Source organism: Neobacillus sp. plas4, assembly GCF_057221695.1.
This window is the reverse complement of the sequence record NZ_CM170152.1, coordinates 220,001-277,671: the sequence shown is the minus strand read 5'-3', so window position 1 is coordinate 277,671 and position 57,671 is coordinate 220,001. Positions and strand designations below refer to the sequence as shown.

General features: G+C 38.2%; 49 protein-coding genes, 16 tRNA genes, 2 rRNA genes and 1 other annotated feature (2 of these 68 running past the window's edge). Of the genes, 8 read left to right on the top strand and 59 right to left on the bottom strand.

The genetic code is table 11. The features are described from left to right. The 8 genes from AC2TFD_RS01460 to AC2TFD_RS01425 form a co-directional block, all read right to left on the bottom strand. Positions 1 to 45 (bottom strand) — tRNA-Leu (locus tag AC2TFD_RS01460); it reaches 40 nt to the left of the window's first position. A gap of 85 nt (positions 46 to 130) precedes the next feature. After that, positions 131 to 206: transfer RNA gene (locus tag AC2TFD_RS01455), tRNA-Lys, on the bottom strand. 70 nt (positions 207 to 276) lie between these two features. Beyond that, a tRNA-Gln gene (locus AC2TFD_RS01450) sits at positions 277 to 351 on the bottom strand. Between the two features lie 21 nt (positions 352 to 372). After that, a tRNA-Asp gene (locus AC2TFD_RS01445) sits at positions 373 to 449 on the bottom strand. A gap of 56 nt (positions 450 to 505) precedes the next feature. After that, positions 506 to 577: transfer RNA gene (locus AC2TFD_RS01440), tRNA-Glu, on the bottom strand. Positions 578 to 588: 11 nt separating this feature from the next. After that, positions 589 to 679 (bottom strand) — tRNA-Ser (locus AC2TFD_RS01435). Between the two features lie 7 nt (positions 680 to 686). After that, positions 687 to 761, bottom strand: a tRNA-Asn gene (locus tag AC2TFD_RS01430). Positions 762 to 892: 131 nt separating this feature from the next. Continuing rightward, positions 893 to 1,366 carry a SprT family protein gene (locus AC2TFD_RS01425; RefSeq protein WP_484674810.1) on the bottom strand — a complete coding sequence of 158 codons (474 nt, stop codon included), beginning with the start codon at positions 1,364 to 1,366 and terminating at the stop codon, positions 893 to 895. A 93-nt stretch (positions 1,367 to 1,459) separates the two neighbouring features. Here AC2TFD_RS01425 and cmpA point away from each other — a divergent pair, with 93 nt between their 5' ends. Then, the gene (gene cmpA / locus AC2TFD_RS01420; RefSeq protein ID WP_095251326.1) at positions 1,460 to 1,573 is read left to right on the top strand and encodes a cortex morphogenetic protein CmpA; all 114 of its coding nucleotides are present in this window, start codon (positions 1,460 to 1,462) and stop codon (positions 1,571 to 1,573) included. Between the two features lie 145 nt (positions 1,574 to 1,718). Here the strand turns inward: cmpA and AC2TFD_RS01415 are convergent, their stop codons facing one another. The 7 genes from AC2TFD_RS01415 to acpS form a co-directional block, all read right to left on the bottom strand. Beyond that, entirely contained in the window at positions 1,719 to 3,896 is a 2,178-nt protein-coding gene (locus AC2TFD_RS01415) for a Tex family protein (RefSeq protein WP_484674809.1), read from the bottom strand. Positions 3,897 to 4,078: 182 nt separating this feature from the next. Continuing rightward, positions 4,079 to 4,429: a type II toxin-antitoxin system PemK/MazF family toxin gene (locus tag AC2TFD_RS01410; protein WP_034673264.1), complete on the bottom strand. Its 351-nt coding sequence runs from the start codon at positions 4,427 to 4,429 to the stop codon at positions 4,079 to 4,081. Positions 4,430 to 4,433: 4 nt separating this feature from the next. After that, complete coding sequence (locus tag AC2TFD_RS01405; protein ID WP_045519273.1) at positions 4,434 to 4,715, bottom strand: CopG family ribbon-helix-helix protein; 282 nt, start codon at positions 4,713 to 4,715, stop codon at positions 4,434 to 4,436. A gap of 186 nt (positions 4,716 to 4,901) precedes the next feature. After that, complete coding sequence (gene alr / locus AC2TFD_RS01400) at positions 4,902 to 6,065, bottom strand: alanine racemase (RefSeq protein ID WP_484674808.1); 1,164 nt, start codon at positions 6,063 to 6,065, stop codon at positions 4,902 to 4,904. 91 nt (positions 6,066 to 6,156) lie between these two features. Continuing rightward, the gene (ade, locus tag AC2TFD_RS01395) at positions 6,157 to 7,881 is read right to left on the bottom strand and encodes an adenine deaminase (RefSeq protein WP_484674807.1); all 1,725 of its coding nucleotides are present in this window, start codon (positions 7,879 to 7,881) and stop codon (positions 6,157 to 6,159) included. Between the two features lie 264 nt (positions 7,882 to 8,145). Then, positions 8,146 to 9,156: a LolA family protein gene (locus AC2TFD_RS01390; protein WP_335510313.1), complete on the bottom strand. Its 1,011-nt coding sequence runs from the start codon at positions 9,154 to 9,156 to the stop codon at positions 8,146 to 8,148. A 130-nt stretch (positions 9,157 to 9,286) separates the two neighbouring features. Further along, the gene (acpS, locus tag AC2TFD_RS01385) at positions 9,287 to 9,637 is read right to left on the bottom strand and encodes a holo-ACP synthase (protein WP_484674806.1); all 351 of its coding nucleotides are present in this window, start codon (positions 9,635 to 9,637) and stop codon (positions 9,287 to 9,289) included. A gap of 96 nt (positions 9,638 to 9,733) precedes the next feature. On the opposite strand from acpS, the gene AC2TFD_RS01380 reads away from it, so the two are divergent. Further along, on the top strand, positions 9,734 to 10,327 hold the full coding sequence (locus AC2TFD_RS01380; protein ID WP_484674805.1) for a rhomboid family intramembrane serine protease: 594 nt from the start codon (positions 9,734 to 9,736) through the stop codon (positions 10,325 to 10,327). A 16-nt stretch (positions 10,328 to 10,343) separates the two neighbouring features. Here the strand turns inward: AC2TFD_RS01380 and AC2TFD_RS01375 are convergent, their stop codons facing one another. The 8 genes from AC2TFD_RS01375 to AC2TFD_RS01340 all read right to left on the bottom strand — a co-directional run bounded on the left by AC2TFD_RS01375 (position 10,344) and on the right by AC2TFD_RS01340 (position 19,813). Then, on the bottom strand, positions 10,344 to 11,783 hold the full coding sequence (locus AC2TFD_RS01375) for a PH domain-containing protein (RefSeq protein WP_484674804.1): 1,440 nt from the start codon (positions 11,781 to 11,783) through the stop codon (positions 10,344 to 10,346). Next, entirely contained in the window at positions 11,776 to 12,255 is a 480-nt protein-coding gene (locus AC2TFD_RS01370; RefSeq protein WP_484674803.1) for a PH domain-containing protein, read from the bottom strand. Before AC2TFD_RS01370 ends, AC2TFD_RS01375 begins: the two co-directional genes overlap by 8 nt. A gap of 251 nt (positions 12,256 to 12,506) precedes the next feature. After that, positions 12,507 to 13,469 (bottom strand): UV DNA damage repair endonuclease UvsE, encoded by a 963-nt coding sequence (gene uvsE, locus AC2TFD_RS01365; RefSeq protein WP_484674802.1) that lies wholly within the window; start codon positions 13,467 to 13,469, stop codon positions 12,507 to 12,509. A gap of 381 nt (positions 13,470 to 13,850) precedes the next feature. After that, complete coding sequence (cshA, locus tag AC2TFD_RS01360; RefSeq protein WP_335510325.1) at positions 13,851 to 15,353, bottom strand: degradosome RNA helicase CshA; 1,503 nt, start codon at positions 15,351 to 15,353, stop codon at positions 13,851 to 13,853. A gap of 224 nt (positions 15,354 to 15,577) precedes the next feature. Next, positions 15,578 to 16,267 (bottom strand): alpha/beta hydrolase, encoded by a 690-nt coding sequence (locus tag AC2TFD_RS01355; protein WP_335569804.1) that lies wholly within the window; start codon positions 16,265 to 16,267, stop codon positions 15,578 to 15,580. A gap of 75 nt (positions 16,268 to 16,342) precedes the next feature. Beyond that, complete coding sequence (locus AC2TFD_RS01350; protein WP_335510329.1) at positions 16,343 to 17,722, bottom strand: UDP-N-acetylmuramoyl-tripeptide--D-alanyl-D-alanine ligase; 1,380 nt, start codon at positions 17,720 to 17,722, stop codon at positions 16,343 to 16,345. A gap of 57 nt (positions 17,723 to 17,779) precedes the next feature. Next, positions 17,780 to 18,847, bottom strand: a complete 1,068-nt coding sequence (locus AC2TFD_RS01345) for a D-alanine--D-alanine ligase (RefSeq protein ID WP_484674801.1) — start codon at positions 18,845 to 18,847, stop codon at positions 17,780 to 17,782. A gap of 189 nt (positions 18,848 to 19,036) precedes the next feature. Continuing rightward, positions 19,037 to 19,813, bottom strand: coding sequence for a hypothetical protein (locus AC2TFD_RS01340; RefSeq protein WP_335510333.1), 777 nt, complete (start codon positions 19,811 to 19,813; stop codon positions 19,037 to 19,039). 287 nt (positions 19,814 to 20,100) lie between these two features. Here AC2TFD_RS01340 and mgtE point away from each other — a divergent pair, with 287 nt between their 5' ends. The 3 genes from mgtE to uptA all read left to right on the top strand — a co-directional run bounded on the left by mgtE (position 20,101) and on the right by uptA (position 23,483). Further along, the gene (gene mgtE / locus AC2TFD_RS01335; protein ID WP_335510335.1) at positions 20,101 to 21,459 is read left to right on the top strand and encodes a magnesium transporter; all 1,359 of its coding nucleotides are present in this window, start codon (positions 20,101 to 20,103) and stop codon (positions 21,457 to 21,459) included. 156 nt (positions 21,460 to 21,615) lie between these two features. Then, positions 21,616 to 22,797 carry an FtsW/RodA/SpoVE family cell cycle protein gene (locus tag AC2TFD_RS01330; protein ID WP_335510337.1) on the top strand — a complete coding sequence of 394 codons (1,182 nt, stop codon included), beginning with the start codon at positions 21,616 to 21,618 and terminating at the stop codon, positions 22,795 to 22,797. Positions 22,798 to 22,889: 92 nt separating this feature from the next. Next, positions 22,890 to 23,483 carry an undecaprenyl phosphate transporter UptA gene (uptA, locus tag AC2TFD_RS01325; protein WP_335569802.1) on the top strand — a complete coding sequence of 198 codons (594 nt, stop codon included), beginning with the start codon at positions 22,890 to 22,892 and terminating at the stop codon, positions 23,481 to 23,483. A gap of 166 nt (positions 23,484 to 23,649) precedes the next feature. Here the strand turns inward: uptA and AC2TFD_RS01320 are convergent, their stop codons facing one another. The 3 genes from AC2TFD_RS01320 to argS form a co-directional block, all read right to left on the bottom strand. Continuing rightward, complete coding sequence (locus tag AC2TFD_RS01320; protein ID WP_335569801.1) at positions 23,650 to 24,831, bottom strand: NupC/NupG family nucleoside CNT transporter; 1,182 nt, start codon at positions 24,829 to 24,831, stop codon at positions 23,650 to 23,652. A gap of 252 nt (positions 24,832 to 25,083) precedes the next feature. Continuing rightward, on the bottom strand, positions 25,084 to 25,548 hold the full coding sequence (locus tag AC2TFD_RS01315; protein ID WP_335569800.1) for a DinB family protein: 465 nt from the start codon (positions 25,546 to 25,548) through the stop codon (positions 25,084 to 25,086). Between the two features lie 79 nt (positions 25,549 to 25,627). Continuing rightward, complete coding sequence (gene argS, locus AC2TFD_RS01310; protein ID WP_335569799.1) at positions 25,628 to 27,322, bottom strand: arginine--tRNA ligase; 1,695 nt, start codon at positions 27,320 to 27,322, stop codon at positions 25,628 to 25,630. Between the two features lie 47 nt (positions 27,323 to 27,369). Then, positions 27,370 to 27,577: a binding site (T-box leader), on the bottom strand. Positions 27,578 to 27,680: 103 nt separating this feature from the next. Here argS and AC2TFD_RS01305 point away from each other — a divergent pair. Continuing rightward, complete coding sequence (locus AC2TFD_RS01305; protein WP_132096988.1) at positions 27,681 to 27,935, top strand: alpha/beta-type small acid-soluble spore protein; 255 nt, start codon at positions 27,681 to 27,683, stop codon at positions 27,933 to 27,935. 327 nt (positions 27,936 to 28,262) lie between these two features. On the opposite strand, the gene AC2TFD_RS01300 is transcribed toward AC2TFD_RS01305, so the two are convergent. The 5 genes from AC2TFD_RS01300 to AC2TFD_RS01280 form a co-directional block, all read right to left on the bottom strand. Beyond that, the gene (locus AC2TFD_RS01300; RefSeq protein ID WP_335569807.1) at positions 28,263 to 29,045 is read right to left on the bottom strand and encodes an ABC transporter permease; all 783 of its coding nucleotides are present in this window, start codon (positions 29,043 to 29,045) and stop codon (positions 28,263 to 28,265) included. 6 nt (positions 29,046 to 29,051) lie between these two features. Then, positions 29,052 to 29,855, bottom strand: a complete 804-nt coding sequence (locus AC2TFD_RS01295) for an ABC transporter permease (RefSeq protein WP_335569798.1) — start codon at positions 29,853 to 29,855, stop codon at positions 29,052 to 29,054. Next, positions 29,852 to 30,829 carry an ABC transporter ATP-binding protein gene (locus AC2TFD_RS01290; protein ID WP_335569797.1) on the bottom strand — a complete coding sequence of 326 codons (978 nt, stop codon included), beginning with the start codon at positions 30,827 to 30,829 and terminating at the stop codon, positions 29,852 to 29,854. The genes AC2TFD_RS01295 and AC2TFD_RS01290 overlap by 4 nt, the downstream gene beginning before the upstream one ends. Positions 30,830 to 31,056: 227 nt before the next feature. Next, positions 31,057 to 31,524 (bottom strand): cupin domain-containing protein, encoded by a 468-nt coding sequence (locus tag AC2TFD_RS01285; protein ID WP_420489222.1) that lies wholly within the window; start codon positions 31,522 to 31,524, stop codon positions 31,057 to 31,059. A 119-nt stretch (positions 31,525 to 31,643) separates the two neighbouring features. Next, the gene (locus AC2TFD_RS01280; RefSeq protein ID WP_335510355.1) at positions 31,644 to 32,354 is read right to left on the bottom strand and encodes a DUF421 domain-containing protein; all 711 of its coding nucleotides are present in this window, start codon (positions 32,352 to 32,354) and stop codon (positions 31,644 to 31,646) included. 538 nt (positions 32,355 to 32,892) lie between these two features. Here AC2TFD_RS01280 and AC2TFD_RS01275 point away from each other — a divergent pair. After that, entirely contained in the window at positions 32,893 to 33,267 is a 375-nt protein-coding gene (locus tag AC2TFD_RS01275; protein WP_484674800.1) for a hypothetical protein, read from the top strand. Positions 33,268 to 33,380: 113 nt separating this feature from the next. On the opposite strand, the gene AC2TFD_RS01270 is transcribed toward AC2TFD_RS01275, so the two are convergent. The 8 genes from AC2TFD_RS01270 to AC2TFD_RS01235 form a co-directional block, all read right to left on the bottom strand. After that, positions 33,381 to 33,884 (bottom strand): DUF2716 domain-containing protein, encoded by a 504-nt coding sequence (locus tag AC2TFD_RS01270; protein ID WP_484676259.1) that lies wholly within the window; start codon positions 33,882 to 33,884, stop codon positions 33,381 to 33,383. 63 nt (positions 33,885 to 33,947) lie between these two features. Further along, positions 33,948 to 34,412 carry a hypothetical protein gene (locus AC2TFD_RS01265; RefSeq protein ID WP_484674799.1) on the bottom strand — a complete coding sequence of 155 codons (465 nt, stop codon included), beginning with the start codon at positions 34,410 to 34,412 and terminating at the stop codon, positions 33,948 to 33,950. Between the two features lie 38 nt (positions 34,413 to 34,450). Beyond that, a complete protein-coding gene (locus AC2TFD_RS01260) occupies positions 34,451 to 34,864 on the bottom strand; it encodes a hypothetical protein (protein ID WP_484674798.1) in 414 nt (137 codons plus the stop codon). A 103-nt stretch (positions 34,865 to 34,967) separates the two neighbouring features. Further along, on the bottom strand, positions 34,968 to 36,863 hold the full coding sequence (locus tag AC2TFD_RS01255; protein WP_484674797.1) for a TnsD family transposase: 1,896 nt from the start codon (positions 36,861 to 36,863) through the stop codon (positions 34,968 to 34,970). Further along, positions 36,832 to 38,541 carry an AAA family ATPase gene (locus AC2TFD_RS01250; RefSeq protein ID WP_484674796.1) on the bottom strand — a complete coding sequence of 570 codons (1,710 nt, stop codon included), beginning with the start codon at positions 38,539 to 38,541 and terminating at the stop codon, positions 36,832 to 36,834. The genes AC2TFD_RS01255 and AC2TFD_RS01250 overlap by 32 nt, the downstream gene beginning before the upstream one ends. Further along, positions 38,519 to 40,693: a Mu transposase C-terminal domain-containing protein gene (locus tag AC2TFD_RS01245; protein WP_484674795.1), complete on the bottom strand. Its 2,175-nt coding sequence runs from the start codon at positions 40,691 to 40,693 to the stop codon at positions 38,519 to 38,521. Before AC2TFD_RS01245 ends, AC2TFD_RS01250 begins: the two co-directional genes overlap by 23 nt. A gap of 15 nt (positions 40,694 to 40,708) precedes the next feature. Next, a complete protein-coding gene (locus tag AC2TFD_RS01240; protein ID WP_484674794.1) occupies positions 40,709 to 41,518 on the bottom strand; it encodes a TnsA endonuclease N-terminal domain-containing protein in 810 nt (269 codons plus the stop codon). Between the two features lie 292 nt (positions 41,519 to 41,810). Beyond that, positions 41,811 to 42,284: a hypothetical protein gene (locus tag AC2TFD_RS01235; protein ID WP_484674793.1), complete on the bottom strand. Its 474-nt coding sequence runs from the start codon at positions 42,282 to 42,284 to the stop codon at positions 41,811 to 41,813. 173 nt (positions 42,285 to 42,457) lie between these two features. Here AC2TFD_RS01235 and AC2TFD_RS01230 point away from each other — a divergent pair, with 173 nt between their 5' ends. Continuing rightward, positions 42,458 to 45,031 (top strand): AAA family ATPase, encoded by a 2,574-nt coding sequence (locus AC2TFD_RS01230; protein ID WP_484674792.1) that lies wholly within the window; start codon positions 42,458 to 42,460, stop codon positions 45,029 to 45,031. Between the two features lie 110 nt (positions 45,032 to 45,141). On the opposite strand, the gene AC2TFD_RS01225 is transcribed toward AC2TFD_RS01230, so the two are convergent. The 20 genes from AC2TFD_RS01225 to AC2TFD_RS01130 form a co-directional block, all read right to left on the bottom strand. Continuing rightward, the gene (locus AC2TFD_RS01225) at positions 45,142 to 46,083 is read right to left on the bottom strand and encodes a hypothetical protein (protein WP_484674791.1); all 942 of its coding nucleotides are present in this window, start codon (positions 46,081 to 46,083) and stop codon (positions 45,142 to 45,144) included. Between the two features lie 104 nt (positions 46,084 to 46,187). Then, positions 46,188 to 46,820 carry a hypothetical protein gene (locus tag AC2TFD_RS01220; protein WP_484674790.1) on the bottom strand — a complete coding sequence of 211 codons (633 nt, stop codon included), beginning with the start codon at positions 46,818 to 46,820 and terminating at the stop codon, positions 46,188 to 46,190. A 404-nt stretch (positions 46,821 to 47,224) separates the two neighbouring features. Then, positions 47,225 to 49,027, bottom strand: a complete 1,803-nt coding sequence (gene glmS / locus AC2TFD_RS01215) for a glutamine--fructose-6-phosphate transaminase (isomerizing) (RefSeq protein WP_335510357.1) — start codon at positions 49,025 to 49,027, stop codon at positions 47,225 to 47,227. A gap of 488 nt (positions 49,028 to 49,515) precedes the next feature. Beyond that, positions 49,516 to 50,865 (bottom strand): phosphoglucosamine mutase, encoded by a 1,350-nt coding sequence (glmM, locus tag AC2TFD_RS01210; protein ID WP_335510359.1) that lies wholly within the window; start codon positions 50,863 to 50,865, stop codon positions 49,516 to 49,518. 37 nt (positions 50,866 to 50,902) lie between these two features. Beyond that, positions 50,903 to 52,132 (bottom strand): CdaR family protein, encoded by a 1,230-nt coding sequence (locus AC2TFD_RS01205; RefSeq protein ID WP_335510361.1) that lies wholly within the window; start codon positions 52,130 to 52,132, stop codon positions 50,903 to 50,905. Then, on the bottom strand, positions 52,125 to 52,958 hold the full coding sequence (gene cdaA / locus AC2TFD_RS01200; RefSeq protein ID WP_335510363.1) for a diadenylate cyclase CdaA: 834 nt from the start codon (positions 52,956 to 52,958) through the stop codon (positions 52,125 to 52,127). Before cdaA ends, AC2TFD_RS01205 begins: the two co-directional genes overlap by 8 nt. A 317-nt stretch (positions 52,959 to 53,275) precedes the next feature. After that, positions 53,276 to 53,917: an anti-sigma factor family protein gene (locus AC2TFD_RS01195; RefSeq protein WP_335510366.1), complete on the bottom strand. Its 642-nt coding sequence runs from the start codon at positions 53,915 to 53,917 to the stop codon at positions 53,276 to 53,278. 15 nt (positions 53,918 to 53,932) lie between these two features. Beyond that, entirely contained in the window at positions 53,933 to 54,496 is a 564-nt protein-coding gene (gene sigW / locus AC2TFD_RS01190) for an RNA polymerase sigma factor SigW (protein WP_335510368.1), read from the bottom strand. A 196-nt stretch (positions 54,497 to 54,692) separates the two neighbouring features. Beyond that, complete coding sequence (gene rocF, locus AC2TFD_RS01185; protein ID WP_335510370.1) at positions 54,693 to 55,589, bottom strand: arginase; 897 nt, start codon at positions 55,587 to 55,589, stop codon at positions 54,693 to 54,695. Between the two features lie 277 nt (positions 55,590 to 55,866). Further along, a tRNA-Ala gene (locus AC2TFD_RS01180) sits at positions 55,867 to 55,942 on the bottom strand. Positions 55,943 to 56,052: 110 nt separating this feature from the next. Then, a tRNA-Lys gene (locus AC2TFD_RS01175) sits at positions 56,053 to 56,125 on the bottom strand. Positions 56,126 to 56,195: 70 nt separating this feature from the next. Beyond that, positions 56,196 to 56,270, bottom strand: a tRNA-Gln gene (locus AC2TFD_RS01170). A gap of 47 nt (positions 56,271 to 56,317) precedes the next feature. Then, a tRNA-Tyr gene (locus AC2TFD_RS01165) sits at positions 56,318 to 56,402 on the bottom strand. Between the two features lie 12 nt (positions 56,403 to 56,414). Continuing rightward, a tRNA-Thr gene (locus tag AC2TFD_RS01160) sits at positions 56,415 to 56,490 on the bottom strand. Between the two features lie 76 nt (positions 56,491 to 56,566). Continuing rightward, positions 56,567 to 56,642, bottom strand: a tRNA-Val gene (locus tag AC2TFD_RS01155). 64 nt (positions 56,643 to 56,706) lie between these two features. Beyond that, a tRNA-Glu gene (locus tag AC2TFD_RS01150) sits at positions 56,707 to 56,781 on the bottom strand. A gap of 19 nt (positions 56,782 to 56,800) precedes the next feature. Continuing rightward, a tRNA-Thr gene (locus AC2TFD_RS01145) sits at positions 56,801 to 56,873 on the bottom strand. A 25-nt stretch (positions 56,874 to 56,898) separates the two neighbouring features. Then, positions 56,899 to 56,973 (bottom strand) — tRNA-Asn (locus tag AC2TFD_RS01140). Between the two features lie 14 nt (positions 56,974 to 56,987). After that, positions 56,988 to 57,103 (bottom strand): 5S ribosomal RNA (gene rrf / locus AC2TFD_RS01135). 128 nt (positions 57,104 to 57,231) lie between these two features. After that, positions 57,232 to 57,671 (bottom strand): 23S ribosomal RNA (locus AC2TFD_RS01130) (it continues 2,496 nt past the right edge of the window).

Genomic DNA, 57,671 nt, shown 5'->3' with positions numbered 1-57,671 from the left:
GCCAGATCCTAAGTCTGGTGCGTCTGCCAATTCCGCCACACCCGCATAATATAAACTTATTTTGCTATCGCAAAAGGAAAGTTATTTTCGCTAACGCATAAGGACGTTTATTTTGCTGTCGAAAAAAACTTGGTGAGCCATGAAGGACTCGAACCTTCGACCCTCTGATTAAAAGTCAGATGCTCTACCAACTGAGCTAATGGCTCACAATTGCTTAAAATACCTTTCGGTATTTTTCGCAAAATCCGCCGAAGCATCTTCAGGGATGTTATGATTTGGCTGGGCTAGCTGGATTTGAACCAACGCATGTCGCAGTCAAAGTGCGATGCCTTACCGCTTGGCTATAGCCCAATATTACTATTGATAAAATAATGGCGGTCCGGACGGGACTCGAACCCGCGACCTCCTGCGTGACAGGCAGGCATTCTAACCAACTGAACTACCGGACCGAATAATGCTTTAGATAAGAAACAGGAAATGAGCTATAATCATCTCCCGTCCCTGATGACCCCTACGGGATTCGAACCCGTGTTACCTCCGTGAAAGGGAGGTGTCTTAACCACTTGACCAAGGGGCCTAAATATTTTATGGCGGAGAAGGAGGGATTTGAACCCTCGCGCCGGTTACCCGACCTACACCCTTAGCAGGGGCGCCTCTTCAGCCTCTTGAGTACTTCCCCATAAAAATGGCTCCGCAGGTAGGACTCGAACCTACGACCGATCGGTTAACAGCCGATAGCTCTACCACTGAGCTACTGCGGAATAATAATGAACTACACTGTTAAACAAGTCGCCAAACAAGGTCAATCAGCTTGTCGACTCTTTACATTATAATGACGTTGTATTATAAAGTCAACACGATTTTTCAATAAAACAACTTGTGAATATTTTCCTTATTCTTTCGATATTTCTTTTACCTTTGTTAGCTTGCCTTTACACTTTCCACAGACATATCTACTTGTATTAATACTTCGTTTCCTTATATATGACTGATTGCATTTTGTACATTCATAAATGAGAGTTTTATTAGGTGTGCGTTTCTTAGGTCTATCTAGCAGCGGACTACAAAATCTTGGTGCTCCCACTTTCTTCAATAACATTTTAAAATCTTGATCTCGATGCTGGTACCCTCTTCCTTCAAGATGAAGATGGTAATGGCAGAGTTCATGTTTAATGATACCAATTAATTCGTTCATGCCCAGTTGGTCTAAATATTTTCTATTAATATCAATATCGTGAGTACCAAGGAGATATCTACCTCCAGTAGAACGCAGCCTGCTATTAAAGGAAGCTTTATGCCTAAAGGGTTTACCAAAAGATTCAATTGAGATTTTTTCGACTAACTTTTGTAGTTCTTTTTCCTCCATTTAGTAACACTCCTTAATAAAGCGAACGTGACAACCTATTATAGCATATATTGTATATACCTATAATGATTCACTTTTCGGGAGGGTTAATCTATGCCGACTTGGTTTCAAAACCAAATGAAAAGAGCTTTCTACGAGAAGGACCGATACCAAATTAAACTGTTAAATCAATGCTGGTTTTTTTACAGAAAGAAACATATTTCTTAATTACAACTAGTTCTGCTAGGGAAGGAAAAAGGAGAAGTACAAATCTATTTCGAGATTTGCACTCCTCCCTTTTCATATTTTCATTATTAAAGATACTTCATGGTCACCATGAGCTCTATACCGCTATTTAGTCTTCAATGTTCTTCTATTCTTTAGAAGGAGGCAGCATAGTTAACGCCACTCTTCCCTTTTTCATATCCACCGAGTCAACCCAAACCGTTACAACATCGCCAACAGATACAATATCTAATGGATGTTTTACGAATCGGTTGCTTAGTTTGGAGATATGAACGAGTCCATCTTGTTTCACACCGATATCCACAAAGGCACCAAAGTCGACAACATTTCGAACCGTGCCTTGAAGCTCCATTCCCGCACTTAAATCTTCTAATTTAAGAACATCCTTTTTCAAAAGTGGACGCGGTAAGTCGTCACGAGGGTCTCGTTCTGGTCTTACTAGCGCATCGATGATATCTTTTAATGTTAGTTCTCCAATAGACAATTCAGCTGACACCGCTTTAAGATCAAGCCCACTTAATGCATCCCGTAATTCAGCTGTTCCTAAATCCTTGGCTGAAAAACCTAGACTAGTCAATAATTTTTTCACTTCATCGTAGTTCTCTGGATGAATTCCGGTTCGGTCTAACGGCTGCTTGCCATCTAATACACGTAAAAAGCCAATAGCCTGTTCGTACGTTTTAGCGCCAAGGCGAGGTACCTTCTTTAATTGCACCCGGCTAGTGAACTTCCCTTCCTCTTCCCTTTTCTTCACAATATTATGTGCCGCCGTTTTTGTTAACCCGGCAACATATTGCAGTAAGGAAGCTGAAGCGGTATTCACATTAACACCTACTCGGTTTACAGCTGTTTCAACCACAAAGTGCAGCGATTCCGAAAGACGCTTTTGCGTTACATCATGTTGGTATTGACCTACTCCGACTGATTTCGGATCAATTTTTACTAACTCAGCAAGCGGATCCTGCAGTCTTCTTGCAATCGAGACAGCACTTCTTTCTTCGACTTGAAAATCAGGAAACTCTTCTCTTGCAAGATCAGATGCAGAGTACACACTAGCACCGGCTTCATTCACAATTAGATAATAGATTTCTTGATCCATTTCCTTTAGGATATCTGCTACAAATTGTTCCGTTTCTCTAGAGGCCGTTCCATTCCCAATTGCCGCCATCTCAACTTTATAGTCACCAAGAATACGAATAAACTTATCCTTTGCTTCTTTTGTCTTTGATACAGGCGGATGCGGATAGATAACATCAATCTTTAACACCTTGCCTGTTTCATCCACAACCGCAAGCTTACAGCCTGTCCGATAAGCAGGGTCTACACCAATTACTACTTTTCCTTTTAACGGCGGCTGCAAAAGTAAGTTACGGAGATTTTCAGAGAAGATATGAATGGCTTGCTCTTCACCCTTATCTGTTAGCTCTCCGCGAATTTCTCTTTCAATCGAAGGCTGAATAAGACGCTTATAACTGTCTTCGATTGCTTCTAAAACAAGCGGTGCCGCTGGAGAGTGCTGATTTAGGACCCATTTTCTAGACAGGTAAGAAATGATGATGTCATTATTCATCTTAATGGACACCCGTAAGATATCTTCCTTTTCACCACGATTTAACGCCAGAGTGCGATGTGGAACAATTTTATTTACAGGCTCCTCATATTCATAATACATTTCATAAACCTTTTTCTCGTCCTTCTCGGCATCTTTTACTGTTGATTCCACTTTTCCCGACTTAAAGGTTTCGTTACGAATCCATTTCCGCCCTTCCGCATCATCCGATACCATTTCAGCAATGATATCTTTTGCACCAGCAATGGCCTCCTCGACCGTTAAGACTTCTTTATCTTCTGATAAAAATTCCTTTGCCTTTTCTTCAATAGAACTCTTCGGAAAAGTTAATAGCCATTCCGCAAAAGGCTCCAGCCCTTTTTCCTTTGCAACCGTTGCTTTTGTACGCCGCTTTTGTTTATAAGGCCGATATAAATCTTCAACCTCTTGCAGCTTTTCTGCTTTTGTTATTTTATGTGTAAGTTCATCAGTTAGTTTCCCTTGCTCAGCAATGGTCCGAAGTACTTCTCCTTTCCTTTGCTCTAGGTTTTGTATGTATTGCCAGCGTTCCTGGATATCTCGTATTTGGACTTCATCGAGCGCCCCAGTCATTTCTTTTCGGTAGCGAGCGATAAATGGCACAGTATTACCCTCATTCAGTAAAGAAATGACGCTTTTTACCTGCTTTTGAGGTATCGCTAATTCGGCAGCAACCTTTCCAAGCAGCTGTTCATCTTTCACAACTGTATCGTTCAAAATATAAACCTCCATTCCTACTTACCATATTGTATCAAATTATCTCAATTGATTCATATCGGATCATGTCCCTCTATAAATAAAAAAGAAGCAAGCTAAATAGCTTGCTAAGGCAGAAACAAATATGAGGTCAGAGCATAAGTATAAAAAAACGCTCTTTCCTAGAAGAGCGTGTGTAAATACTAAAATTCGATGAGACCTATACTTACTCGCAAGGCTTCATCCACTTTCTCCATCATTTCGTCATCGAGATGGGTTATTTTATCGGTTAACCGCTGTTTATCAATTGTACGAATCTGTTCTAAAAGTATGACTGAATCTCGTTCAAAACCGTAGCGCTTCGCATCAATTTCTACATGAGTGGGAAGCTTCGCTTTTTGAATTTGAGCTGTAATCGCTGCAACAATAACTGTGGGACTAAACCGATTCCCGATGTCGTTTTGAATGACAAGTACAGGACGGACGCCGCCTTGTTCAGAACCAACAACTGGGGATAGGTCCGCGAAATAAACGTCACCACGCTTGACAATCAAGGTATTACCCTCCGCTTACAAGACGTTCAACTGTGTGTTCTGCCTCAAATTCTGCTTGAAATGCTTCAGATGCAATTGTTAAATTGATCATTGCCATTTCCATGTATCCACGTCTCATAGACTCGCGAATTTGTCTCTTTTTACGTTCGCGTAAATACATTTTAGTCGCTTGATAAATAAACTCACTCCGGTTAACGTTTTCTAATTTTACAAAACCATCTAACTCGGTTAAAAGATGTTGCGGTAATTTCACTAAGATTTCCGTAGTTGCGCCGGATTCAGACACAAACATACACCTCCACCATCACTACACACCATTTTTTCTATCTACCATATTTAATAATACCACTTATTGCCCAACATGCAAATACTAATTCTAATACTTCTGTATTATAGGCCAAACAAACTACCTTTTATGCACGAAAAAATTCCGCACTAACATAAATATGATATTTTTTTAAAATTAGGCCATTTATTCCGGAAGAAGATAGTTTTTTAGTACGACAATTTTCCCGCCTTTTTTATATAAACGGGGTACTCTTGATGAGATGATACAAGGAACTTCATAATTAATGGTTTCTAGTTTTCGAGCAATTTCATTAACGGAAATGGACTCATTACTTTGTTTTCCGATTAACGTAACGGTCGTTCCGACTGGAACAAAATGCGGCAATTTAACCATACATTGATCCATACAAATCCTGCCAACAATTGGCACCCTTCTGCCCTCAACTAATACTTCCTGCCCCTGAAGCCGGCGGATCCATCCGTCCGCGTAACCGATTGGAATGGTTCCAATCCATTCTTCCTCTTCAGCCTCATATGTTGCACCATAGCTTACCTTATCTCCTTTATCAAGCTTCTTAACATGGACAAGCCGTGAACGAAGTGAAAAGGCCTCCTTAAGCGGGAAAGGCAGTTCATGCTCTATCTCTGGAGAAGGTGTTAATCCATACATCGCAATCCCAAGACGCACGGCATTAAAATAGGTACTAGGAAACCTTAATGAAGCAGCGCTATTGCTGCAATGAATATACTTAGGACGTTCCTTCACTACAGAGAGTAGGTCGTGAAATAAGTCTAATTGTTTTTCGAAGTATTGCAAATCTAGTTCATCTGCTGTGGCAAAATGGGTGAAAATACCCTCAATGGCCATCCGGTCATCATTTGAAATACTTTGTACCAAAGCTGTTAACTCATCCTTGGTACGGATCCCAATCCTTCCCATTCCCGTATCAAGTTTAATATGAACGGTAAGTACCTTATCAGGGGGCAAATAAGATTGAGCCGCTTTCACCCATTCCAATTGGAAAACCGTAATGGTGATGTCAAATTTAACCGCCAGTTCTACATCCTCTGGACGTGTTGCACCTAAAACTAAAATGGGTGCTTGGATTCCCTTATTCCTTAAGGCAATCGCTTCATCCATGAATGCGACGGCTAAATAGGAGGCTCCAGCATTCAGTGCACTTTCGGCAACTTTAAGGTCACCATGACCGTAACCATTTGCTTTTACTACAGCGATTATATCCACATTTTCAGGCAACAGTTTTTTAACAGAGGCAACATTTTCGGAAATGCAATCCAAATCAATTTCCACCCAAGTGTCTCTATAGAAAAAGCCCTGCTCTTGCATGTTCTCCACTTCCTATTAAAACTAAAGTCAGTATATATTTTATTTTTCCTTTTTGATTATCGAACTAGTTTTATCATATGTCAAATACCTTCTATACCCCAACATCTATATGACTAAAAGCAGTAACATCAAACAACCCTTTATCTGTAAGTTTTAATTCTGGGATGACTGGTAAACATAAGAATGATAAAATCATGAAAGTATTGTGTGAGTTGTGGTCTACAATGGTTTTAAGTTTTTCATGCATATTTAATAGTTTGTTGACTGTCACTTCATAAGGCTGGTCAGACATTAATCCAGCAATCGGCAGTTCTACCCGAGCTAGAATTTCACCAGCATTCACAATGACTAAGCCCCCCTGTGTTTTCTGTAATTCTTCTATGGCCAGGATCATATCTTGATCATTCGTACCTGCAGCGACAATATTATGTGAATCATGAGCAACGGTTGACGCAATTGCCCCAGACTTTAATTTCAAACCGTGTACAATACCCAGTCCAACATTACCCGTGCTTTTATGCCTTTCGCAAACCGCCATTTTAAGATAATCCTTTTCTGGGTTGCTTAGAAAGAGTCCCTCTTTTGTCTCTACAAAATCAACCCTTTTTCTAGTAATTAGTTTGCCTGGTAAAATTTCAATTATATTTGCCTTTTGTCCTTCTACAAGGGGTATTTGCAGCATTTTTTCAGTGATCTTTGAAGTTTTCACCGAATGCAGGATGGATTTTGAAATCTCGATTTGTTCTAAACTTTGCTGGTTCTCGATATAAACGATTTTTCCATTTTTAATTACTTTATGAACGGACAAATCAACGAGATTATCCACTATAACTAAATCCGCTATATACCCTGGAGCAACGGCCCCTTTATTATCAATCTCGTGACAGTTTGCATTGTTAATCGTAGCCATTTGGATGGCAATCAGCGGGTCTAACCCATTTTTAACTGCTAGTTTTATTGCATGGTTGATGGTGCCTTCCTCAACCATTTCGTCGAGGTGCTTATCGTCTGTACAAAAAGAAAAACGAGTACTATTTTTTGAAGATATGGCTGGCAGGACAGCCAATAAATCTTTCGCTGCAGAACCTTCTCTCACCAATACATTGAAACCCTTTCTAACACGGGTTAAGGCCTCTTTTGCATTTACCGCCTCGTGATCATTGCGAATCGAAGCGATACTATAGATATCAAGGATATCATCACTCAATCCTGCAGCATGGCCGTCAATGACTAACTTTCTATTTTTAACCATCTCAATCTTTTCCATCATATCTTGTTCCATATTTATGACGGAAGGATAATCCATTACTTCCGCCAATCCGATAACCTCATCACATTCTAACAGCTCTCTTAAATCATTAGAAGTGAGGGTTGCCCCATTATTTTCAAACTTCGTAGCTGGAACACTAGATGGTAATTTCATTAAGATATCTACGACAGAGTTTTTTGCATCACTTATCATAAAATTGATACCTTCTAAACCAGATACATTGGCAATTTCATGCGGATCGGTTACGACTGTTGTAATCCCGTGCTTAATAATCGCCCGGGAGAATTCAGATGGCCGGACCATGGTCGATTCAATATGAATATGTCCATCAATGAACCCAGGTACAATGTACTGATTCGATACATCTATTACCTTCTTGCCCGTTTCGAATTGACCAATCCCAACAATATAACCATTATGGATGGCTACGTCTCCCTTAAAGGTTTCCAAAGAAAAAACGTCTACAATCTCACCATTTTTTAATACTAAATCAACTTCACCGATCTTTTGGGCCTTTTCTATTAAGTCTGTAATCAATGCTTTCATGAGTATCCTCCACAGTATAGTAAAAAAAGAAGGTGGATAAGTTATACCCTCATAACTCTTCCACCATTCTTATTATTACTTAATTTGAATTTGCTAAACGTTTTTTTAAGAGGCGGCATTACTTCTTCGCTAATGGCCCAAGTGTAGCGATATACAGTTCATTTTGGTGTTTTTTCAAGTATCGATAAATAAATCCATAGCATGCTGAACTTAGATAGCAGCACAAAAAAACAGGCCCCTTTTAAGAGCCTGTTTCCTTGTAGTTTATTTTTCCACATCGCCTTGTACAGTTCTAGCAATTTCGATAAGTTCATTATTGGATAGGTCGTTGGAGGCAATCATGTAGTCAACGCCATCTATCGTCCAAGTGATAGAGCCCTCAGAAACAGCCCCAATGGTAACGCCTAAATCAACTAAATCTCCATCCACATAGGTTGGTGAAGTTGAAGCTTCCTTAACGGTTACCTTTTCTTGAACAAGTGTAAATGACTTTTCACCTTCGTACGTCAAGACAACTCGTTTACCATTCTCGAGCTTTACTTCTTTTTCATCAACCAATTCAGCACCTAGGTCCTCCGTTGGATATTTAACGGTAAAGGCTGCATCTTTACTTTCTGCCATGACTGGAAGGTTAAGGTCTGCACGCGTCATATTCTTTTTCATATCAAAATCACTATCATCAAAGCTTGCGTTAAATTTAACCTTAGAAAATTCTACGGTCACAAGAGCATTACGATCTGGATCCATTACTTTTACAACTGCAGGTGATAAATCATCTTTATTAAGTTTAATTTCTTGGATTGGCAGCATGCTATTGTTTTGGTAGCGGGTTTTTGTTTCAAAAATATAATGCTCTTTCGTTGCAGTGAATTTTGCTTCTTTATCAGCAGCAATGTCTTTAATTAACGATTCGTATAAATAGGCCTGGCTGCTGTTCTGCGGCCAATCACTTTGGAATTTGAAGCTCTTTTTAAGGGCTGGAGTTAATACAAAAACTCCTTCTTCATTCCGTAAAATCATTTGGCTTTGATCTTTTTCGGCATTTTTTAGATTAACGCGGTAGAATGTCGGATCTTTATGCCAAATCTCAACGTTATACACTTGTGAGTCCGTACCCATTTTTAACGTCATCTTCGCGTCTACTTTATACCCCGTTAAATCATTCAATTTTCCGTTTAACTCTTTCACCACGTCATCTTTTGACTTAGAGCCGCAGGCAGCTAGTAAAAAGATAACCATTAACCCCGTAATCACCAGCAAAAACCTTTTCTTCAATTCCTTCAACCCCTTCTTGTCTCATTTTCATATGAATATAAAGAAGACCTGTCTCTCCCATTTCCCTATGAATATATGAGACAACCTTTTGGAATATGATTAAAGGTGTCTGTTGATTATGCATTTTTTCTTAAACCTCTTCAATAACTACCTGTGCAACAGCATAATCTCTGCTGTGTGAAATAGAAAGAAAGCCACTCGTTTCAGGTTTTACTATATAAGGCTTACCCAATGAATCTGTTTTGATTTCAATATCTAAAAACGATAGTTCCTTACCTATTCCGGTGCCCATTGCCTTTGAATAAGCTTCTTTAGCAGCAAACCTCCCGGCTAAAAATTCAATTTTTCTCCGTTCCGGAAGCTGTTCAAACGTTTGTTTTTCATTTTCTGTGAGGATTCGATCAATTAACTTTTTTTGCCTCGTAACAATTTCTTCGATTCTGGAAAGTTCAATAATATCAATCCCAATCCCTTTAATCATGCTATATCCCCTTCTATATAAAATAAAATGTGCATATTAGTGTACAAAGAATAAATTCAGTCTATCATTATAAGTAGTAATATTCAGGAGGTTTTTATGTTTACGAGAACAGAAAGTTTTCGCGAATTTATACGCTTTTATCCGGTGGTCTCTACTATTATTGCCATCCATTTGCTTTTATATCTTTTTACCGCATTACCTATTTTCCCTAACTTTTGGTTTAAATCTACACTATCAGGCGTAAACCTTTATATTATGGAGGGAGAGTATTGGAGGCTTGTTACTCCTATCTTTATGCATGGCGGGTTTACCCATGTATTATTTAACAGCTTTTCTCTTGTTCTTTTTGGTCCAGCACTTGAAAGTATGCTGGGGAAAGGCAAGTTTATACTTATCTATCTTGTTTCTGGTATCCTTGCCAATTTAGCTACCCTGCTGCTTGAACCTTTAACTTATGTACATGTTGGCTCGAGCGGTGCAATCTTTGGGTTATTTGGTTATTATATAAGCATTGTTCTCTTTCGTAAGAATATGCTCTCTCAGCAAAATTCACAAATCATCCTGATCATTTGTGCACTTAGCTTAGTCATGACCTTCATACAACCCAATATTAATATTACAGCCCACATATTTGGCTTGCTAGGCGGATTTTTACTAGGAGCGATATCCTATAATAAAAAAAGGGATTGAGTCCGAGTTCATCGGTTCAAACCCCGTTTTTGATTTCCCTCGAAAACCAAGAGTAGACCTTTTTCACATCATTCTGGTCCATGTCGATAACGCGGCCCCCGGAACCGCCAAAGCCCACCTTCACAAATGCCTCAAGGGAGCCCAGCCCTTTTCTTCTTTGAAAATAACTTTCCTTTATTTCCATGGTTTGCACTTTATTCTTTTTTATCAACACGGTTGTCCTAACAATATTCCGATAACGAAGTGTCAATTGCTGTTGGTCAACACTCCAGCCAGCATCTTTAAATTTCAAGAGTCCCCAAAAGGCAAACAATCCAAGAACAATGAACGATAGAAGTCCCCAAAACTTAAAAAACACAAGGGAAATCACACTAATTGGAACTAGAATAAACCAGCTCCGAAACATATAACGATTCATCGCTCTTTTAGGAACACGAGTAAAACTAGTATTCCATTGATATTCTGTCAGATAGGGCTTCAAAATGGATTCAATATTTTCAATCTTAACCAGCGGGAGAAGCAGGACCTTTGAACCCTCTTGGTTCTTGGCTGAGCCCCCTGCACTTTCAACAAATACGGCACCGTATCCTAGCCATTGCCTTACAATATTTTCGTTAATTGTGATGGCTTGAATCCGTTTTAGTGGAATGGTAATTTGTCTTCTCTCTAATAGCCCTTGCGAAATAACTAAATCATGTTCCGTTTTCATCACATGAAAATTTGCATATTTTAACATCGTTCCAATAAGAGCGATCATCCATGCCAGGACAAATCCAAAGAAAACGATAACAGCGATGAAAATTAAATTACTTACGATAAATTGTTCGACCCCTCGAAACAATCTTCCAAAAGATAAAAAATCATCTAATTGTGATAAAGTGGCAAAGACAGCCGAAATAACTACTCCCACTCCCCCTGAAGTAAGCGAAAGCAGGATAAGCTGCTTGGGGGTAATTTTATAGATACTGTAAAGATTAGAAGCTTCTTGTTCCCCAGCTGTTTCTTGAAAAGATGAATTCTTAGCTCTGGCAACGTATTCTTGTATAAAATCTGCCTCTTCTTTTGATATCGCAGAGAGAACCGCTTCTGCTTCTTCTGTTCCGCTGCCTCCAGCTGTTTCAATTTGGACCTTCACCATCCCAAATAACCGATGAAGGACTCCTTCTGTGATATCCAAGCTTTGAATACGCTCAAGAGGAATATATCTCTTCTTCCGGACAAAAACGCCATATTCAATCCGAAGTTCATTCTGTTCTAATCGATAGGTATACCTTAACCATGATAAGATACTCATCACGATAATCGAAATTACCACAATGGTCACGGCTGCTGCCAGTAGCAGCTCACCTTTACTCCAGATAAAAAACAAAGCGATAAAGGTGAAAATAAGATCCTTTATTCTTTTACCTATATTCAGAACAATGACGATGGGATGAAGTCTTTTCGGCTCAAACATCTTCATCTGCCACCCTTGCAAGAGTTGATATGTAGTGCCTTAATTCTTCTGCTTCGTTCTCCTCTATTGCGGGAATTTTATGTGCTGTTGCAGCCGTATTCACAATGACAGAGGCTAGGTGGTATTGGCGCAAAATCGGACCTTGAACGGTATCGACATGCTGAACGCGAACCATCGGAATTAACGTGCGTTTTACAATAAAGATCCCTTCCTGCAGCTCAATTTCTTCTTCTCTGACATCATAACGCCAGCGACGCCACCTTAAGGATGGGAAAAGAAAAATACTTATATAAGTAAAAATAAGTTCTATTGCTATTAGTATCATGCTAATCCAATTAGGTACATTAAATTTATGTAAAAAGAAAATAACTGAAGCTGCTACAGCCCAACTGATCACAACAATGATCAATGCTGAGATTCTCCATACGGTTAATGCCTCTTTAGAAATTCTTTTTTGCGGCTCTCGTATCATACATTCCTCCCGTTTCAAATACAGACTTTGCTACTAGTATACCACGGAAGGAAATATCGTTTGTTAAAGTCTGTTCTCGTGAAAATTATCGTTAAAATCTTAAAGCCGATTTTAACATGGAATTAGTTATTTTGCGCCTTTGAATTTAGTTTGCAGGCTCTTTTCTTATTAGGTTTAACTGTTTTCTACGAAGCTTAGAACAATTATTAAATTTGTACCAAAAAGTATCAAGGTATAAGAAAAGAGCCTTTTTAAATAACCTCAAAACTCGATCCGTCCAAGATCTTAATCCCAGTTCGTCCCTGTAAATCCTCCATTAATTTAAACAGGGCAGCATCCTTTTGTTTTGCCTCAATCATACAGTGAATCTCTGGTATCGTACCTTTTATTCCGGTAAGAAAGTTCAAAAACATATCCGGGTCAACATAATCTGCATGTGCTCGGTATTCATTTTCAGAACGAGGGCTGGAAATATGCATTTTCACCACAAGCGGTGAATGCTTCCACGTATTGATAATCCGTTCCCAATCCTCTTGCCAATTCTCTTCTTCGTGGTTTGCCAAGTGGTGGTGATAATCAAATACCATTGGTACCCCAAGCTTCTCACATAGATATAAGGTTTCTTTTACAGTGAAAGTGGTATCATCGTTTTCAAGCATAATCATTTTTTGAATAGCTGGCTGGATATACCCCCAATTATGTATAAATTGTTCAAGTGCCTTTTCCTTATCCTCATAACCGCCCCCAGCATGGAGGACACAGCGATGCTCCGTATCGATTCCCATGCCCAAAAGCAGTTTTCTGTGCATGACAAGTGTCTTTAAGGCATTGGATAGGATCTCCTTATTGGGAGTATTAAGAACAACAAAATGGTCAGGGTGAAAATCAATTCGCATGGGGTGTGCGTTTAGATACTCACCCACCTTCTTTAACGATTCTTTCAACGGCTGAATGTAATCCCAGTCAGCCAACTCCTCATGGTTTGCCAGCGGGATTAAACGCGAGCTTAAGCGAAAGAAATGAATCTGGTTGCCAGCATTGTGTTTTAATAATCTCAGGCAATTCTCTATATTAGAAATGGCGATTCGCTCAAGCTTACGAATACCAGCTTCCCTGTCTTTAATCCTGCTAAATTGTGCAAATGTCATCGTTTGGGATGGTGATGCGTTCTGAAGCTCCATGCTCATTGCTACATAACCAAGTTTAACAATCATTCTCATCACTCCTAACAAGCTGTTACATCTAATGTTCCCATTTAAACGAAAAAGAGAGCACAGAAAAACATCAGTCGGGCATAGTGTTTGAAAATAGAAAAAAGGGCAGTTTGGAACAGTATGAGGCAAAATTATATCAGTTTTGTCCGAAGTCGAGGCATCTTCGGACAGAGGATGGCAAAATTACTTCAGTCCTGTCCGATGTCGAGGCCCCTTCAGACACAAGATAACAAAATTACTTCAGTTCTGTCCGAAGTCAAAGCCCCTTCAGACACAAGATAACAAAATTACTTCAGTTCTGGCGATTCGTATGATTTGTCCTTAGCATTCCCGACAAACTGAAGAGAGCACAGACTTATGTCCATGCTCTCTTCCATTTTATTAACGATTAAAGCTTCTTGGCTTTGATTTGCCAGAAGTGCGCTTTTCACCTGTTCTTGGCTTAGAAGGCGACTTTTTACGATCGCGATCTCCACTACCGCCTCCGCGTGAAGAACTATAACTTCCTCTATTGTCGTCTCTTCTTCTACGGTCACGGTCTTGAGGCTTTCTGTCCCTCTTAGAATGAAGTGGTGATTCTTCTGTTAACTTCACCGGAGTTGTATCTGGTTCCTTTGTTAGCATTTTCAAAACAGCTGCAATGACAGTGGAAGCGTCATTTTCTTCAAGTAATTCGTTGGCAGCTCTCTTATAATACTGAAGGTTGTTTCCTTCAATCGTTTGCACAATTTTATCTACTACAGCACGTTGTTGACCTTCCAACGCTTCATCTAGGGTTGGAGCAGTCATTCTTTCCATCTTACGTTTCGTGGTTCTTTCTAGGACAGTAAGGTAAGACTTTTCACGTGGTGTTATGAATGTAAGTGCCATACCAGATTTACCTGCACGTCCTGTACGTCCAATACGGTGAACATAACTTTCAGGATCCTGAGGGATATCAAAGTTATAAACATGTGTTACACCAGAAATATCGAGTCCTCTTGCTGCCACGTCTGTTGCTACAAGTACATCAATGGTTCCTTCTTTAAATTTACGAAGGACTTGCATACGTTTCGCCTGTGTTAAATCTCCGTGAATTCCTTCTGCTGTATAACCTCTTAACGTTAATGCTTCAGATAATTCATCAACGCGGCGTTTTGTCCTGCCAAAAATAATCGCTAATTCTGGTGATTGAATATCGAGAAGACGTGTTAAGACATCAAACTTATTTTTTTCCATGACTTCAAGGTAAAATTGTTCAATCGCTGGAACTGTCATTTCTTTTGTTTTCACACGAACAATTTGTGGGTCATGCATGAACTTTTCAGCCATTCTTTGAATTGGCGCAGGCATTGTCGCTGAGAAAAGTAAGGTTTGGCGCTCTGCTGGTGTTGCTGCAAGAATAGATTCAATATCTTCAATGAATCCCATATTTAACATTTCATCTGCTTCATCAAGGATAACTGTATTAACAGTATCTAAACGCATAGTTTTTCTATTAATATGATCTAAAACCCGCCCTGGAGTACCAACAATAATATGTGGGAATTTCTTTAATGAGCGAATTTGACGGCTAATATCCTGTCCACCGTAGATTGATAATACGCGGACTCTTTTTCCTGATCCAATTTTATAGAGCTCTTCCGATACTTGAATCGCTAGCTCACGTGTTGGTGCGATGATAATCCCTTGAATCGCATCCTTCGTTACATCAACCTTTTCAACGAGAGGAATACCAAATGCAGCTGTTTTACCTGTTCCTGTTTGAGCTTGCCCGATCAAATCCTTATTTGCTAGCCCCATTGGGATGGTTTCTGACTGAATTGGTGTTGCTTCCTCAAAGCCCATTTTAAGGACTGATTGTAAAGTTGCCTGACTTAGGCCTAAATCTTCAAACTTTGTCAATGTTTTCATTCTCCTTCATTTCTATCAAAATTTTATCTATGTGCAGAATACGGATGTTCCGAAATGCCGTAACTAGGTGATATCTTAATTTTATCAAAAAAAAGACATCCCTCCAAAGGAGTATGCCCTATTTTACTCGTTCTTTAGACACGTTGCTGATAAGCATAACACTTTTGCAACTATATTGCAATTAATGCGATTTAATGTCAAATCCCATACAAGCATTATTGCTCCATCAAAAAGTCATATACTTGGGAAAATAGGGCGTCTTTTTCCTCACAATGACAAATATGATGGCTTGAATCCTTAATATACGTAAGCCTTTTTGTTTTTGCACTAATGGTGCGATATAAGTATTCTGCACTTTTAGGAGGCACGATTCCATCACATTCGCCTTGTGCAATCAGTGTTGGCACTTCTACTTGTGGGAGAAGTGGTTTGATATAAGAGACTAGTCTTCGAAATTGAAAAGTCGCTTCTATGGGAGTTGCTTTTATTTTTCTTTTATAACGCTGAAAAAATTCATTACTTTTCAAATTTCCTTTTAACGAGTCCAAAATCATTGATTTAATTTCATTGGCCATTTGTTTAGGATTAACGTAATAAGCGGCAGCACTTAGTAGTACAAGCTTGTCCACCGGGTACTTTGCAGCCAATAGACTTGCAATCATACCGCCCATCGAAAACCCTATCACATAAACCTGATCACAGGTATCAATCAATTTCTTTAATTCTGCCTCTGCATGTTCAATCCACTGTTGATAGTGGATGCCTTTTAGGGAAAGATTTTCGCCATGGCCGGGAAGAGTTGGGACACTAAATACCCAATCCGTTTGCTTTGTTAAATACTCAGCAAGCGGCTCTACTTCATATGGTGCCCCAGTAAAGCCATGAATACATAAACAACCAATCATGTTTACTTCACCTGCTTTGAATATTTTCCTTTAGTGTTCCTATAAGAACATTTGACATACCATATTTTTGTCATTCTATCTCTTTTGTAATGCTGTTACGATTTCTTCTAGTTTCATTCCCCTAGAAGCCTTTACTAAAACCAATGTCTGGTTATTAACATGCTGTTCTAGTTCTTTAATCAGCTCGTTCTTATCCATGTATGAAAAGACTCTGTGTTTTCCTAGAGTGGACCGAGCACCTTCAGCGATGTGCTCCGCCAATTTACCAAACGTAAATATCAAATCAATTTTCTCAGGATTTAACCCTTCACCAATTTGCCGGTGATATTGTTCTTCCTGAGGGCCCAATTCAAGCATATCACCGAGAACGAGGATGACTTTTTCGTACCCCTTAAGATTCGATACAAGTTCAATGGCAGCCATCATTGAGGTAGGGCTCGCATTGTACGCGTCGTTGATGATTTTTTCACCATGTACCCCTTCAACTAGCTCCATCCTCATATTGGTAAGTTTAACGTTCGTTAATCCCTCATTTATCTTTTTAAATGGCACTTCAAAATAATGAGCAATGATCATCGCGGCCAATGCATTTAATATATTATGCGTTCCCAGTACAGGAAGTTCGAAGTTTTCAGTGGATCGGTTGATCGTAAATCTATTCCCTTGGTCTAATTGTTTTATTTCTGAAGGAAAAAAGTCATTGGTATCGCTTCTTCCAAAAGTTTGCACATTTACATTCCCTTTGTATTGATTGATACGCTCCATTAGCAGCGGTTCATCACCATGCAAAACCGCCAAACCGCCGTCTTTTAGACCTTGTAATATTTCAAGCTTTGCTTCAGCAATTCCTTCTCTTGAGCCAAGGTCAAGTAGATGAGATTCCCCTATATTGGTAATAACAACCGCGTCAGGTGACGCAAGTTTTGTGAGGAATTCAATTTCTCCCCTTCCGCTCATTCCCATTTCTAAAACAGCTATATCTGTATCCTCATCCAAACCTAAGACTGTTAAAGGCAGTCCAATATGATTATTATAATTTCCTTCTGTTTTCTGAACTTTATAGATCGTGGATAACAGGGAAGCCGTCATATCCTTTGTCGTGGTTTTTCCATTACTTCCGGTAATCCCAACCACTTTGACTGGTAACTGTTTCCGATATTCTCTAGCCAAATCCTGCAAAGCTTCCAGACAGTTATCAACAATTAGGATGGGTAAATGGGTGGGCGGATTCGGAACATCACTTTGCCAAAGAGCAGCAGCTGCGCCTTTTCTCAGTGATTCCTCTACAAATTTATGACCATCGGAGTTTTCGCCTTTAAATGGTATAAATAGGTTTCCCGTTTCAATTTTCCTAGAGTCGATGGAAACACCCGAAATTTCACGGTCAAGAAAGGAGGTAATATCATTTTTGACAGGTATCATCTCTGTAATCTGTCTTAAGGTTTTTTTTATCATTTTAATCCTCCAGGTAGGAATTTTAATAAAGACACGGCACTCTGCCGTGTCACGCTTTTAGAAGGTATATTTTATGTTTTGTTTTTCAGCATGTCTTTCTTTTGCTAAATTAACCAGGGTTTCAATGAGTTGTGGGTACTCTATGCCAGTATGCTTCCATAGTAATGGAAACATGCTAAATGGTGTAAAGCCAGGCATTGTATTGACTTCATTAATTAAAGCCTTACCGTCCTTTGTTAAAAAGAAGTCTGCACGAACAAGTCCTGAGCAATCCAACGCTTTAAAGGCTTGTATAGCCATCTCTTTAATTTGCTGGTACTCCTCTGTCGTAACATCTGCAGGGATAATTAAGGCCGTATCACCATCTTCATATTTGGCCTTATAATCATAAAAATCCTTCTTTGGAACAATTTCACCTGCAACCGAGCACTTTGGTTCGTCATTCCCGAGAATCGCCACCTCGACTTCGCGCGCTGTGACACCCTCTTCAATGATTACCTTTCGATCAAATTGAAATGCCTCTACGAATGCAGTTTCTAGCTCGGAGCGGTTTGTACATTTACTAATCCCTACACTAGAGCCCAGGTTAGCTGGTTTCACAAAGCAAGGGTAACCAAGCTTCTCTTCTATATCTGCATAGACGGTATCTTTCGCCTTTTCCCATTCGGTTCTGATAAAGGCTAAATAATTTACTTGCGGTAGGCCTGCTTGGGCGAACACATTCTTCATCATTACTTTATCCATACCAGCCGCAGAAGCTAAAACCCCATTTCCAACATAAGGAAGATTTAACAATTCCAACAAGCCCTGAACCGTACCATCCTCTCCATTAGGCCCATGAAGCAATGGGAAAATCACATCCAACGGATCTTGGTCCTGCTGGAAAAGTGCTGGTGCTAATGAGCTTGCTGCTTGATTTTCACTTGTGAATTCTAATGCTTTGACGTTGTCTACAGGTGCATGAAGCTGCGGTCCCTTTATCCACTGGCCTTCAACATTTATGTAAATCGGATGTATTTCATATTTTTCAAGATCGAGCGCCTTTATTACTGCTAGAGCAGTTTGTAAAGATACTTTATGTTCAGCGGATTTACCTCCGTATAGTAACCCAATTTTCGTTTTCATCGTTAACCTCCAAATTCGCTTTTCACGATTTTATTTTAACACTTTATCATATAAAAATAAGATAGTGTTGGTCTTGTTTTTCTGTGAAATATTTTTCTTTTCCCTAATTGTTATTTTATGTAACATACAGCTTGGTTAAAAACTCTATTCGTTATAAACAAAGAAAATCTCCCCAATAAAATGGAGAGATTAGATAACAGTAAGCTTCCATTCTTTTGTTTTTTTATCATAGATGATTTTAGCATGGCAGGTTTCTCCTGATATTTGTTGATATTCCTCGTACATATCATCCATTGAGGCAAAATCCCCTATCACCCAGATTGGAATTTCCAGCCTGTTACGCGTATGATCCACATCTCGTAAGGAAATGCAGATTCCCTCTTTAATAAAAGGTGTTAAAGAAAGGAGAATTTCCTTATTAATCGGTGGATATAGTCGTTTTTTCCTAAGACCAAGGAGTGACTTTTCAAGCTTTAACTCACCTAACTTACTTGAAAGTGCATGGCTTAACAGTTGAAAAAAGTCCTTAAAGCTTCGGTAATATACTTTATTAAAGTAACCATCATCATGAGCCAAATATGCAAAACGATTCCCAAGCTTATTATAAAAGGGCAGCTTCAAATGCTGCTTTTGGTGTCCCAAATATAAGATTTCTGCAATTTCTTGTCCAGTCAGTTCATTTAACCCTTCTTCTTCAACAAAGTCAATCCAACAAAAATCTCCGTAGCTGTATATATCTTCAGCGGCTAATTTTTTGATTCTGTCTTCTGGACAGTAATCCAGTAAAGTATGCATGTTAAAGTCACCATCATCATAGCGGTGCTTTACTAAGAGCAAATGATTCAATAAACCTGAAAAAGCAGCAGCGAATTCTGCAAATTCGATACCGTAAGATAGGACATACTGATCATTTTGATTTAAGTGGACATAGACGAGATCCCGTATGTCTTGATGATGCCTTTTCAAAGTCAAACTCCTCCGATCAAGGAAAATAATGCTATTATGGGATATTAAGGTTACAGTAAACGCTTCACCAATATTAACCAGTCTTTTATCATTTTATCATTAATAGTCCAAATAGCTTATTTCAATTCTTTTACAAATGAATAAATGTCTGTGATACTTTTGAAACAGTTCGCTTGATAATTTTATGGATAACACATACTAGTCTTAAATCCTTACTAGTATGAACACCTCGATTATCAACAAACCATCTTTTTTACATACTTGTTATAGAGAGGAGCGTGTATACGATGATTAAGGATATGACGCAGGACGAAATTTCTCTGCATATTATCAAATTATTAAAGGAAAACAAAAAAGTAGACTTTCTGAACATCCTTGAAGAATTGCAACCTTATGATACAGCAAAAATATACGAGGACTTACCAGAAAAACATAAACTTCGTTTTCTTTTATTTTTAAATTTTGAAGTCCTAGCGGATTTAATGCAGGAACTCGATAAAGAAGAACAGCTTGAGGTATTAAATAAACTAGGTATTGAGAAATCCAGTAAAGTTCTAGACTTAATGGACAATGATGACTTAGCACTCTTCCTAGATGAACTCTCACCTGAGAAAAAGGAATCCTTGCTCTCTGGGATGAAGACCGAAGAGTCTAAAGCAGTTACGGATATTATGAATTATCCCCCTGAAACAGCAGGAAGAATGATGACCAATCGATTTGTCTGGATCCGAAATTACTACACTGTAAGAGAAGCCGTCGACAAATTGAAAACATTTGCAGAATTTGCAGAATCCATTAACTACCTATACGTGATCGATGAAGAAAGAAAGCTGGTTGGAGTCGTTTCTTATCGTGACCTGCTGTTGGCAGATCCAAATGAAAAAATTAATGACATTATGTACGAACGCGTTATAGCTGTTTCAGTTACCACCGACCAAGAAGTAGTAGCTCAGATGACAGAACGATACGACTTCCTCGCTATACCTGTTGTAGATGAGGATAATATACTCGTTGGAATTGTAACAGTCGACGATATTATTGATGTCGTCATTCAGGAAGCAAATGAAGATATAGAAAAACTTTCAGCTTCTGGAAAATCAATTGACTTTGATACAAAGACATTTGTTGCTGCTGCTAGGAGGCTTCCATGGCTGATATTGCTTTTATTTATCGGTCTCATCTCTGGAAGGATCATAAGCAGCTTTGAACATACCCTGGAGCAGGTTGTCGCTATTGCTTTTTTCATGCCAATGATTGCGGGCATGACTGGAAATACTGGAACACAGTCACTTGCAGTGGTTGTCAGAGGGCTTATTTCCCATGATATTGATAAGGGAGTCATTATTCGCTTAATTGCCCGTGAATTAGGCGTCGGTGTGACCATTGGGATTACTTGCGCGATCCTCATTTCCATCATTGCCTACATTTGGCAGGGGAGCTTTATATTAGGCGCAGTTGTCGGCGTTTCATTATTTTTCACACTGATTATCGGTACTCTGGCTGGTACGATTATCCCGCTGATTTTATTCCGTTTAAATATTGATCCCGCTGTGGCTTCTGGCCCGCTCATCACAACCATTAATGATATTTTTTCCTTACTCACGTACTTTGGTATTGCAACGATGTTCCTAAACTATCTTCTGTAAGCACGGTCCTAGACCGTGTTTTACTTTGTTTGAAACAAATTCTTCAGTAAATTCATCATAATAATTAGTTCTTGTAATATATTTCCTAAATATATTGTTACCAAATCCTTTCTTTGTTAGCATAACACTATATAAATGTAAAAATTGGGTGGGCCTATGGACAATTTCACAAAAAAAGTGGATCGCTTTGATTGGACATTAACTTTAATTCTGTTTCTTTTTTTCCTGGTTAGCTGTGTTGGTATTTATAGTGCACAAACAGCTGGGCAGTACAATGAAAACTTCTTAGTCAGACAAACTTTCTGGTATGTTGTTGGTGCTGCTATCATATCGATTACCATTCTTTTTGACAGCTATCAATATAAGCGGCTTACTTGGTACTTATATGGGTTTGGACTTATTTTACTTATAGGAATCCTTATAGCTCCAGAAAGTATAGCCCCCATAAGAAACGGGGCAAAAAGCTGGTTTATTACACCGCTTGGTTCCATACAACCTTCAGAGTTTGTAAAAACCTTTTTAATTTTAGCTCTAAGTCGTGTAGCTGTTCAGCACCAGGAAAAACATCCTATGAAAAAGGTAAAACTAGATTTTTGGTTATTGATTAAATTCGGGATTACTACAGCGGTTCCTATTTTCTTTATTATGAAGCAAAACGATTTAGGTACATCACTCGTACTATTATCGATTTTAGTTGGCTTCATTCTAGTGTCAGGAATTACTTGGAAAATTATTTTTCCAATCTTCACTACGGGGGCTTCACTTGGCGCTTTCATCATTTATTTAGTCCTGCAAAGACCTGATATCCTTGAGAAATATTTACATGTACAGGAATACAAATTCAACCGAATTTATGCCTGGCTCGACCCATTTAACCATTCTAGCAGCTCAGGATATCACTTGTTGAAATCTTTAAGTGCGATTGGTTCTGGATTAATTACGGGAAAAGGCTTTGGCAACCGTGAAGTATATATACCTGAAGGACATACGGACTTTATTTTCAGCGTGATTGGCGAAGAATATGGTTTTGTTGGCGGCAGTATTGTCATTGGTTTGTTCTTTCTATTAATCTATCACTTAATTAAAACTGCCTTTGATACCATTGACCCGTTTAATACATACGTATGCACAGGAATCATCTCGATGATTACGTTCCATGTGTTCCAAAATGTCGGAATGACCATCCAAGTACTTCCAATTACTGGTATCCCCTTACCTTTCATCAGCTATGGCGGCAGTTCGCTGATGGGCAATATGTTTGCCATGGGGATCGTCTACAGCATTCGCTTCCATCATCGCAACTATATGTTCACATCAGAAAAGTCTCTAAGTAGTTAAAAAATGGAGCAGCGGAGATTTCCGCTGTTTTTATTTCTTTCTTTTCTAAACTGTTATAAACTTATAAAAGCAAATAAACATAGAGGTGAACTATGAAAGAATTTATTTTTTCCGTATTGGAATTCTTATCCCAGTTAGGTTACTTCGGAATCGCACTAGGATTAATGATAGAGGTTATCCCAAGTGAAATCGTCTTAGGGTATGGCGGTTATATGATTTCAGAAGGAATTCTCGGTTATCCCGGCGCTGTTATTGCTGGTACCATAGGCGGTACGTTGGCCCAGTTATTCCTTTATTGGGCTGGTTATTACGGCGGACGTCCATTTTTAGAAAAGTACGGCAAATACGTTTTTATTAAAAAGAAGCAAATTGACCTCTCAGAACAATGGTTTAAAAAATACGGTGTGGGAGTCATTTTCTTTGCCCGCTTTATTCCTGTTGTCCGCCATGCAATATCCATTCCTGCCGGCATTGCAAAAATGTCCGCAGCAAAATTTACTCTTTATACGGTAGCAGCCGTCATTCCATGGACAATTCTCTTTCTTTATTTAGGACATGCGTTAGGCAAGAATTGGTCACATATAAAGGAATATGCAGCGCAATATACCATGCCAATTCTCATCGGCGCTGTGATTCTAGGCGTTATCTATTACTTAATAAAGAAAACAAAAAAGGACAACCACTGATTGATTCATCAATCGGGAAGTCGCTGACTGCTGTCTTCATATCTAAATGGGAAAAGAAGTTTGACTCAAGTAAGGCTGAAGCCTATCTGAATGAATTGAAGGAAAAAGGCGTACCATTAAAAAAGGCTGTCTAGAGGAATCTCTAGACAGTCTTTTTTATGGTAGCTTATACCATAATACTCGTTATGGCAGCTGTTAATAAGCTAACTAATGTTGCTCCATAAAGTAATTTCAAACCAAACTTTGCTACTTGATTTCCTTTTGCTTCATTAAGACCTTTTACTGCACCCGTGATAATCCCAATCGAAGAAAAGTTCGCAAAGGAAACCAGGAATACCGAGATGATTCCAACTGTTCTACTTGAAAGGGAATCTGCTACATTCGCTAAATCCATCATCGCAACAAATTCATTTGACAATAATTTTGTTGCCATAATCGTACCTGCCTCAACCATCTCTGTTGCAGGTATGCCAATAATAAAGGCAAGCGGTGAGAAAACATATCCTAGAACCATCTGGAAACTGATTCCAAAAATGACTTCAAATACATGGTTAATCATACTAATGAGCGCAACAAAACCGATCAGCATTGCTCCGACGATTATCGCGACTTTAAATCCATCTAAAATATATTCCCCAATTACTTCAAAAAAAGTTTGTTTTTCTTGCTCCTGGACATTGATAATATCTTCTTCCTCTGAAACATCATAGGGATTAATAATATTCGCAACCATAAATCCGCCAAATAAGTTTAATACTAACGCTGTTATTACATATTTTGGGTCTATCATAGTCATGTATGCTCCCAATATGGAGGCAGATACTGTTGACATGGCTGATGTACATAACGTATAAAGCCGGTGTTCAGGAATATAAGGAAGCTGCTTTTTCACTGAAATAAACACCTCTGACTGGCCGAAAACAGCAGAAGCAACCGCGTTGTAGGATTCTAATTTCCCCAAACCATTTACCTTACTTAAAATAACACCTAGATAACGAATGATAATTGGAAGAACTCGAATATACTGTGCAATTCCAATTAATACAGAAATAAAAACGATAGGAAGAAGCACATTGAGGAAAAATGGACCGGCTCCTTCATTCGCCATACCTCCAAAAACAAAGTTGATTCCCTCTGCTGCATAACTTAATAGATGGTCGAACAAACCAGAGACAGCTGTAATAATCACGAAACCAATTTCTGTGTTCAGCAGTAAAAAAGCAAAAAGAAGCTGCAAAACGAGCATTGTTACAAGTGGTTTAACCTTAATCCTTTTCTTATTGTTACTCACGATATAGGCTAGCAAAAAGATGATTACAATTGCAGCCAGAAACAGTACATACTTCAAAAATATCTCTCCTGTTCATGATGCCTATAAATTATGTATATGGAAAAACACAATCATTTCGACAAATTTCGATAATCCTCCATCTTCAAAGGAGATTATAAAAGTACCAATGTTTAGTGTCAATCCATTGTGTCAAAGTAATATAATTCAGGTTTTTCACTCTTTTACTATTCCACCGATCTTTTCAATTACTCTTATACAAATAAAAAAACCACCAATAGGTGGCTTTGGAAAGCAATTTGATATAGAAAACTATTTTTTAACACTTTCAATAACACGTTTCATTGCTTGTATCTGGCCAAGGTGCAAGTTCTCATGGAATAAAGCAAAATTAATAAGTTCGCCAAACGTTTCCTGACCTAAAAACGGCTCTTCCAGCCTTTGGCTAATGCTTTCAACCGAAATTTCCTTCATTCTTTTTAATTGGTCCTTCAATTGAGTTGTTAAGACTGCAACGGATGGCACATCCCCCTGCCAATCTGCTGGTTTTGTCCCTTTAGAGAATAAATCCAAATAGTTGGCTGATAAATGACTCGTATTTTTAGGGAATCCAAACATAAAGATTTCAGCTGTTGTTAACACATGTCCAATATGCCAATGAAGGTTATTATTAAATCCCTCTGGCTGAACGTCAACCTGCCCTTCTTCCAACGCCTCAACATTCTTGATAAAGAAACTTCTTGTTAACTCCATGTTTTTAAACAATAATTCGCTCATCCCTAATTCCTCCTCTTTTTACGCCCATCATACCCTTTCATTTTATACCAATATCCACCAATATTTAACTAATTTGATTTTACATTTCTTCTGGAGCTTCAATCCCCAATAATCGCAGGCCTTCTTTTAGTACAATCGTTACAGAAGAGACGAGTGCTAAACGGGCCTGCTGCTCGGCATTTTCTTCGAGAATTTTTACCTCAGCATAATACTTGTTAAAGGCTTGCGCGAGGTCAACGATATATTTGGCAATCTGGGATGGATCAAACTGTTCAAATGACCTTTTAATCGCATTTGGGAACTCTGTCAGGAGCATAACAACCTTCCATTCTTTTTCCCAGGATAACGAAGATGCTTGAAGTGACGCTTCTGTATACCCGCTTGCTTTTCGTAAAATGGAGCAGCCACGTGCATAGGTATATTGAACATAAGGACCGGTTTCCCCTTCAAAACGCAGCATTTCTTCTAGTGAAAATTCAATATCATTCATCCTAAAGTTCTTTAAGTCATGGAACATAACTGCCCCTACGCCCACTTGTTTCGCTACCTCATCTTTGTTAGAGAGGTTAGGATTTTTCTCTTCGATATTGTTTCTCGCCATCTCAATCGATTCATTTAAAACTTCCTCTAATAAGACAACCTTTCCTTTTCGTGTTGACATTTTCTTTCCGTCTTTCAACATCATGCCAAAAGGAATGTGGACCATTTTCTTTGCCCATGGATAACCCATTTTTTCTAAAACGGCGATTAACTGCTTAAAATGTAGACTTTGTTCGTTTCCTACGACATATAAAGACAAATCAAATTCATAGTTTTCTTTACGATAAAGGGCAGCTGCTAAATCACGGGTGGCATAAAGGGTGGCGCCATCGGATTTTTTAATCAAACAAGGAGGTAATTCCTCTTCAAGCAGTTCTACCACTTGCGCCTGATCGGATTCAATCAGCAGCTGTTTTCCCTCTAAGAGTTCAACCACCCGGTCCATTTTATCATTATAGAAAGCTTCCCCTGCAAAGGAATCAAATTGGACGTTCATCAATTCATAGATTCTAGAGAACTCTTTGAGAGATTCATCACGAAACCACTGCCAAAGTGACAGCGCCTCCTCATCACCATCTTCCAGACTTTTAAACCAGCTCCGTCCCTGCTCGACCAGTGAAGGATCACTTTCCGCTTCCTCATGAAACTTAATATAGAGGGTTAATAACTCTTTAATTGGGTTTTGTTTTACTTTCTCAGCCTCTCCCCAAAGCTTATAAGCCGTAATTAATTTTCCAAACTGTGTTCCCCAGTCACCAATATGGTTAATTCTAATGGGCTTATATCCGCATTTTTCCGCAATAAAAGCCAGGGCGTTCCCAATAACCGTGGAACGCAAGTGACCCATCGAGAATGGCTTTGCGATATTGGGGGATGACATGTCAATGGTTACATTATGGTTATTCCCTATGGCAAGCGCACCGTATTGTTCCTTTTGCTTCGTAATTTCAGCTAGTATAGCTTCTGAAACCAGTTTTTTATTTAAAAATATATTAATGTAGGCACCCACTACTTCTATCTTTTCAAACAGGGGTGATTGTATCTTTTCACTTAATTCTTGGGCGATTACATTTGGTGATTTTCTTTTTAATTTTGCCAGTGTAAAACACGGAAAGGCTAAGTCACCATGCAGCTGACTTTTTGGCTTTTCAATTAGCATTTCAATGTCTTTTACTTGTATCTCATGCTCTAGTGCTTCTATTAATGTCTCTGCAAGTTCCTGTTTATACTTCATTTCTAGACCTCCTATTTTTAAAAACAAAAAAACTCCCGCCTCTATAATGAAGAGACGAGAGTTAACTCGCGGTACCACTCTACTTGTTCAAATGAACCAGCTTGGCTTGTTAACGAAGAACTTCTCCGGTCTGCCCTACTGCTTTCAGGCAGACATCTCAAAAGTGCGCTTCATTCCCTGTTCCGTATCAGGCTCACACCACTCCTGACTCGCTTAGACTTTCCAGAAAATTACTCTCTTTTTCATTGACTTTTTCCGACTTAATTTGTAGTTTATTATACTGGATAAATAAGGATTTATCCAGCGATTCCTGATTATTTTTTTAATATGGGTAACCTAATGTAAAGGAGGGTTATCAATGGCCAGAAGAAATAAAATTCTCGTACCTGAGGCAAGAAATGGGCTTGATGCATTAAAGGCGAAGGTCGTTCAGGCACAAAATCCAGAGAACGCAAAATTTGAGGCTGCCGAAGAAGTTGGTGTTCCGTTAAAAAAAGGGTACAACGGTCAGCTCACCTCACAGCAAGCGGGTAAGGTCGGCGGCCGGCTAGGCGGCAGCATGGTCCGAGAGCTTGTCAAAATGGCACAAGAAAATATGATAAAAAAACGGTAGCAGCGGAGGTTCTTCAGACTGTAGAGAAAAGGTATTTTTCTCGGCGTTATATTATTTTTATGTGCTTTGGGGACGAATTGCATGAGCACCAAGCAACGATTTGTCCTCAATACAGGGGCTTGAAGACAAATCTCAGGAGCACCAAGCAACGATTTGTCCTTAATACAGGGACTAGAGGACGAAAAACAGGTGCATGGAGCAACGATTTGTCCTCAATACACCAATTTGCACTAGCCCCTCTTTAGAACATTGTCAAAAATCAAAAGTAAAGGCTGTCGAGACTTACTCGACAGCCTAAAGATTGCAGCGGAGTTTTCCGCTGCAATCTTACGAACCGGTCGAACGATAGTGCCTTACACCAAATTGCCATACAAGGAAACAGGGAAGAATAAAAAGGCTGCCTGCAAGAGGAATAAACATATAAATAAACTCATCTCCCTTTGTTTTTCCAAGTATATACATAAGCGGCAAGTAATTGACGGTACCAAAAGGGATAACATAGGTAAAAAAACGAGCTACCCACTTTTGGTAAATATTTAGCGGATATTGGGCCATTTCTCTGCCGCCATCTGTAAAGATATTAGCAACCTCCAGCCCCTGAACCGTCCAAAAACACATCGCAGCTGCCAGCATATAAATACCCGTAAAGATTAATACACCACTCGTAACCATGAAAAGCAGGGTAAATGCCTTAAGCAGGCTCCATTCAATAGGAAGATTTGCCAAAGCCCATAGCAGGACGATGACACTTTGAAGCAGCCTGCCTATCCGGGTAAATTCAAACTTTGACCCCAACACTTGCAAGAATGTGCTTCGCGGGCGCACGAGTACACGATCGAAATCACCCTTGATGATCAAACTGGAAAAAGTGTCAAATCCCCGTGCAAAACACTCGCTTAAAGAAAAAGCCATATGGATAATCGCAAAACAAAGTGCGACCTCAAAAAACTCCCAGCCTTTTATCTGCCCAAACCGTTCAAACAAAAAGTAGAGTCCTGCAAAAACAGAGAATGGGATGAAAAACTGTCCAATCGATAACAGCCAGAATGATGTCCGGTATTGCATTTGTGATTTAAATAAAATCAGTAAGTACTTAAAATAAAGGCTCATCTTCACCTATCCCCCCTGTACGATGACTCTTTTTAGTGCGGCGTTAAGTGCCAGTTTTCCGAGCCATAGGAGACCCAACAGGTAAGCCAATTGAATGAAAACACCTATTAGTGCTTCTGTTTGGGGTATATGACCGGAATATACACGAAATGGAAAATCTGCGGTCCAGCGAAATGGCAGGACGTATGCTATTTTTTGAAGCCATAATGGCATGAGTGGAATCGGGATAATCAATCCTGCGAAAAATTCCCCCAATACGCCAAATATCAATAGTGATCCCATTGGTGATAACGTTACAAATACAGAAATATATAAGAACATGGAAATGGCCACTAAAAGTAGCAAGCCTAATAAAAGTGTAATAACAAATAAAAGAAAGGTGGTACCGTTTGGAGGAAGTGTCATGTTGTAGGGTTTTGGTAAAAAGAGAGCGATGATTAAGATTGGATAACACCGCAATAATGCACTGGATAATCGCTGTGCGAGAAGTTTTGCATACCAGAACCCATATAAATCTGTTGGCCTGCATAGTTCATAGGCGATATTGCCGCTTGTAATGAGATCAAATAACTCATTGTCACGAAACCAAAGCATAACAAAAGCAAGGAATGCCTGCTGAAGCCAAATATATGTAATGAGTTCTTTTAGAGAAATGGGAGGTGTAACCGCAGCATGTTCATAGAACGCTTCAAACACCATAATCGAAATAAATCCCCAGAAAAATTGCGTTGCCACCCCAGCTAACGCTGCTGCCCGATATTGCATTCCAATTAAGAGTCGTAGTTTTAATACTGCAGCATATACCTTCATATTTGAAACTCCTTATAAAGCTGAACAATGATGTCTTCAATGGGCTGAGATTCGATGGTGACATCTAATAAATCCACCTGTTTCGATAGCTCAGTAATAACATCTGATGTAAGGATTTGTTCTGTATCGATGCTAAGGACAGCGTGTTCAGGGGACCAGTGGATGATGTTGGTTCCAGGTATATCTATGAAGTTCTTGTTTTTACGGTAGTCTGCTGTAATCGTTTTATGTGTTCCAAAACGTCTTCTTAATTCCTCTAAATTCCCGTCATAGAGTAAACTGCCTTTGCCAATTAATATTACCCGATTAGCTAGCGCTTCGATATCGTTCATATCATGGGTGGTTAGAACGACCGTCACACCCTTTTCCTGATTAATCGTTTTGATGAATTGCCGGACAGCAATTTTTGAAACGGCATCAAGCCCGATCGTAGGTTCATCTAAAAATAGAATTTTCGGGTTATGGATAAGAGAGGCAGCTATTTCACAGCGCATCCGCTGACCTAAGCTTAATTGTCGGACAGGAGCGTTTATGATGTCTTTTAATTCTAAGGTTTCGATGAGCAGATTTAATGTCGTTTTATATTCCTGTGGCGGTATTTTGTATATATCCTTTAATAGTTCAAATGAATCGATGACCGGAACATCCCACCAAAGCTGCGAACGCTGGCCGAAGACAACGCCTATATTTTTTACATACTCTACACGTTCCTTCCAGGGTGTGAAGCCCTTAATGCTGCAATTTCCCCCATCTGGAACTAAAATGCCGCTCATGATCTTAATGGTTGTAGACTTTCCTGCACCATTGGGCCCAATGTAACCAACAATTTCACCGGGTTCGATGGTGAAGCTGATATCTTTTAAGGCTTCAACAATGGTAAATTCTCTATGGAAAAGTGCTTTTGTGGCCTGCAGCAATCCCGATGATCTTTTAGGAACTTTAAAAGATTTATTTATGCCTTCTACTTTAATCAAATGGTTCCCTCCCTTTTTGTCACAGAGGAAAATAGTACCATTCAGGGCAGATGAGTGTCAAGAATTTTTAGAATTGTATATAATACTTAAAAAAACCGATCTCATAAATAGTGAGAAACGGTTTTTTCTTTAACCTTTTGAAGCTGAAATTTGGTATAACCTTATTATTCCTGGAACATCCTATAGTCCTTCTTTTACCAAAAACATTGGAAGATCCTTCGCCATGACTATCGGTGGTGAGCTTCTGCAGCCATTGCCTCTCGCTTTGTTACATGAACGGTACCTGGCGGATGGTTAGGTGGTGCATATATGGAATAAAGTTTAAGCGGAATATTCCCTGTATTGGTTACATTATGCCATGTTCCTGCCGGTACCATTATTGCTGAGTCATCAGCGATTCTTCTAACAAAATTAAGATCGTTTTTTCTCATGCCCATTTGAACAATCCCTTGACCTTGTTCAATCCGTAAGAATTGATCCACGTTAGGATGAATTTCCAAACCAATATCCTCACCTGGTTGAATACTCATCAATGTTACTTGTAAATGTGTTCCTGTCCATAAAGCAGTACGATACGTATTGTTTTGTTTAGACGCCTCATTAATATTCACAACAAATGGATTGGGCCCATAATCTCTTAGTCTGGCTGGATGATTCCAGTAATCAGATTGTCTTTCGTAGTTACTTGTTGGCACATAATATGGAAACTGATATGGATCGTAATAAGGAACATAGTACAATTTTCTCCACCCCTTCACCTTTTTCAATTATCCTATGCAATTGTTTTCTCAACTGTACTTAGGTTCAGGGCTTATTACTCTTTATCAAGTGGTGAAATGATATTATCTTTATATGTATCGATATAAATGTTCCCATTAGCTGCTAGGACCGCATAAACCACTTCATCAACCTTAAGCTTCCTTTTATTTAGTTCCCTCTCTAACCAAATTTGGGAGAGGTTATTTTGCTTAAGGTTTTTTTCAATTACTTTTCCATCCATTATAAGTTCTATAGGGATCCTCTGTTCAAGATTTATTGGAATAGATAAATCCTGCTTTGTTACACTCCGATATTGTGGTTTTTTTAATAAAGCCAGGGAACCATTCACTTCAACAATTGCATAAAGAACATCTTCAATATTAAATACACCTTTTTCTCTTAATTGCTGATTGAGATAATCCAAAGTGTAACGCATCTTTTTCATATTATTCTCAAGTATTTTTCCATTTTGTATAACAATTGTAGGATCTCCCGCAAAGAACTTCCTTGCCCGTTTGTTTTTTAATGACATCAATGAAATAAAATAAACAACTGCAACAAATACACTAAATGATAAAAGTAAGTGGTGCACCTTAATATTCGTATTAAAGCCTAAGTTGGCCGCAATGGCCCCCATAGCGATAGTAGCAATAAAATCAAATAACGTCATTTGAGCAATTGTTTGTTTTCCAAGGATTTTTGAGCCAATTAAAAGAAGACCAAAGGTACATATTGATCTGATAATAACTTCAAAATGTTCAGGCATATTATTCCTCCTTGAAAATATTCATATCTATGTTTCCCTCGTGGCCTTTTAAAATTCTTTTACCTATCTTAATAATTAATGCTGCACTTCAAAATGACATAAGGAATACCCGTCGTTTGTGATCTTTCGAACTGATAACGTTCTGGGCAGCAAATGAACATACGATATTGAGAGCATATTGAATAATAGAAAAAGGGACGAAATCCAATTGGATCCTGATGCATTACAAAAAAGTCGGGAACTATGAAGGCTTGAAACCCGCATTCCTACGTTCGTTTTTGTCACTCCCGATAATAAAAGTCGGGAACCGTGTTATTTTCAGCTGTACAAAAAAGTCGGGAACTGGAATAGACCTTTTCTGTAATATCGTTATTTCTCGGATCCACATTATAGTTATTTTTGGTTATATCTCTTTAATTAAAACACCACATTACTTGAAGAAGAAAAATACCTTGCTTCCTTAATCAATTGACTTGAGATAACTTCATAATATAACATCATATTAATAAAATTATTATTAAAAACGGGTGAAATATCTATGGACAATTATAAATTGTTTTCAAAATGGTTAAATCAGGTTTTAGAGCAAGACATCCCTAAAGGAATAAAAGCATTCAATTTTAACTTATATGAAGGTTCAGAAGATACATACGATATACAATTAATTGGTTCTGATGAATTTGATGAACATGACTCAGATTGGGCTTGCACCGACTATTTTACTTCGGAAGAAGATATTTGCTACATAAAAAGAACAGAAGATATTGAGCATTGGGAACAAGGTTTAAACTACATTACGATTCTAGTAGAACGATATCTGGAAGAAGGAGAGAATGCAAACATCCTTAAAAGTGCATCTGCAATAGGAATTGGATTTGTAGATGGGGATATTGATATTCTATATCGTGCTTAAAAAATTGACCTTAAAATATTATCAGATTGTAAAGCCTGTTTTAATCATTAATAATTGAAACAGGCTTTTATATTTACAGGTTCCTAACTCTCGTTACTTCAATAAAGTAAATATTAACCAATCCGTAAAATTGTATTTAACATTCTAGGCTTGTTTTTTTCAAATACATCGATTAGTTCCTTACCGAATACAGTAATGGTCTCTTCCCAAGGATGACCTAAAAATCCCCATTTGAATTCCTTTTGTATAAAGAAGTAATAATCCCCATCAGGAAAAATAGGTATTATCCACTCATTAAATTCGTCTCTGGGAAACTCTAAAAAGGGATTAACCCAATAACAATCATGCTGCCAATCTAAAGCATAAAAATACTCATTATCATTCGTTAATTCTTGAAAAGCAAACATCGATTTCTTTTCAAGGTCATTATAAATCTTTACAAACTCCTCTAATTCTCCTGACCAATTTCGATAGCTAGAAATATCATATGTGATAAATGGTTTTGGTACTTTAAACGAAGGAAATATTGAGATGCTTGGTTTAAATTTAAATTCTTTACATACCTTTTTCCATACAGCGTCATATTCAGATTGAGAAAGTTCAATCCAATTATTAATATTAATCCCTCCATAAAACGGTATCCTAATAAGGATGGATGCCTTTTTTACTTCAACAGTTTTTTATATGCCGCAATGGTATATATAATAATCACCTTTGGCTAATTGTGCTGACATTGAGATTATTTTTTCAAATAGCTTAATTACTTCATCTCGGTTGAATACTAGCTTTTCATATTCACCTAATATTTCATCACTTTTGTCATAAATAAATTCCCCAGTAAGTTCAAGTGTATCAGGTGCATTTTTAAATAAATCCCTCCAAGAGGAAAAAACACTTTCTAATGTTGATGAAGATTGCTTATCAAAAAGCGTAACTCCATGATAGTTTAGACCCCTACCGTTTGGAGTTCCTCGTAAGGCTGGATTTTTACTAGGGATCCATTCTAATGAGTCATAAATATATTGAATTAAATCATCATATATTACAACACTGTCAATAATACCGTTGTTCTTTTCTCTATGCATCCAAAATTCTTTAATATCGTTTGTGCTAGGAATGAGGTAAAACTCATGCTCTAAACCCATGCTATCCTCCTAAAGCCAGTTTGCTTAATAAGATTTCCCTATTGCTTTTTTAAAATAAACCTTCGAGGTGGACCATAACACTGTTCCCCTTGGAAGTATGCTAGTTTGTCGGGAATGCAAGAAATTAAGAATGGCATTCCACATCCAATTAAATTCTCTAAGGCTTCCCTTAGCGGCAAATCTTTTCCATCCATATCACTAATAATAGAGGTCATTACATAGCACATGTTCCCCGCATCATGTTTTTTCAATAATTTCTCAATTTCTTCTGGGTCGGAATTAGGTTTAGGTATTTCGAAAACAAATTCTTTACGAAGACACTCGAAAGGACTTTCTAATCTTCCTATCCTATCACGGCGTTTCTTGCTTGAAGATAGTTCGAAAAGAACTCTTTTTTGGGTTTTTTTAATGAAAAAAGTTTTGACAATGATTTCTTCAATTTCTTTGTTCATCCCAACCCCTCCCATAACTCAATTTCACCATAAAACACCATATAATTAAGGGATTCTTGTTCAACTAACTCCTTTATTGAAATAATTATGAAGGGACTTCAAATTACGAAGTCCCTTCATGTTTTACTGTTTCATATTCTGTGGTCCTTAAAGTGATCAGTCTTTTTACTTCATTGGAAACGGTTGGTCGAAGTCCTGCCTTTTTGTAAATTATCCAATCAAGGACTGGTTCGTCCTCTTTTTTTAGCCTTTCAATCGTAAATTCAACACGTCTTTTTTGAAAAGCTACTAAATCCTCCGACACCTTTTCAATAAATTCCATTGTTTTTGGGAGTTTGTCCGCTTTTTTCTGTAATAACGATAATTCATTTATTTTCTTTCCAATAGAAGTTACCGTTATCTTTGTCGGCTTTTCAGCATCTTTATCCCAATTTCGTAGCACTTTCCTCACTTGTTTCAGAAGTTCTTTATCCCGTTTTTCCCAATCGACCCGTTGATAAGCTGTTTGAATCCTTTTCTTTACAGGAGAATTAGTGTTGAGCCAATTACGATCATTGCGATACAAAAAGGCATACACATCAGGAACCATTTTTCGCAATTCCGTTTTTGACTTTTCAGGATATTGTTCCTGAAGGTCGAGCCATTTGCTTTTTCTTTCATTTAATTGTGTCTCAAAATCCTCCAGAGACTCATTTACCTCTTTCTTTTCAACCTTTGGAAGTTTCCACGGTACTTTCAGTTCTAGCTCGGCAGCATATTTTTTGATGGTTGCCCTATCCGCCTGCAATTCTCTTGAGATTTCTGTAAGGGAGTTCCCTTCATTCACCAATTCGGTCAGTTTTGTTTTCCAAACGTGCCCGTAATCCTTGATTGTACCGATACGATATTGATCATCTCTGCTTCTGTCAGGTCCTCTTCTGGAAAAGACAAATCCACAATCACAGCGGAATGTTCCAACAGGTTTCCTCGTATCATAACAAATGGTTACTGTAAAATCTTTTACGACTGGTTTTCGATGATTTGGACAGGCAGTATTTAAGCATAACCATGGTCCTTTCCCAAATGGCTGATACTCTTTTTTACCAAATAAGTGGTCCAAATCTGTTTCTAAAAACATCATCACCAACAAATGCCGAAGCGGATGAAAGGACTTGCGGTGTTTTTGGAAAATCATCGTTAACCAATCTGTTTCTTCGAACAATACAGATGACTGCAATAGCTCCAAGCTGTGGTCGGAGAATTTCGCACCAAAACTTTGGTACAGTCTATCCCGTTTTACCGTTCCGTTCACACTTGCATATCCCTTTTGTTTCAGCAGTTCCAGGTATTTTGACCGAATGGTATTATCATTAGTTTTAAGACGTGTGTTATTTAAAAGGGAATCCGTTTCTTTTGATATATCTAATAGCAGCTGAATTTCTTCCATATTTAGTCCATCTAGTCTTATCTTTGTTCTTTCGACATCAGGTGTGGCAACAATAAACTCATGTTGGTTTTGAGTTTTCACTGAAACTGATGTTTCCTCCAGTACCCTTTCATGCTTCGGACAAACAAAAACACCAGGGGCTTGGTGAACCCGTCTCCAATACGTCTCGCCGTAAGTTTCCATGTCCTCTTTGATACAGTCACTGCATACCCAAAGGTTTGTTTTTACTTTCACATTGCTTGCCGACACACCGATACGCGTATGAATTGTGCTTCCTTTGCTTTCTAGCATCGACTTTTTCACTTGTTTCGCCTGTTTCGGAAGTAAAAAAGCAGCATAGTATGGATACATCGTATGATCATTAATCAATTGATCGGCATCCCAATAAGGACCCAATTGGCTTAGTAAAGCATATAAGTTAGCGGGCAAATCCCAAACGGAACGAACTGTCCGTTTACCGAACAGTTCCTCTACCGTCATTTTGGGACTCGTATTTCCAGACCATACATTATAACGAGCTAGTACGCTATACAACAATTCATCAGGATACGGCGTGGGAAACCAATGCAGCATTTTCATCTTCCTCCCAGATTTCGTCTAATGGTGGTTTAATAATGCCTTTATCCAGAAAATACTCATAGACGGATTTCTTCTTTTGTCTTGCTTCTTGCATCAATCGTCCCAAGTAATTTTCATTTATTGTATCGATTTTCCTTTTCTTAGCTTTGATTTCAGCCTTCTTGTCATCCTTATCAATCAGGAGTTTGACGGCTTCCTTCAGCACCGTTGATTTTTCAATATCATCGCCTAAATTTTTAAACACTTTCTTAACAGCACTTTCCACTTGTTTTGGATCGAAATCCATCGCTAACAATTGCAGCGTCACTTCTTCTAAAAGAGACTGCTCTTTTTTCTGACGCTTTTGTTGTTGTAACTTCTTTTGAATACGAATCTTATCCTGAAAATCAATGGAGGCTTTGTATTTCTCGATTTCCTCATCCATATCAATCGGAAGAATATCTTCATATTTGGCAATTTCAGTCGGAATTCCTGACCGCAACGCATCCAGCATCGGTTTAACGAGTCGTAAGCTGTCCTTAGCCACCTGTTTCATGGTTTGTTTTGTTATTCTTTCATCCCCTGTTGCAATCGCTCGTACTTGCGAAAGCATAAAGAGCTTAACCGCAATATCGAGAATTCCTTGGCTTTCTTCATAAAGAAGATCGTTGAATTCGCTTGTCAATTCGGTATAATGAGCTGTCCATTGATATTCCCACATGCCCTCGACAAATAAATCCCAAGACTCATCTTTTGGCATCTGCGACCAAACCATATCGCCTTGCCCGCTTCCCCGTCTTGCCTGGCGGAATTCGCTTTGCAAAATGGAAATGGCTTTATTTGTTCCAACCATTAAAACTGGTATTCCGATGGTGTTAACGAGTGTTACGAAGAAGTTCAACATCTTTTCAGATCCGCCGCTTTTGCTAAGGCTCAAATGCTGAATTTCATCAATGATAAGAAGACCAATTCCGTGACGGCTTGCTAGGTGATTCATTCGTTGCATCATTAAATCCAGTGTATTTTTTTGTGCTCCGAATTTGTTTAAATAATTGGAGCCAAGTAACCGATCGAGTTCTGAGAAAAAGCTCATACATAATCCTTTTAGGGAACCATCAAATGGACAGTCGAGCTTTAACCAAGAGATTTGTGTAAATTGAAATGGTTTTCCTTTGTATTCCTGATGCTTGATCATTTGTGGATAAAAGGATAGTACCCTTTCAATGGCAGTGGATTTTCCAATTCCCGAAAGACCAATAATCGTAAAACCAGCAGCTGTACGTTTGGCTTCAGTTTGATAGGTTTTTAAAAACTTCCCTTCTTTTATTGCCTTATAGCTTTCGTGAATCCTCATGACTTCTTCTCTTTTCATCGGATTTCGGTGCAAATACCCTTGTCGAATGGCTCTTGAAATTCGTTGTTCCAAATCAAGATGCTTTTCGAACGGTTGAAAGTATTGAAACAATCGTTGTACACAATGAAACCGATAGTTAGCATTTAAGGATCGTTCTTTTTCGTCATAAGAAGGTATAACCGATAAATGCTCGATCACATCATCCTCTGTAAAAATAGGAGGAAGAGCCTCAATTAAAGGATTGGATTCATAATCTTGAACAATTTGATCGCTATAAATGGCATCGACCATTTCTTCACCATGCAGTATCTGTGATTCACTTGTTGCTAACCCTTGCACGATTCAACTTCTCCTTCTGTTTTTGACGTAATAACTGTAACTTTGAACTCACCTGTGTAGAAGTTGTTTCTTCAACAACAACTTTCTCTTCAATAGGTTGAGGAAACGGTTGTAAATCAGCCAGTAAAAAGGCTTCTTCTTTCCGCCTTGCTTCTTTTTCCACTGAGCGATTTTCACGAATCCCTTTCACCTTTTGATTGTTGCTCATTTCCACTTTTTCTTTATCCAAAGACTTCTTAGCCTTTTGAGCGATGTGTTCAATGTCGCTTGTTAAATCCACGTTTTGTTGCAGTTCTTCATGTTCAAAAGATTGTTTTTTAAACAATTCGTAAGCAAAGTAATACTCGACTTCTTCCATGGTTTTGCCGCTGTACTTCTTTTGATGGTCAAGCAAAGTTGCCACTTCATAACTTCTGCCGTCTTCACCTGGCAGATAAATGTGTGACATGTCTCTAGGATCGTAGCAAATCGGGATTAGCCAGCTCTTTTCCCTTGCCTCTCCAAACCAATTTTCTTTTAATGCCGTTTCACTGCTGAAACGCATCTTTTTAAAAACGATCCCTTTTTCCGTTACCCTTGCGTTGGCGGTCGGAAGGAGATGAAGTTTTACAATATCCTCAGAATAAGAACGAAGTTTACCTGAGCGATTTTTTATCCCCCATTTCCATAATTCACGCGGGATGAGGGAAACCTCATCCTCGATCATCATTTCATCCTGATTATAGTTTTTTAACCAGTGATGATTGTTGTGATGAAGTACACATTTAATGATGATACTTGTAAACTCCTCCAAGGTTAACGTGGCATCCAATCGATAATCCCTGTCACCTCTTACCCTTACATCCGTATCCACTGTTCCAGGTAAAAATGGTTTCACTTTTGTATTGATAACTCGAAAGTGCTGTTCCACTATCCCTTTCCAATCGGCACGATATGGTGGTGTATTTTCCACTTTCATATGAAAAGCGTTGATTAGCCGTTCCACGTTGTAACCTTCCAGTTCTCCTCGGTCGGCTAAAAGGGTCTGTGGAAGATAATGACAATCCCATTCTTCTTTTGTTATATCAATCCCGTATTGCTTACAATAGGAAACTTTATCACTGGCTGTATTGGCTAACGCCATCATCGCTCCAAACCACGATGGACCCTCTAGTCCTACATAAAGACCTACAACCATTCTGCTGAATACATCGATTACTACATAAATTACAGGGCGACCAATAATCCAATTTCGATTGAAGCTGCTAACAAGATAAACATCGGCAACCGTCGCATCAATTTGATATTTGGTTCCAGGACCGTATAAATCACCTACTGATGTTCCCAAAACCGCACGATTTTCTAACTCGTATTTTCGGTTACCCTTTCTCTTACGCAATTTTTCTTCGGCTTTATAGGTTTTTTCATACCAAAATTTAAATTGCCTTAAAGTCGGGAGTTTATCTTTTTCATGGAGAATAGGTTTTTTCACACCATTTTCATACCGATAATCTGCTACAAAGTGCGTTTGGAGCATCAAATTATAGGTTGTAGCGAGTGGATTTTTTTTGGTAGTATGATAAAACCTCTTTACACTGACCTCAAAAATCCGTTTTATTTCATTGGTAATGATAATTCCTTCTCCGAAGGATCTTCCGAACTTCCGTTTTCTCCCGTTCTTTTTGTCTGTAAAAGTCTTTTCTTTTCCTTTACCACCAGAGTCTTTATAATCGGGTAGCAAAGCGTTTTTGACTTTCCCTCTTTGCCAATATTGGGTCAGATATTTATAGAGCAAACGCTTGGTTTTGCCCGTCTTCACCATTGCGTCTCTAATGAGGGAACCTCTTTTGTCTGCTTCGTAGATGTATGGTTCTAGTAAAACCATATCTTCGATGCATTCCCATCGTTCATCCCGTAATTCCTTACTTTTTTCAGAAAGCTGATCCTCGTCCTGATAGATGAAGCCGTAAGGATCATTATCTACAAAAGACAATAATTGTTCATCATGCATTTGCTGCAAATCAGAAATCTTACGTTTGATAGGTAGTGTGCTTTCCTTTTCCATATCGATGGTGTAACAGATGATGTTTCCATCATCTATCCAAATAATTCTTTCTAATCGTTTCTTTCCACCGACTTCTTCGATGCTAATAATGTCATTGATTACAAACATTCAATTCCTTCCTTCTTAAATAGAGTCAAGTTTGAAAACATCTTCCACCCAAAGATGTGTGAAAATCTTTTTGGTTATATTAACAGGGGCTTCTTTTCTAGCAATTAAATGCTTAAGGATTTCAAGCCCCATTCCATCTTCCAACTGAAAGGTTTGATCAAATTCTGTCACCATTTCGATAATAGAGGTTTTATATTTTTTGATAAAAGAATTCATTTGCTTGGCGTAAGTGTTAAGTGTGGAGGCAGGCAGATCCTCAATTTCAAAATACGAAAGGTGCAGCCATTCTACATTTTCCACCAAGTCTTTTGGAATTTCTTTTTCCGTAATAATCCCCCAGTCAATTCCGCGATCTCCCCAATAGGCACGCTCGATTTCTAATTTCTCAATCGTTCGCTGGTTTTCTAAATTGCTTGATGGTTTAACGGTGCGAGCGACGTGTCTTGTACCTTTGGAATCTTTTAGGGTTATAAAGAAATCGGTCGTCATCACAATAGGAACTTGAGATTTTGGATCGGTTGGGTGTTTAATCCCTTTTTCATTAGCGATGTACCAGGTGTCATCGCGGGACAATGGATACTGCTCTCTTATATCGACCACAGAATCGTTCCATTCCAACACATAGTAATAATCCCGTTCCAATTTAGATAGGAATTGATGGATACGATTTGTTTTCCACCCTTTTCCTCTTGTGGCTAATCCATTTGAAGGGAAATCCTGAATGATAATCCACGGCTTATACTCCTTTCCAGAACCTTGCCCTCGACCTTCTTTTTCCATTTCTAGGATTTTCTTTTCAGTTAATGCTGTTTTCCTTTTTGACACAGTTGTCACCCCTTTGCTAAGAAAATTCATGCTCCTATCATAAACAGGAAGCTCACTTCTTACATGCTGTAAAATTTTCTAGTGCCGATTTTTACCAAAAAAATATTTTTGAGAAAAAATAATTTAAAAAAATATTTTTTTGACGATTTTTTATCTCAGTTTTGATTATATTTTTGAAATAAATTTGTTTTCCAGTAATTTATAAACGACATTTTTCTATCATTATGAACAAAAAACGTCATTTATAAACCACCAAAATTACAAAAAAATGACCTGTTACTTTATTAACAGATCATTTTTTATTGAGTGCTATTTTTATAAAGTCATTAAAATGACGTAGATTTTCAAAGAACTTATGCTTGTTTTCGCTTTTACAATATTCAATAGAATAGTAAAACAATGCCTTTATTTCAATTAGGATTTCTTCTTCCTCTAAATGTTTTATGACATCGGGAGAAAGGGTTCGATCCTCTGTCACCTTTAGGAGTAATTGTCGCCAAGTTTTTGGCATTTTCACTTTTTTGTTATTTAAGGCATTCATAGCCCCATTTGTTGATAGTTCATCAAAAGTTATTAAATAGGCTTCGAACGATTCAATTTTAGGATCTTTCCCACCAATAAATTCATCCACTCGCTGCTTAAGTTCAGATGGTTTTACATTTTTACTGTACTTTCTCATTAAAATAGACCGCAGCTTTTTTAAATATTCCTCATATTCATCCTGTTCTAGTCTGCTAATTGTATTCCGAACATTATCGACATACATATTTTCTCTCTCCCTTGTTTCTCTCTTTTTAAAGTAATTTCCGATTATTCAGAATAAATACTTGTAAGATTGAATTTTAAGAGTAATGATTGTGTCATTTTTCTACATATTTCAAAAATATATTGTTCTCTTTTGTTGAATGGTTTAAGTTATTGTCATAGGGAGGGAAATATATGGAATTTAACGATCATATTTGGGAATGGTCATCGGGGCTTCCTAAATGGCAAAATGATTTAATCAGAAGGCTATATCAAAAATCTATGCTAGAAAGTAAAGACACAGATGAAGTAATAAATAATATCCTTCATGAGAATGGTTTTTCTGGGAGGATTTTAACCATTAGTCCTTTAGAAAAAAATCATATCCCTAATAAAAATCCGAAAGAAACCATCAAGATTACTGCATTAAAAAACTTCAATAATATTGCCGCCATCGAACCAGAGTATGGACTTGAATTTTTACCTGATGGGTTAACGGTTGTGTACGGTGAAAATTCCGCTGGTAAATCTAGTTATGCTAAGGTGTTAAAGCAGGCTTGTCGAGCTGTCGATGATAAAACAAAGATTCATCCAAATATCTATAAATCAGGCGGGTCAATAAGCACAGCCGACATTCATATACAGCAAAATGGCACAGAAACTATTATTAATAGAGTGGTAAATACCGCACCTGAACAGCAGTTAACATCCATCAGTATTTTCGACACTGATTGTGCGAGAGTTTATGCAGAATCCGAAAACGAGGTTGTATTTATTCCAACTGAATTTAAAATCTTCGATGATCTTGCTCGGCATCAAACTGCAATAAAACAAGGTTTATTACAGTTAAAAGATGAACTTTTAGAAACACTGCCTTCATTCCATGAGTTAACCACCTCTTCAAAAGCCAAAACTTTTGTTGAATCTATTTCTTACAAAACGAAAGAAAAGGACATTCAACAGAATTGTATTTTTACAGAAAAAGATCTGGAGCGGCTTAATCAGATTACAAAAGATTTAAAGGTCCTTATAGATTCAAATCCTGTTAAATTAATGCAGGAACTTCAAAGGAACATAAATGATATTACAAACTTAAAAAACAACCTCCAACAAATTCTTAACGAATTATCTTTTGAAAAAGTTAAAGAATTTGTCTCGGTACATCAACAATACCTTGATTCGAAAGCAACGTTGGAAGTTTTAACTCGTGAAGCATTTGTAGAACAACCTTTAGCAGGTGTTGGGAGTGATCCTTGGAAAAAACTATGGCACACCGCCAAACAATATCATGAAATTGCTTATCCTGGAAAGTCATTTCCACACGTCGAGAATGAAGCAAAATGCCTATTATGCCAACAAGACCTTAAGGAAGAGTCTCGAATTCGATTAACACGTTTTGAGGAATTTATCACTGACAGCATTAGTCAAGAAACAGCTCAGTTACACTCTCAAAGACAAGATTTAATAACTAAAATAAAATCTTTACCATTCACAAAAGTGGCAGAACCCTCTGTTCGTACTTTCTTTTATCATGATTCTCCTGAATTGGATATGAAAGCGGAATTGTTTATCCAATCAGCAATAAAAGTTAGTACATTATTACAAAATGCCGAGACAGATATTTACCTGTCCTTGGATGATATTCCAGAAATAGAACTACCACCTCTAAAAGAAATGGCACATTGGTTAGAGATAAAAAATAATGAATTGAAACATTTAAAAACAATAGCCCAACAAGACAACTCAGCAGAATTACTTGCAGAACAGAACGAGTTAGTTTCAAAAGAAAAGGTCTTTAAAAGAATAGATGATTTATATCGCTTAGCAAAAATTCGCCAAGAAGTTGATAAGATTGATAAAGCAATAAAATCACTGGATACAACCAAATTGACAAAAAAATATAACGAATTATCCAGTTCATTGTTGACCGACAAGTTTAAGGACGAAATTGAAAATGAACTAAAGCAGCTAAGAAGGGAACACATTCTATTCAAGCTAAATAGCAGAGGGGTAAAAGGAAAAACCACGATAAAACTCGCTTTGGATTCCAGTTCAAAAATTAACATTAACGAAATCCTTAGTGAAGGTGAACAAAAAGCATTATCAATAGCCTTCTTCCTTGCAGAAATCTCTTCTATTCCATCAAATGGAGGAATCATACTTGATGATCCTGTCTCCTCCTTAGACCATAGCAGGAGAGAGTATGTTGCTCATCGGCTAGTACAAGAAGCAAAAAAACGGCAAGTCATTATTTTTACACACGACATCGTGTTTCTACATACCTTGCAAAAACATGTTAATTTACAAAACGTAAACGCATCCTATTGTTCTGTAAGGAGAAATGGTAACAGGGCAGGGATTGCAAAAACGGAAATGCCATGGATAACCCTTTCAACTAGTAAAAGAATCAAATACTTAAGAAATGAACTGCCAAAGCTAAAAAAGTTAGAAAGCCAGTTAGATCCAGATATGTATTTTCCGCAAGTTAAAACATGGTATATGCTGCTTAGGGAATCGTGGGAACGTGCCGTAGAAGAATTGTTGTTAAACGGTGTCGTTGAAAGGTTTAATCCAAGTGTTCAAACACAAAAACTTAGTAAAATTAAATTTTCGGATGAGATTGTCCAACTCGTAACTGAAGGTATGACAAAAACATCCACTTACGTACACGATGAATCTCAGGCTATTGGTCGTATAGTACCAAGTAAAGATGAAATGAATGATGACCTTAACATGTTGGAGCGGTTTAGTAAATTGTTTAAAAAATAGGTTATGTTTAACGATAACTTTGATATTAAACAAATTCAAAAGGACCAGTGTTTTGGTCCTTTTGTTTATTTTTATTCAACTTAAGAATTCACTAGCTCAATTGTAATTTTTTATAATCCAGTAACTATATTCTTTAAATCCAATAAATAAATCTTTGTACCTGTTGTAAGTAAAAGGCATGATCCCCTGCAACTAATAAATTCAGCTTTAATTACATTTTTATCTTTATCAATTAATGTTAAAAAATATTTTCTTCTTAATTGATTACCAGGAAGCATTTTATAAAGGATATACTTATCATGTTTACCATATCCTCCACGAAACAAAACATAATTTTCATACACTGTAAAACTGTCGGCACCTTCTACATCTGGCTTGAAATAGTCAATGTTACCTTTATAATATCTTCCTAACTCAAAATCGGTATAAAAATAAAACCAAATTTCCTCATCAGATATAACATTAAGTGCATAACAGTCGATAATAAAATGATCTCCACTATTCGGGTACTTATAAAGTTCATTCCCGTAGGAATCCCATGCTCTTAAGCCATCACTACCAATCGGATTATCCCAGCCATTATTCCCGAAAACACCTTCATCAAAATAAGATGTCCAGATTTTGTTCTCCTTTGTTACATACAAATTTTGTATGCCATCACCAAGTAGGAATTCACTTAATAAGTTGCCTTCCATATCAAAAACTCTGGCATTGTGATCAAATTTTCCATTGTCATATAAATGTGAACGTGCACACACTAATAATATGTTATCTTTCTCTATTGATTGAATGAAATGGTAGTTCCATTTTTGTTTTTTTAGTACAACTTCCTTAATGTATTCTTTTGTGAGTATTATTGCTTTGTAGTCATACGCTTCTGTTGTTTGTACAGGCGGAAACATACCATCTATTCTTTCTGGTACTTTGTTTACTGCAAGAACACATATTTCCCCAAATGGTCCAATTGAGGAGTCAACAACAGTGTACCCATTTAAGAATTCACCTAAATCATATTTTGGTTCTACAAGATAGTTTATCGTTTTCTTTAACAAGATTTCCCTTCTTTCAAATATCGTATTAATCTTAACTCTAGTACCCTTACAACAAACAGCCTTTCGTATATTGCCTATTACATTCCTATATTGCGTTTTAGCATTTATCTTAAAACTTCAAAATTAATGTTGTGGTTACATGTTTCAGGATATCTCGATGCAGCATTTATCAGGAATTCTTTTGCTGCTTTTTTAACACATGTTAAATTCATGTTAATACAGTTTTTCTGTAATCTTTGTACAAATGCTTCAACTAAATCATCGTCTTCAGGAAAATTAATACTCCCAGCAAAGCCAGGTGCAAAACTGTTAAATTGAGGTGGTTCCATTATTTGATATCTATGGTTTGGTAGATTTGTTTTTTTTACTTCAATAAATACCAATTTGGGAGTTCCATTAACACAACTACCAATGTAAACAGCACATTTCGTATCGTCATATGTTTCATCAACGGAAATATAATCCTTAATAAATTCTAAACATTTTTCCGATAAATCAGTAATATCACAATCATTTTCTTTAATAAAATCTAGAAAATAATTGATAAAATTGGAATCGATTCGACCAGCCATACTAATTAATTTATCATTTATTTTAAAAATTTTTTTTGCATCTTCATCTCTAGATATTATTTCAAAATTTGAATTTACATCTAACTTTAATGAATCAGCACCCATGAGTAAATATGGTTGTAGTCCAGGTTCAGGTTTTACAGCAACCGCTATTAGTACAGTCATTATTAATTCCCCTTTTTTTTAGTCTTCTTTATAAAACTCAGGATAAGCCTTCTTTCCAATTTACACTATCTAACTGTATTTCAAACTCTTGTTGCTAAAATGTCAACGTAATTTTGTAAATTTTTTCTTGGAAAGGCAATTTATTCTTTTGGTTTAACCAAGAACTCTTCTCCAATTAGATTCAAATGGTTCAAATCGATACCTATCAACAAAAAAAGACCCAACCCTAAAATTGGATTGAGTCTTACTTGATCAATTTTAATTCATAATTGTTGAAAAACACTTTTTAAATCAGTTCCTGACTTTTTTGTCCAGTTCCTAACTTTTTTGTACGGTTCCCGACTTTTTTGTTCAGTTCCCGACTTTTTTGTCTTTCAACAGATCCGCCCCGAATATAATCCTTTTTATTCAACTGTCACCGATTTTGCAAGGTTACGCGGTTTGTCCACGTCGCAATCACGGTGTAATGCTGCGTAATACGCAAGAATTTGAAGTGGTATTACAGAGATAAGTGGTGTTAATAAATCATTTACTTCCGGAATAACAAAGCTGTCTTCATCCATGTTTAGTCCGTTCATCGAGATGATGCATGGATTTGCTCCGCGGGCAACAACTTCTTTCACGTTACCGCGAATGCTTAAGTTTACACTTGCTTGGGTTGCAAGGGCGATGACTGGTGTGCCTTCTTCAATTAAAGCAATGGTACCATGCTTTAGTTCTCCACCTGCAAAGCCTTCCGCTTGAATATAAGAAATTTCTTTTAGTTTTAAGGCACCTTCTAGTCCAACATAGTAATCAATTCCACGTCCGATAAAGAATGCATTGCGCGTAACTGTTAGAAATTCTCTAGAAATATGCTCGATTATTTCTTTAGAGTCACAAAGAACTTCCATCGCATTTGCAACTAGACCAAGTTCATGAATGAGATCAAATCCAGGGTCAAGATTGCGGCTCTTTGCGGTTACTTCCGCTAAAATAGCCAAAACAGCTAATTGAGCGGTATAAGCTTTTGTAGAAGCAACGGCAATTTCAGGTCCGGCATGTAGCAATAAAGTGTGGTCTGCTTCACGGGAAAGCGTAGATCCAGGCACATTTGTAATCGTAAGTGCTTGATACCCCATTTCCTTAATCGTAACAAGAACCGCACGGCTATCTGCAGTCTCACCACTCTGAGAAATGAAGACAAATAGCGGCTTCTCGGATAGAAGCGGCATATTGTAGCCAAATTCACTTGAAATGTGAACTTCAACTGGAATCTTCGCCATTTTTTCAATAAATTGCTTCCCAACAAGACCAGCATGATAGGATGTTCCAGCAGCAATAATGTACACGCGATCTGCACCATTCATCGCATGAATGATCTCAGGTTCGATGGTCAATTCACCTTGTTCGTTTTGGTATGCTTGGATAATCTTACGCGTTACTGCAGGCTGTTCATCGATTTCCTTTAACATGTAGTGTGGGTAAGTGCCTTTTTCAATATCACTTGCGTCCAATTCTGCAATGTAAGAAGTACGAGTAACCGTTTCTCCATCAAGGTTTTGAATGGTTATATCATTCTTTGTTACGATTACGATTTCTTTATCCATTAGCTCTACGTATTCATTCGTAACCTGAAGCATAGCCATCGCATCACTTGCCACAACATTAAAGTCAGCACCTAATCCTACAAGTAATGGACTTTTATTTTTAGCTACAAAAATAGTATCGCTATTTTTTTCATCCAATAATGCAAGAGCATATGAGCCATGTAAGAGTGTAAGTGTCTTACGAAAAGCCTCTAAAACCTCTAAGCCTTCGTGTACAAACTTTTCAATCATTTGAACGATAACTTCTGTGTCCGTTTCACTGACAAACGCAACATCTGCCAAGTAATCACGCTTTAAAAGCTCATAGTTTTCAATGACACCGTTATGAACAAGAGTAAAACGTCCAGTTGTACTTTGGTGTGGATGAGAATTCGTTCTACTCGGCACACCATGAGTAGCCCAGCGTGTATGTCCTATTCCGACGTTAGCTAAAACTTTCACATCTACAGCTTCGCGTAAATCAGCAATTCGACCCTTTTCTTTGAATACATGAACTCCGTTCCCGTTCATTACAGCAATACCTGCTGAGTCATAACCTCTATATTCAAGCTTTTCTAAGCCTTTTAATAAAATTTCCTTCGTATCATTAAATCCAATATATCCAACGATTCCACACATATTTCTTTTCCTCCCTGATATAGGGGGCAAGAATCCTTCGGAGGCTAAACCTGCCCCCTTATCTCTGTTTTTGAAAGGTATCTGTATATACCTTTTGTCTTGTATTGTTGCTGTGTTTAGTATGCGCATTTCCCTCTCTTTGTGCACCAAGTTGCCTCAATGTTTTAAAGAAGAAAAAATCGGTTGTGCGTTCAACCGGGAGGTATCCGCCGAACATTCGATAAACCTCCTCCTCGTCAACTAACCCCCATGGTTAGTTCAGGCGCTTTATGATAAATTTCTTAAACGACCCTCCTTTATCCTAATTTTTATCGCTTTTAGAAACAAAGCAAACTAATCGTAACCGATGCATTGACTTTCGTCAACTAATTACTGTTTTTACCATTTACATAATAAAATATGCATAAGGGCTATGTATCGTTCCCTTATGCATATAAGAAAAGCTGCAGCACCCAGGTGCGCAGCTAGACATTTATCGTCGCTTTATTCTACTCTTTTAATTCCATTTCTTCTCTTACAACAGATACAATTCGTTCTACATAAGCTTCACATAATTCTTCTGTAGGGGCCTCAGCCATTACGCGAACAAGTGGTTCCGTTCCAGATGGTCGAACGAGGATACGTCCATTACCATTCATTTCTGCTTCTACCTGTTCAATAACCGCTTTTACCTTTTCATTATCCGTGACATGATGTTTATCAGTTACTCGTACGTTCACAAGCTTTTGAGGGAATTTTTTCATGTCTGCTGCTAATTCTGATAAAGTTTTCTTGGTTGCTTTCATAATATTAACTAATTGCAAACCGGTTAATAGGCCGTCACCTGTTGTATTATAATCCAAGAAAATGATGTGTCCGGATTGTTCACCACCAAGATTAAACCCGTTTTTCTTCATTTCTTCTACCACATAGCGGTCACCGACAGCGGTTGGTACACTATGAATCCCATATCCTTCTAAACCTTTGTAGAATCCAAGATTACTCATTACTGTTGAAACAATTGTACTATGCTTTAGACGTCCATGTTCCTTCAGATACTTTCCGCAAATAAACATAATTTGGTCGCCATCCACAATATTGCCTTTTTCATCAATGGCTATTAAACGATCCCCATCACCATCGAATGACAAACCTACGTCTGCACCCTTTTCCTTCACCATAGCGGCTAATGCTTCAGGGTGTGTTGAGCCAACACCAGCATTGATATTAATGCCATTAGGTGAAGCTCCCATAACAGAAATATCTGCGTCCAGATCAGCAAATAAATGTGTCGCTAAAGAAGAGGTAGCTCCATGAGCACAATCTAGGGCAATATGAATGCCTGCGAAATCTTCATCCACAGTATTCTTTAAATATTGAAGGTACTTTTGTCCCCCTTCAAAGTAATCCATTACTTGACCTAGGTCTGCACCAACAGGTCTTGGTAATTGTTCATCTGTCATATCGATTAATGCTTCTATTTCAAGCTCTTGCTCATCTGAAAGCTTAAACCCATCTGGTCCAAAAAACTTAATACCATTGTCTTCGACCGGATTGTGGGAAGCAGAAATCATTACACCTGCTTCAGCCCCCAATGCCTTTGTTAAATAGGACACTCCAGGAGTTGAGATAACTCCTAAGCGCATTACTTCCGCTCCAATTGACAGTAACCCAGCCACTAATGCCCCTTCCAGCATATGGCCTGAGATACGTGTATCGCGCCCAATCAGCACTTTTGGTCTGTCTTTATCCTTTGTTAAAACAAAACCTCCGAAACGTCCTAATTTAAAGGCTAATTCAGGTGTTAATTCACTATTCGCAACTCCGCGGACGCCATCGGTTCCAAAGTATTTTCCCATTATCAAAATCGCTCCTTATCATGTATACTGCTGTGTTCTATGCGTTGTCTCTCGTGATTGTAATTTTTGCAGATATTTTATCAGGTTTCCAAGTTACATTAGGCGGTCCATTCACTTGAATGGTTACGTTATGGACACCATCTGTAAGACCTTCTAAATCAACAAATATATTGAAATCTCCCGGTCCTACGCCCGTTACGGTACTACCTGGACCGAATACTAATAAATTTATTAGTTGGTTGGCTGGGTCATTGATAACCGCTTCATATTGTTCGGATAACCCTTTTATGTTAATAGGGAGTCCTGATACGGTTTTCTCTTCCTCACTTTTCACTACCACGGTTGCTTCTACAGTCTCAGGGGTTACTTTTGTTACTCCATTTGAAATAATGACTGGTAAAGTGAGTGTAGTATTTTCAGTCATTTTACTAATGTCCACTTCAACACGGACATTATCCGTATCTTTTAAAACATCGTCGGCACCCGAAATGACTGCTTCCTTAACATCTAAAGTAATCGATTCAATCGTTATTCCTGAAGCAGGTGTCCCTTTTTCAATGATGTTAATTGGTACAGTTTTAGTATTGCTTTTTACTGGAATGGTCACTTCTACTGTTTCTGGCTCTACAATTACCTCAAGTTTATTTAATTCCTTATCAAGCACCTGTACATGCGCCTCTTTCGTTACGGTACTATCAAGAAGATCCCTGCTCTCAAGTGCTGCTTTTACGTATGAAATTCGCTCAATTACATCTTTGGCACCGGTAATTTTCACTTTATTTGGCTTAACTACAGGTTGTCCTGCAGAGTAACCATCTTTTATCAGATCGTTATCGAATTCAGCCTCCACTGTAAACTCTGTGGTAATCTTTTCTTGTATAGTTACTGTTACCGAAGCTGGATCGATCTTTGCCTTTAACTTATCTGATAACCCGCTTACTTCAAACTCTACCTTTTGATTCCCTATTTTTGCATTGGTTAGGTCAACAAAAACCTCAAAGTTTTTTAACGCCTTTGCCGACTGTACATGGGGCATTGGACCTTCAAGGGTTACCTCCACCGTATCTGGTAATCCTGAAACAACGAGGTTTTCGGTGTCGTAATAAGCTTTTACTGGTATTTCTTCTAATATCACAGATGTATTTTCCCCTGGTACATTAATTTCATTTGTCTTACCTCCGGAATTTGGAACGGCTGAATAAAGCAGAACTGCCAATAAGATCGCCAGAATTTTAATAAACCAGGGATTATCCATCAATCTATCCATTATTCTTTCCCCTCCAGTTCCAACGAGCTGAAGAAGCTGGTTTTACTTTTGTGTTGTTAACAATCAAGTCATGAGAGATTAATTCTTTAAATCCCTCTACAGTTAAATTGCGGTGGAGTTCTCCATTTTTTGTTAAAGAGATATTACCGGTTTCTTCTGAAACGACTATCGTCATACTGTCTGTAACTTCGCTTATTCCTAAAGCAGCACGGTGTCTTGTACCTAACTCCTTTGAGATAAAAGGACTCTCTGATAGCGGAAGGTAACAAGCAGCTGCAGCTACGTTATTTTTTTGAATAATAACCGCTCCATCATGCAGCGGTGTATTCGGAATAAAGATGTTTATGAGCAACTCAGAAGAAATCTTGGCATCGAGTGAAATCCCTGTCTCTATGTAATCACTCATCCCAGTTTCCCGTTCAATGGATATTAAGGCACCAATACGTCTTTTTGCCATATAATCCGTTGCCTTAATAATGGCTTCCACCATTTTCTCTTGTTCCTCATCATCTGGACCGTTGCTCCTGGAAAAAAACCGTCCCCTGCCCAATTGCTCAAGGGCCCTTCTAAGCTCAGGCTGAAAAATAATGATAACAGCAAGAAATCCCCAATCAATAGCCTGTTGCATTAACCAGCTTAAGGTATTTAATCCAAAAAAACCACTAACAACTCTTACAAGGAGAATGACAACAATCCCCTTTAATAATTGTACGGCCTTCGTTCCTTTTATAAGATTTAAAAGCTTATAAATGACATACGAAACAAGGAGAATATCAACAATACTAGCTAAATACTTCCATAAAGCAAAATCCTCAAAAAACGGCATTGTTTTTCCTCCGTATATTTGTCTAACTTATAGCCCATTTATTATATCATAAATTAAACATGTACTTATTATTTGTCATAAGAATAGTTATCATTAAAGCTCTTTTCTTAAACTTTATTGATTTTTGAACAAAATTTGATGATTGTGCAAGTTTCCACAGAAAATAGCATACATTTAAGGAGAAAAGAGCCTGCAAACTAAATTCTAAAGCGCAAAGTAGCTTTTTCCACGTTAAAATCGGCTTTAAGATTTTAACAACAATATTTACAGAAACAGCCTAATTAAAAAAGAAATCACCCACTGTGAGTGACTTCCTTCTATTTTTCTTCACTATCATGAAAGATATCTATAGCCTCCAGGGCAGTTTTTTTCATGTGATACCAGATCCAATCGAAAACTGCATTCACCTCTTCAATTTGGCCCGTAACATGCCCGGCAGACGCTAAATACTTTTCTCCATTTATAATTTCTCCGTTTATAACTGTTACATCACCTTGAACTTCACCTTCAATTTTTAGCTTTCCATTCCGAACGATGACATCCCCCTTAACCACTTCACCTTCAGGGACAATCACCGTATCATTTTGGACCACTAGGTTTTCCTGTTTCGAAAAAGAAACTTCTTGTTCTTGATTCCAGGTGGAAAATATACTTCCTGTCATTAGAACTAAAAATAATGAGGCGGCAGCGATTAATGGATGATTTCGCAGCCATCTTTGCATCCCGACCTTTTTCTTTTCTTTCGGCAGACGGGCCATTACATTCGCTGTAAAATTAGGAGGTGCCTGAATACTAGAAGTTCCTTTTACAACCGCGATGGTCCTCTTAAATTCATTGAACAGTGTCTCACAGTCCTTGCAGCCTTTGAGGTGTTCTCTTAAAATCATTTCATTTTCGGGGTCAATTTCTTCGTCTAAATATTCATGCATTAATTCAACGATTTCTTCTTCACACTTCAACGTGTTCACCTCTTATCACACATAACGTAATTGTTGTCGCAGCGCCTCGCGTCCACGATGGATACGGGTTTTGACTGTGCCCAATGGCATATCAAGGATTTCACTTATTTCATTTAATGACAATTCTTCAATATATTTTAAAACTATGACACTCCTGTACTTATCAGGCAGTTTTAAAATTTCCTTTTGAACAGTTTCTTGAAGCTCAAGACTTTCCAATTCATTTTCAGGTAAAGGTGAATCGGATGATAGCTGTGAATACATGGTGAGACCATCGGTTCCAGACACTTCTGCATCTAAGTAGTAATCTGGTTTTTTCTTTCTAATTCTGTCAATACACAAATTTGTTGCAATCCGAAATAACCAAGTGGAAAACTTTAAATCCTGGTTAAATGATTTAATATTAACATATGCACGGATAAAGGCCTCCTGTGCAATGTCCTCTGCCTCATGGCGGTTTCCCAGCATTCGGTAACCAAGCTGATAAATACTATTACTATAAATTTCAACAATTTCAGCAAAAGCATCCTGATCGCCTTTTATTACCTGTTTTATTCTCTTCTTTATAAGGGCTTCCATTTATTCTTCTCAGCTCCAATGCGGCTATACAATCTTACGAATCAATAGCAAAAAGGTTTCAATATAACAATTAACTTCTTACTACTTTTAATATTAACAAATATTAACTAATTTTGATAAATGGAAGCTTAAGTTTTTTGTCAATTATTGGTGAAAAATAAAAACAGCAGCTTTCCGGGGAAGCTGCCGAACAATATTATAATAATTTTTCACCCAATAATGAACCCATCAATTCGACGGCCGCCCTTGCCGTTTTATTTTTTTCATCTAAAATGGGGTTAACCTCAACAAATTCTGCCGAAGTAATCATCTTCGACTCTTCTAGCATTTCCATTGCTAAATGGCTCTCACGATAACTAATCCCCCCCATAACTGGGGTTCCTACGCCTGGTGCATCATTAGGATCTAACCCGTCTAGATCAAGCGACAAATGGACACCATCTGTTTTCTCCTTAAGATACGCAATCGTTTCTTCCATCACTTTTGCCATTCCTAATCTATCAATTTCATGCATAGTATATACTTTTATTCCTTTTTCCTTAATTAACACCTTTTCACCATCATCCAGAGATCTTGCGCCAATAATTACGACATTCTCTGGTTTTATTTTCGGAATGTATCCCGCAATATTCGTTAATGAAGGATGACCAATGCCTAAACTCACAGCTAATGGCATACCGTGTATATTTCCAGATGGCGAGGTTTCAGCCGTATTCAAATCCCCATGTGCGTCATACCAGATTACACCAAGACTTTGATAATGTTTAGAAACACCTGCTAAAGTTCCGATGGCAATGCTATGGTCTCCACCTAGGACAAGAGGAAAGGATCCAGATTGAATAACCTCATCCACCTTTTCAGCAAGAAGTGTACTTTTTTCCGCAACAAGATCTAAATTGCGCAAATTTGATTCTTTATCAATTACTACTTCTGGCCTTCCAACCGGAATATCACCCATATCATGGATTTCATCGAACAATGGTTTTAGTCTCTCATTTATTCCAGCATAACGGATGGCACTAGGACCCATGTCTACTCCACGTCTCATTTGTCCTAAGTCCATCGGCATTCCAATAATAGATAGCTTTCTCATATTCTACCCCCCAGCCTTCGTTACTAACTATTTTAACCGTTTTCAAATGGATGACTCAACTCGACAAATTAATGAATATATATGCAATTCGAAGGATTTGAATTTATCTGCATATTTTATGATACTTTTACTCTCACTAAAAATAAAAAAGCCTTAAATCGTGTGATTTAAGGCGAGCTGTTATATGTAGTGTGGTGGTGGTTATACCTTGCAAAAAACCTTGGTTAATTTTCACTAACGTGAAAATAACTTGGTTATTTTACTTCGTAAAAAACTTTGGTGGAGCCTAGCGGGATCGAACCGCTGACCTCCTGCGTGCAAAGCAGGCGCTCTCCCAGCTGAGCTAAGGCCCCATCTTTTTGAATTGAAATTCTATGTAGTAGCGTTTCCCACTGGATTGCTGCTACTATTCATAGATAAAAGCCCTTAGAGAAATAAATCCCTTTGGGCAGTCATTTAAATATGAGCCATGAAGGACTCGAACCTTCGACCCTCTGATTAAAAGTCAGATGCTCTACCAACTGAGCTAATGGCTCACAATTGCTTAAAATACCTTTCGGTATTTTTCGCAAAATCCGCCGAAGCATCTTCAGGGATGTTATGATTTGGCTGGGCTAGCTGGATTTGAACCAACGCATGTCGCAGTCAAAGTGCGATGCCTTACCGCTTGGCTATAGCCCAATGTTAAGGACATTAACTAGTTTGTCCAACATTTTAAAAATTATAAGTGGTGGAGGGGGACGGATTCGAACCGCCGAACCCGGAGGGAGCGGATTTACAGTCCGCCGCGTTTAGCCACTTCGCTACCCCTCCACTTAATAAAAGTGGTGCCGGCGAGAGGACTTGAACCCCCAACCTACTGATTACAAGTCAGTTGCTCTACCAATTGAGCTACCCCGGCACATAAATAATATTACTTTTAATTATTCTCACTATCGTCAAATACGGAAGATTATTTTCACTACGTGAAAAAATCTTGGTGGAGGATGACGGGATCGAACCGCCGACCCTCTGCTTGTAAGGCAGATGCTCTCCCAGCTGAGCTAATCCTCCATTTTGAAATAAAGTTTTTTTACTAACTTGAATGGAACGTTATTTTCGCTATCGCGAAAAACGTTGGTGACCCCTACGGGATTCGAACCCGTGTTACCTCCGTGAAAGGGAGGTGTCTTAACCACTTGACCAAGGGGCCATAAATATCTAAATAGGAAAGCTTCCAAGCGGGCTCGAACCGCTGACCTCTTCCTTACCATGGAAGTGCTCTACCTACTGAGCTATGGAAGCATAGCTAATATTTTAACAATAAGGATGGCTCCGCAGGTAGGACTCGAACCTACGACCGATCGGTTAACAGCCGATAGCTCTACCACTGAGCTACTGCGGAATAGTAATATAACAGCCTGGCAACGTCCTACTCTCACAGGGACAAAGTCCCAACTACCATCGGCGCTGAGAAGCTTAACTTCCGTGTTCGGTATGGGAACGGGTGTGACCTTCTCGCCATTATTACCAGACTGTTTATCTCAAAGACAAAATTTATTATATTGTCTTTTTTGATATTTTTCAAGAGGTTTTGTAAAAAAATCATTCCCTCAAAACTAGATAATGTCAGAAGAAGTTAGTAAAAACGAGTTTTTCAAAATTGGTTAAGTCCTCGAACGATTAGTATCAGTCAGCTCCACACGTCACCGCGCTTCCACCTCTGACCTATCAACCTGATCATCTTTCAGGGTTCTTACTAGCTTGACGCTATGGGAAATCTCATCTTGAGGGGGGCTTCATGCTTAGATGCTTTCAGCACTTATCCCGTCCGCACATAGCTACCCAGCGATGCCTTTGGCAAGACAACTGGTACACCAGCGGTGCGTCCATCCCGGTCCTCTCGTACTAAGGACAGCTCCTCTCAAATTTCCTGCGCCCACGACGGATAGGGACCGAACTGTCTCACGACGTTCTGAACCCAGCTCGCGTACCGCTTTAATGGGCGAACAGCCCAACCCTTGGGACCGACTACAGCCCCAGGATGCGATGAGCCGACATCGAGGTGCCAAACCTCCCCGTCGATGTGGACTCTTGGGGGAG

What these genes read in the sequence shown, in the direction of transcription:
- mgtE (WP_335510335.1), top strand. Translation starts at nt 20,101, where the DNA reads ATGATTAAGGATATGACGCAGGACGAAATTTCTCTGCATATTATCAAA.
- AC2TFD_RS01265 (WP_484674799.1), bottom strand. Translation starts at nt 34,412, where the DNA reads ATGGGTTTAGAGCATGAGTTTTACCTCATTCCTAGCACAAACGATATT.
- AC2TFD_RS01220 (WP_484674790.1), bottom strand. Translation starts at nt 46,820, where the DNA reads ATGACTGTACTAATAGCGGTTGCTGTAAAACCTGAACCTGGACTACAA.
- cmpA (WP_095251326.1), top strand. Translation starts at nt 1,460, where the DNA reads ATGCCGACTTGGTTTCAAAACCAAATGAAAAGAGCTTTCTACGAGAAG.
- cdaA (WP_335510363.1), bottom strand. Translation starts at nt 52,958, where the DNA reads ATGCCGTTTTTTGAGGATTTTGCTTTATGGAAGTATTTAGCTAGTATT.
- ade (WP_484674807.1), bottom strand. Translation starts at nt 7,881, where the DNA reads ATGAAAGCATTGATTACAGACTTAATAGAAAAGGCCCAAAAGATCGGT.
- rocF (WP_335510370.1), bottom strand. Translation starts at nt 55,589, where the DNA reads ATGAGAAAGCTATCTATTATTGGAATGCCGATGGACTTAGGACAAATG.
- AC2TFD_RS01255 (WP_484674797.1), bottom strand. Translation starts at nt 36,863, where the DNA reads ATGCTGCATTGGTTTCCCACGCCGTATCCTGATGAATTGTTGTATAGC.
- AC2TFD_RS01245 (WP_484674795.1), bottom strand. Translation starts at nt 40,693, where the DNA reads ATGTTTGTAATCAATGACATTATTAGCATCGAAGAAGTCGGTGGAAAG.
- AC2TFD_RS01230 (WP_484674792.1), top strand. Translation starts at nt 42,458, where the DNA reads ATGGAATTTAACGATCATATTTGGGAATGGTCATCGGGGCTTCCTAAA.
- AC2TFD_RS01370 (WP_484674803.1), bottom strand. Translation starts at nt 12,255, where the DNA reads ATGATACGAGAGCCGCAAAAAAGAATTTCTAAAGAGGCATTAACCGTA.
- AC2TFD_RS01260 (WP_484674798.1), bottom strand. Translation starts at nt 34,864, where the DNA reads ATGAACAAAGAAATTGAAGAAATCATTGTCAAAACTTTTTTCATTAAA.
- AC2TFD_RS01380 (WP_484674805.1), top strand. Translation starts at nt 9,734, where the DNA reads ATGTTTACGAGAACAGAAAGTTTTCGCGAATTTATACGCTTTTATCCG.
- AC2TFD_RS01350 (WP_335510329.1), bottom strand. Translation starts at nt 17,722, where the DNA reads ATGATAAAAAAAACCTTAAGACAGATTACAGAGATGATACCTGTCAAA.
- AC2TFD_RS01375 (WP_484674804.1), bottom strand. Translation starts at nt 11,783, where the DNA reads ATGTTTGAGCCGAAAAGACTTCATCCCATCGTCATTGTTCTGAATATA.
- AC2TFD_RS01280 (WP_335510355.1), bottom strand. Translation starts at nt 32,354, where the DNA reads ATGCCTGAACATTTTGAAGTTATTATCAGATCAATATGTACCTTTGGT.
- AC2TFD_RS01355 (WP_335569804.1), bottom strand. Translation starts at nt 16,267, where the DNA reads ATGATTGGTTGTTTATGTATTCATGGCTTTACTGGGGCACCATATGAA.
- AC2TFD_RS01330 (WP_335510337.1), top strand. Translation starts at nt 21,616, where the DNA reads ATGGACAATTTCACAAAAAAAGTGGATCGCTTTGATTGGACATTAACT.
- AC2TFD_RS01205 (WP_335510361.1), bottom strand. Translation starts at nt 52,132, where the DNA reads ATGGATAGATTGATGGATAATCCCTGGTTTATTAAAATTCTGGCGATC.
- AC2TFD_RS01300 (WP_335569807.1), bottom strand. Translation starts at nt 29,045, where the DNA reads ATGAGCCTTTATTTTAAGTACTTACTGATTTTATTTAAATCACAAATG.
- argS (WP_335569799.1), bottom strand. Translation starts at nt 27,322, where the DNA reads ATGAAGTATAAACAGGAACTTGCAGAGACATTAATAGAAGCACTAGAG.
- uptA (WP_335569802.1), top strand. Translation starts at nt 22,890, where the DNA reads ATGAAAGAATTTATTTTTTCCGTATTGGAATTCTTATCCCAGTTAGGT.
- sigW (WP_335510368.1), bottom strand. Translation starts at nt 54,496, where the DNA reads ATGGAAGCCCTTATAAAGAAGAGAATAAAACAGGTAATAAAAGGCGAT.
- AC2TFD_RS01275 (WP_484674800.1), top strand. Translation starts at nt 32,893, where the DNA reads ATGGACAATTATAAATTGTTTTCAAAATGGTTAAATCAGGTTTTAGAG.
- acpS (WP_484674806.1), bottom strand. Translation starts at nt 9,637, where the DNA reads ATGATTAAAGGGATTGGGATTGATATTATTGAACTTTCCAGAATCGAA.
- AC2TFD_RS01295 (WP_335569798.1), bottom strand. Translation starts at nt 29,855, where the DNA reads ATGAAGGTATATGCTGCAGTATTAAAACTACGACTCTTAATTGGAATG.
- AC2TFD_RS01305 (WP_132096988.1), top strand. Translation starts at nt 27,681, where the DNA reads ATGGCCAGAAGAAATAAAATTCTCGTACCTGAGGCAAGAAATGGGCTT.
- uvsE (WP_484674802.1), bottom strand. Translation starts at nt 13,469, where the DNA reads ATGATTGTTAAACTTGGTTATGTAGCAATGAGCATGGAGCTTCAGAAC.
- AC2TFD_RS01345 (WP_484674801.1), bottom strand. Translation starts at nt 18,847, where the DNA reads ATGAAAACGAAAATTGGGTTACTATACGGAGGTAAATCCGCTGAACAT.
- glmM (WP_335510359.1), bottom strand. Translation starts at nt 50,865, where the DNA reads ATGGGAAAATACTTTGGAACCGATGGCGTCCGCGGAGTTGCGAATAGT.
- glmS (WP_335510357.1), bottom strand. Translation starts at nt 49,027, where the DNA reads ATGTGTGGAATCGTTGGATATATTGGATTTAATGATACGAAGGAAATT.
- alr (WP_484674808.1), bottom strand. Translation starts at nt 6,065, where the DNA reads ATGCAAGAGCAGGGCTTTTTCTATAGAGACACTTGGGTGGAAATTGAT.
- AC2TFD_RS01315 (WP_335569800.1), bottom strand. Translation starts at nt 25,548, where the DNA reads ATGAGCGAATTATTGTTTAAAAACATGGAGTTAACAAGAAGTTTCTTT.
- AC2TFD_RS01425 (WP_484674810.1), bottom strand. Translation starts at nt 1,366, where the DNA reads ATGGAGGAAAAAGAACTACAAAAGTTAGTCGAAAAAATCTCAATTGAA.
- AC2TFD_RS01235 (WP_484674793.1), bottom strand. Translation starts at nt 42,284, where the DNA reads ATGTATGTCGATAATGTTCGGAATACAATTAGCAGACTAGAACAGGAT.